The 55,676-nt window shown below is 68.2% G+C and carries 50 protein-coding genes (2 of these 50 running past the window's edge); 23 read left to right on the forward strand and 27 right to left on the reverse strand.

Annotated features, from left to right (window positions below):
* Positions 1 to 495, reverse strand: the 5' portion of a protein-coding gene (locus tag AB4Z37_RS19565; protein ID WP_441518408.1) for a nitroreductase. It extends 183 nt beyond the left edge of the window; only the first 495 of its 678 coding nucleotides appear in the window; it begins with the start codon at positions 493 to 495; the stop codon falls past the left edge of the window.
* 374 nt (positions 496 to 869) lie between these two features.
* On the opposite strand from AB4Z37_RS19565, the gene AB4Z37_RS19570 reads away from it, so the two are divergent.
* Both AB4Z37_RS19570 and AB4Z37_RS19575 read left to right on the forward strand, forming a co-directional pair.
* The gene (locus tag AB4Z37_RS19570; RefSeq protein WP_441518409.1) at positions 870 to 3,095 is read left to right on the forward strand and encodes a DEAD/DEAH box helicase; all 2,226 of its coding nucleotides are present in this window, start codon (positions 870 to 872) and stop codon (positions 3,093 to 3,095) included.
* A gap of 129 nt (positions 3,096 to 3,224) precedes the next feature.
* Positions 3,225 to 3,830 carry a glutathione S-transferase family protein gene (locus AB4Z37_RS19575; RefSeq protein ID WP_441518410.1) on the forward strand — a complete coding sequence of 202 codons (606 nt, stop codon included), beginning with the start codon at positions 3,225 to 3,227 and terminating at the stop codon, positions 3,828 to 3,830.
* A gap of 59 nt (positions 3,831 to 3,889) precedes the next feature.
* Here AB4Z37_RS19575 and AB4Z37_RS19580 read toward each other — a convergent pair whose 3' ends face one another.
* Genes AB4Z37_RS19580 through AB4Z37_RS19590 form a run of 3 tightly spaced genes read right to left on the reverse strand, consistent with a single transcriptional unit; the run spans position 3,890 to position 7,430 of the window.
* On the reverse strand, positions 3,890 to 4,375 hold the full coding sequence (locus tag AB4Z37_RS19580; protein ID WP_441518411.1) for a MaoC family dehydratase: 486 nt from the start codon (positions 4,373 to 4,375) through the stop codon (positions 3,890 to 3,892).
* Complete coding sequence (locus AB4Z37_RS19585) at positions 4,372 to 5,610, reverse strand: ABC transporter substrate-binding protein (RefSeq protein ID WP_441518412.1); 1,239 nt, start codon at positions 5,608 to 5,610, stop codon at positions 4,372 to 4,374. The genes AB4Z37_RS19580 and AB4Z37_RS19585 overlap by 4 nt, the downstream gene beginning before the upstream one ends.
* A 32-nt stretch (positions 5,611 to 5,642) precedes the next feature.
* The gene (locus tag AB4Z37_RS19590; protein ID WP_441518413.1) at positions 5,643 to 7,430 is read right to left on the reverse strand and encodes an acyl-CoA dehydrogenase family protein; all 1,788 of its coding nucleotides are present in this window, start codon (positions 7,428 to 7,430) and stop codon (positions 5,643 to 5,645) included.
* A 311-nt stretch (positions 7,431 to 7,741) separates the two neighbouring features.
* Here AB4Z37_RS19590 and AB4Z37_RS19595 point away from each other — a divergent pair, with 311 nt between their 5' ends.
* Together AB4Z37_RS19595 and AB4Z37_RS19600 are read left to right on the forward strand one after the other, a co-directional pair.
* Complete coding sequence (locus AB4Z37_RS19595; protein WP_441518414.1) at positions 7,742 to 8,695, forward strand: IclR family transcriptional regulator; 954 nt, start codon at positions 7,742 to 7,744, stop codon at positions 8,693 to 8,695.
* Between the two features lie 46 nt (positions 8,696 to 8,741).
* Complete coding sequence (locus AB4Z37_RS19600) at positions 8,742 to 9,893, forward strand: CaiB/BaiF CoA transferase family protein (RefSeq protein ID WP_441518415.1); 1,152 nt, start codon at positions 8,742 to 8,744, stop codon at positions 9,891 to 9,893.
* A gap of 189 nt (positions 9,894 to 10,082) precedes the next feature.
* Here AB4Z37_RS19600 and AB4Z37_RS19605 read toward each other — a convergent pair whose 3' ends face one another.
* From AB4Z37_RS19605 to AB4Z37_RS19625, 5 genes are read right to left on the reverse strand one after another with little or no spacing between them, the layout of a single operon-like run.
* A complete protein-coding gene (locus AB4Z37_RS19605) occupies positions 10,083 to 10,280 on the reverse strand; it encodes a hypothetical protein (RefSeq protein WP_441518416.1) in 198 nt (65 codons plus the stop codon).
* On the reverse strand, positions 10,277 to 10,930 hold the full coding sequence (locus tag AB4Z37_RS19610; protein WP_441518417.1) for a cupin domain-containing protein: 654 nt from the start codon (positions 10,928 to 10,930) through the stop codon (positions 10,277 to 10,279). The genes AB4Z37_RS19605 and AB4Z37_RS19610 overlap by 4 nt, the downstream gene beginning before the upstream one ends.
* 37 nt (positions 10,931 to 10,967) lie before the next feature.
* Positions 10,968 to 11,840, reverse strand: coding sequence for a carbohydrate ABC transporter permease (locus tag AB4Z37_RS19615; RefSeq protein WP_441518418.1), 873 nt, complete (start codon positions 11,838 to 11,840; stop codon positions 10,968 to 10,970).
* Between the two features lies 1 nt (position 11,841).
* Complete coding sequence (locus AB4Z37_RS19620; RefSeq protein ID WP_441518419.1) at positions 11,842 to 12,732, reverse strand: carbohydrate ABC transporter permease; 891 nt, start codon at positions 12,730 to 12,732, stop codon at positions 11,842 to 11,844.
* Between the two features lie 8 nt (positions 12,733 to 12,740).
* Positions 12,741 to 14,084, reverse strand: a complete 1,344-nt coding sequence (locus tag AB4Z37_RS19625) for an ABC transporter substrate-binding protein (protein ID WP_441518420.1) — start codon at positions 14,082 to 14,084, stop codon at positions 12,741 to 12,743.
* Positions 14,085 to 14,289: 205 nt separating this feature from the next.
* On the opposite strand from AB4Z37_RS19625, the gene AB4Z37_RS19630 reads away from it, so the two are divergent.
* The 3 genes from AB4Z37_RS19630 to AB4Z37_RS19640 all read left to right on the forward strand — a co-directional run bounded on the left by AB4Z37_RS19630 (position 14,290) and on the right by AB4Z37_RS19640 (position 17,066).
* Positions 14,290 to 15,327 (forward strand): LacI family DNA-binding transcriptional regulator, encoded by a 1,038-nt coding sequence (locus AB4Z37_RS19630; RefSeq protein WP_441518421.1) that lies wholly within the window; start codon positions 14,290 to 14,292, stop codon positions 15,325 to 15,327.
* Positions 15,328 to 15,444: 117 nt separating this feature from the next.
* The gene (locus tag AB4Z37_RS19635) at positions 15,445 to 16,164 is read left to right on the forward strand and encodes a cytochrome b561 domain-containing protein (RefSeq protein WP_441518422.1); all 720 of its coding nucleotides are present in this window, start codon (positions 15,445 to 15,447) and stop codon (positions 16,162 to 16,164) included.
* The gene (locus AB4Z37_RS19640) at positions 16,161 to 17,066 is read left to right on the forward strand and encodes an SMP-30/gluconolactonase/LRE family protein (protein WP_441518423.1); all 906 of its coding nucleotides are present in this window, start codon (positions 16,161 to 16,163) and stop codon (positions 17,064 to 17,066) included. The genes AB4Z37_RS19635 and AB4Z37_RS19640 overlap by 4 nt, the downstream gene beginning before the upstream one ends.
* 16 nt (positions 17,067 to 17,082) lie before the next feature.
* Here AB4Z37_RS19640 and AB4Z37_RS19645 read toward each other — a convergent pair whose 3' ends face one another.
* The 3 genes from AB4Z37_RS19645 to AB4Z37_RS19655 form a co-directional block, all read right to left on the reverse strand.
* Positions 17,083 to 18,354 (reverse strand): serine hydrolase domain-containing protein, encoded by a 1,272-nt coding sequence (locus AB4Z37_RS19645; protein ID WP_441518424.1) that lies wholly within the window; start codon positions 18,352 to 18,354, stop codon positions 17,083 to 17,085.
* 121 nt (positions 18,355 to 18,475) lie between these two features.
* Positions 18,476 to 18,829, reverse strand: coding sequence for a hypothetical protein (locus AB4Z37_RS19650; protein ID WP_441518425.1), 354 nt, complete (start codon positions 18,827 to 18,829; stop codon positions 18,476 to 18,478).
* A 337-nt stretch (positions 18,830 to 19,166) separates the two neighbouring features.
* On the reverse strand, positions 19,167 to 21,176 hold the full coding sequence (locus AB4Z37_RS19655; RefSeq protein ID WP_441518426.1) for a S9 family peptidase: 2,010 nt from the start codon (positions 21,174 to 21,176) through the stop codon (positions 19,167 to 19,169).
* A gap of 588 nt (positions 21,177 to 21,764) precedes the next feature.
* On the opposite strand from AB4Z37_RS19655, the gene AB4Z37_RS19660 reads away from it, so the two are divergent.
* The 4 genes from AB4Z37_RS19660 (at position 21,765) to AB4Z37_RS19675 (ending at position 26,249) form a co-directional block, all read left to right on the forward strand.
* Complete coding sequence (locus AB4Z37_RS19660) at positions 21,765 to 23,462, forward strand: ATP-binding protein (RefSeq protein WP_441518480.1); 1,698 nt, start codon at positions 21,765 to 21,767, stop codon at positions 23,460 to 23,462.
* Positions 23,463 to 23,552: 90 nt separating this feature from the next.
* Positions 23,553 to 25,313: a putative bifunctional diguanylate cyclase/phosphodiesterase gene (locus AB4Z37_RS19665; RefSeq protein ID WP_441518427.1), complete on the forward strand. Its 1,761-nt coding sequence runs from the start codon at positions 23,553 to 23,555 to the stop codon at positions 25,311 to 25,313.
* A 315-nt stretch (positions 25,314 to 25,628) separates the two neighbouring features.
* Positions 25,629 to 25,925 (forward strand): type II toxin-antitoxin system RelE/ParE family toxin, encoded by a 297-nt coding sequence (locus AB4Z37_RS19670; RefSeq protein WP_441518481.1) that lies wholly within the window; start codon positions 25,629 to 25,631, stop codon positions 25,923 to 25,925.
* A gap of 15 nt (positions 25,926 to 25,940) precedes the next feature.
* Positions 25,941 to 26,249 (forward strand): HigA family addiction module antitoxin, encoded by a 309-nt coding sequence (locus AB4Z37_RS19675; protein ID WP_441518428.1) that lies wholly within the window; start codon positions 25,941 to 25,943, stop codon positions 26,247 to 26,249.
* Between the two features lie 282 nt (positions 26,250 to 26,531).
* Here AB4Z37_RS19675 and AB4Z37_RS19680 read toward each other — a convergent pair whose 3' ends face one another.
* The gene (locus tag AB4Z37_RS19680) at positions 26,532 to 27,575 is read right to left on the reverse strand and encodes an LLM class flavin-dependent oxidoreductase (protein WP_441518429.1); all 1,044 of its coding nucleotides are present in this window, start codon (positions 27,573 to 27,575) and stop codon (positions 26,532 to 26,534) included.
* 362 nt (positions 27,576 to 27,937) lie between these two features.
* Between AB4Z37_RS19680 and AB4Z37_RS19685 the strand changes: the two genes are divergently transcribed.
* Together AB4Z37_RS19685 and AB4Z37_RS19690 are read left to right on the forward strand one after the other, a co-directional pair.
* Entirely contained in the window at positions 27,938 to 28,162 is a 225-nt protein-coding gene (locus AB4Z37_RS19685; RefSeq protein ID WP_441518430.1) for a hypothetical protein, read from the forward strand.
* A gap of 14 nt (positions 28,163 to 28,176) precedes the next feature.
* Positions 28,177 to 28,488, forward strand: a complete 312-nt coding sequence (locus tag AB4Z37_RS19690; protein WP_441518431.1) for a polyhydroxyalkanoic acid system family protein — start codon at positions 28,177 to 28,179, stop codon at positions 28,486 to 28,488.
* A 202-nt stretch (positions 28,489 to 28,690) separates the two neighbouring features.
* Here AB4Z37_RS19690 and AB4Z37_RS19695 read toward each other — a convergent pair whose 3' ends face one another.
* From AB4Z37_RS19695 to AB4Z37_RS19710, 4 genes are all read right to left on the reverse strand, one after another.
* Entirely contained in the window at positions 28,691 to 30,382 is a 1,692-nt protein-coding gene (locus tag AB4Z37_RS19695; RefSeq protein WP_441518432.1) for a methyl-accepting chemotaxis protein, read from the reverse strand.
* A gap of 306 nt (positions 30,383 to 30,688) precedes the next feature.
* Positions 30,689 to 31,129, reverse strand: a complete 441-nt coding sequence (locus AB4Z37_RS19700; RefSeq protein ID WP_441518433.1) for a copper uptake system-associated protein — start codon at positions 31,127 to 31,129, stop codon at positions 30,689 to 30,691.
* Positions 31,130 to 31,139: 10 nt separating this feature from the next.
* Positions 31,140 to 33,350, reverse strand: coding sequence for a TonB-dependent receptor family protein (locus AB4Z37_RS19705; RefSeq protein WP_441518434.1), 2,211 nt, complete (start codon positions 33,348 to 33,350; stop codon positions 31,140 to 31,142).
* Positions 33,351 to 33,389: 39 nt separating this feature from the next.
* On the reverse strand, positions 33,390 to 33,764 hold the full coding sequence (locus AB4Z37_RS19710; RefSeq protein ID WP_441518435.1) for a DUF2946 family protein: 375 nt from the start codon (positions 33,762 to 33,764) through the stop codon (positions 33,390 to 33,392).
* Positions 33,765 to 34,118: 354 nt separating this feature from the next.
* Here AB4Z37_RS19710 and AB4Z37_RS19715 point away from each other — a divergent pair, with 354 nt between their 5' ends.
* The gene (locus tag AB4Z37_RS19715) at positions 34,119 to 35,384 is read left to right on the forward strand and encodes an arsenic transporter (protein ID WP_441518436.1); all 1,266 of its coding nucleotides are present in this window, start codon (positions 34,119 to 34,121) and stop codon (positions 35,382 to 35,384) included.
* 4 nt (positions 35,385 to 35,388) lie between these two features.
* Here AB4Z37_RS19715 and AB4Z37_RS19720 read toward each other — a convergent pair whose 3' ends face one another.
* Positions 35,389 to 36,357, reverse strand: coding sequence for a LysR family transcriptional regulator (locus AB4Z37_RS19720; protein WP_441518437.1), 969 nt, complete (start codon positions 36,355 to 36,357; stop codon positions 35,389 to 35,391).
* A gap of 135 nt (positions 36,358 to 36,492) precedes the next feature.
* On the opposite strand from AB4Z37_RS19720, the gene AB4Z37_RS19725 reads away from it, so the two are divergent.
* The 4 genes from AB4Z37_RS19725 to AB4Z37_RS19740 all read left to right on the forward strand — a co-directional run bounded on the left by AB4Z37_RS19725 (position 36,493) and on the right by AB4Z37_RS19740 (position 39,678).
* Positions 36,493 to 37,281, forward strand: coding sequence for an SDR family oxidoreductase (locus AB4Z37_RS19725; protein ID WP_441518438.1), 789 nt, complete (start codon positions 36,493 to 36,495; stop codon positions 37,279 to 37,281).
* A gap of 30 nt (positions 37,282 to 37,311) precedes the next feature.
* A complete protein-coding gene (locus tag AB4Z37_RS19730; RefSeq protein ID WP_441518439.1) occupies positions 37,312 to 38,295 on the forward strand; it encodes a glutathione S-transferase family protein in 984 nt (327 codons plus the stop codon).
* 193 nt (positions 38,296 to 38,488) lie between these two features.
* Positions 38,489 to 39,010, forward strand: a complete 522-nt coding sequence (locus AB4Z37_RS19735; protein ID WP_441518440.1) for an MbcA/ParS/Xre antitoxin family protein — start codon at positions 38,489 to 38,491, stop codon at positions 39,008 to 39,010.
* A complete protein-coding gene (locus AB4Z37_RS19740; protein ID WP_441518441.1) occupies positions 39,007 to 39,678 on the forward strand; it encodes an RES family NAD+ phosphorylase in 672 nt (223 codons plus the stop codon). Before AB4Z37_RS19735 ends, AB4Z37_RS19740 begins: the two co-directional genes overlap by 4 nt.
* 351 nt (positions 39,679 to 40,029) lie before the next feature.
* On the opposite strand, the gene AB4Z37_RS19745 is transcribed toward AB4Z37_RS19740, so the two are convergent.
* The 5 genes from AB4Z37_RS19745 to AB4Z37_RS19765 form a co-directional block, all read right to left on the reverse strand.
* Positions 40,030 to 41,586, reverse strand: coding sequence for a CYTH and CHAD domain-containing protein (locus AB4Z37_RS19745; protein ID WP_441518442.1), 1,557 nt, complete (start codon positions 41,584 to 41,586; stop codon positions 40,030 to 40,032).
* Between the two features lie 187 nt (positions 41,587 to 41,773).
* On the reverse strand, positions 41,774 to 42,655 hold the full coding sequence (locus tag AB4Z37_RS19750) for an NAD-dependent epimerase/dehydratase family protein (RefSeq protein ID WP_441518443.1): 882 nt from the start codon (positions 42,653 to 42,655) through the stop codon (positions 41,774 to 41,776).
* Positions 42,656 to 42,709: 54 nt separating this feature from the next.
* Positions 42,710 to 43,117 carry a DUF6455 family protein gene (locus AB4Z37_RS19755; protein ID WP_441518444.1) on the reverse strand — a complete coding sequence of 136 codons (408 nt, stop codon included), beginning with the start codon at positions 43,115 to 43,117 and terminating at the stop codon, positions 42,710 to 42,712.
* Positions 43,118 to 43,219: 102 nt separating this feature from the next.
* Positions 43,220 to 44,110 (reverse strand): dioxygenase family protein, encoded by an 891-nt coding sequence (locus tag AB4Z37_RS19760; RefSeq protein ID WP_441518445.1) that lies wholly within the window; start codon positions 44,108 to 44,110, stop codon positions 43,220 to 43,222.
* Positions 44,111 to 44,238: 128 nt separating this feature from the next.
* The gene (locus tag AB4Z37_RS19765; protein WP_441518446.1) at positions 44,239 to 45,639 is read right to left on the reverse strand and encodes a pilus assembly protein TadG-related protein; all 1,401 of its coding nucleotides are present in this window, start codon (positions 45,637 to 45,639) and stop codon (positions 44,239 to 44,241) included.
* Between the two features lie 1,063 nt (positions 45,640 to 46,702).
* On the opposite strand from AB4Z37_RS19765, the gene AB4Z37_RS19770 reads away from it, so the two are divergent.
* Together AB4Z37_RS19770 and AB4Z37_RS19775 are read left to right on the forward strand one after the other, a co-directional pair.
* Positions 46,703 to 47,767 (forward strand): linear amide C-N hydrolase, encoded by a 1,065-nt coding sequence (locus AB4Z37_RS19770; RefSeq protein ID WP_441518447.1) that lies wholly within the window; start codon positions 46,703 to 46,705, stop codon positions 47,765 to 47,767.
* Positions 47,768 to 48,006: 239 nt separating this feature from the next.
* Positions 48,007 to 49,104 (forward strand): hypothetical protein, encoded by a 1,098-nt coding sequence (locus AB4Z37_RS19775; RefSeq protein ID WP_441518448.1) that lies wholly within the window; start codon positions 48,007 to 48,009, stop codon positions 49,102 to 49,104.
* Positions 49,105 to 49,125: 21 nt separating this feature from the next.
* Here AB4Z37_RS19775 and AB4Z37_RS19780 read toward each other — a convergent pair whose 3' ends face one another.
* A complete protein-coding gene (locus tag AB4Z37_RS19780) occupies positions 49,126 to 50,004 on the reverse strand; it encodes an ABC transporter substrate-binding protein (protein WP_441518449.1) in 879 nt (292 codons plus the stop codon).
* A gap of 100 nt (positions 50,005 to 50,104) precedes the next feature.
* Between AB4Z37_RS19780 and AB4Z37_RS19785 the strand changes: the two genes are divergently transcribed.
* The 3 genes from AB4Z37_RS19785 to AB4Z37_RS19795 all read left to right on the forward strand — a co-directional run bounded on the left by AB4Z37_RS19785 (position 50,105) and on the right by AB4Z37_RS19795 (position 52,115).
* A complete protein-coding gene (locus AB4Z37_RS19785) occupies positions 50,105 to 51,049 on the forward strand; it encodes a LysR family transcriptional regulator (RefSeq protein ID WP_441518450.1) in 945 nt (314 codons plus the stop codon).
* A gap of 80 nt (positions 51,050 to 51,129) precedes the next feature.
* Positions 51,130 to 51,606: an energy transducer TonB gene (locus AB4Z37_RS19790; RefSeq protein WP_441518451.1), complete on the forward strand. Its 477-nt coding sequence runs from the start codon at positions 51,130 to 51,132 to the stop codon at positions 51,604 to 51,606.
* Positions 51,606 to 52,115 carry an energy transducer TonB family protein gene (locus AB4Z37_RS19795; protein WP_441518452.1) on the forward strand — a complete coding sequence of 170 codons (510 nt, stop codon included), beginning with the start codon at positions 51,606 to 51,608 and terminating at the stop codon, positions 52,113 to 52,115. Before AB4Z37_RS19790 ends, AB4Z37_RS19795 begins: the two co-directional genes overlap by 1 nt.
* Positions 52,116 to 52,154: 39 nt before the next feature.
* Here the strand turns inward: AB4Z37_RS19795 and AB4Z37_RS19800 are convergent, their stop codons facing one another.
* The 3 genes from AB4Z37_RS19800 to AB4Z37_RS19810 form a co-directional block, all read right to left on the reverse strand.
* A complete protein-coding gene (locus tag AB4Z37_RS19800; RefSeq protein WP_441518453.1) occupies positions 52,155 to 53,123 on the reverse strand; it encodes an alpha/beta fold hydrolase in 969 nt (322 codons plus the stop codon).
* The gene (locus tag AB4Z37_RS19805; RefSeq protein ID WP_441518454.1) at positions 53,120 to 53,953 is read right to left on the reverse strand and encodes an SDR family NAD(P)-dependent oxidoreductase; all 834 of its coding nucleotides are present in this window, start codon (positions 53,951 to 53,953) and stop codon (positions 53,120 to 53,122) included. Before AB4Z37_RS19805 ends, AB4Z37_RS19800 begins: the two co-directional genes overlap by 4 nt.
* Positions 53,954 to 54,216: 263 nt before the next feature.
* Positions 54,217 to 55,676: the 3' portion of a flavin-containing monooxygenase gene (locus AB4Z37_RS19810; protein ID WP_441518455.1), read on the reverse strand. 115 nt of this gene lie beyond the right edge of the window; only the last 1,460 of its 1,575 coding nucleotides appear in the window; its start codon lies beyond the right edge, outside the window — the gene reads right to left on this strand; the stop codon is at positions 54,217 to 54,219.

A 55,676-nucleotide genomic window follows, 5' to 3' on the forward strand; every position in this document is an offset into this window, starting at 1 on the left:
CACGGCGCCGAGGCCGCGCGACCACGCGGCATTGACAAGAGCAGTCGCCACCGCGCCGCAGTCGAACGGCGTATCGTCGCTGCCGTCCAGCACACGATCATACGTCACGATGATGCACACCGGCGCGTCGAACTGGCGGAAGCCGCGCAGCACCCAGTCCTGCCGCATCTCCTTGTCGTCGCGCGCGATCCCCATCGCGGAGAACAGCTGCTTGGCGACGCCGACCTGGCGGTCGCGGTGCTGGCCGGTGAAGGCCTGCCCGGTGCGGAACTCGCGCGACTGCGGAATGCCTGCCACCATGCGCTCGGTGTTGCCGGCGCGAATGCGGTCGAGCGGCTCACCGGTGACGACGTAGAAGTTCCAGGGCTGGGTGTTCATCGACGACGGCGCACGCATCGCCAGGGTGATGATTTCCTCGATCAGGGCCCTCGGCACCGGATCCGGCTTGTAGCCACGGATGCTGCGGCGGCCGAGAATCACGTCGTCAAATTGCATAGGCTTGAAATTCCTCACTGAGACCTGAAGCTCGCCCGATATTTGCGGCGGACGAGGCTGCGCGCAAGACGGGATATTCCGCTCGGCAGACGGCCTGCCGGAATCTGTTCTGCCTGTCGGCGCGGCGGCCATGGCAGGCGCAAAGGGCGATCGCTATGTGTCTTTTTGGGGGTGACCCGCTGTATATAGTAGGTTGAGGTGGATCGCACCGACCTCCCGTGGACGCCATGCGCTGGAGGGCATGGCGCTTCCGCCGCCATTGCCGTAAAGGATCGCCATCCAGCCGCCACGTGCGGCTCTCCGTGTTCCGGGCTCGCAGCCTCAGGTCCCCCCGGCACGACGTTTCCGGCCTGAACCAGTCAAGGTTTCTCCTCTTGTCATTTTCGACCACCAGTCCGTCGCTCGCCCGCGCGCTCGCCGAGCGCAACTACGACCAGCCCACCCCCGTGCAGAGCGCCGTGCTCGCTGATGACGCCGCAGGCCGCGATCTGCTGGTCTCGGCCCAGACCGGCTCGGGCAAGACCGTCGCCTACGGCCTTGCCATGGCCAGCGACGTGCTCGGCGACGCCGAGCGCTTCGAAGCCGCCGGTGCACCGCGCGCCCTGATCGTCGCGCCGACCCGCGAACTCGCCCTCCAGGTCCAGCGCGAACTGTCCTGGCTTTACGAGCACGCGGGCGGCCGCATCGTCGCCTGTGTCGGCGGCATGGATCCGCGCCGCGAGCAGCGCGAGCTCGCCGCCGGCGCGCACATCGTCGTCGGCACGCCCGGCCGGCTGTGCGATCATCTGCGGCGCGGCCGCCTCGACGTCTCGGAATTGACCGCCGTCGTCCTCGACGAGGCCGACGAGATGCTCAACCTCGGCTTCCGCGAAGACATGGAGTTCATCCTGCAGGCGACGCCGGAAACGCGCCGCACCCTGCTGTTTTCAGCGACCTTCCCGCGCGGCATCGTCGCGCTGGCGAAACAGTATCAGCGTGACGCGCACCGCATCGAGGTCGCCGGCGACGAAGGCGGCCATGCCGACATCGAGTATCGCGCGCTGCGCATCGCGGCCGGCGACGTCGAGCACGGCGTCGTCAACGTGCTGCGCTATTTCGAGTCGCCGAGCGCGCTGGTGTTCTGCAACACCCGCGAGGCGGTGCGGCATCTGCAGGCGGCGCTGCTCGAGCGCGGCTTTTCCGTGGTGGCGCTGTCCGGCGAGCTGACGCAGAACGAACGCACGCGGGCGCTGCAGGCGCTGCGCGACGGCCGCTCCCGCGTCTGTGTCGCCACCGACGTCGCCGCGCGCGGCATCGACCTGCCGAGCCTCGACCTCGTCATCCATGCCGACCTGCCGAACGATCCCGAGGTGATGCAGCATCGCTCGGGCCGCACCGGCCGCGCCGGCCGCAAGGGCGTCAGCGTGCTGCTGGTGCCGCCGGCGCGGCGGCGGCGCGCGGAGCTGCTGCTGGATCTGTCCGGCGTCGAGGCGATCTGGGGCGCCGCGCCCCAGGCCGACGAGATCCGCCGGCGCGACCAGGAGCGCATGCTGCAGGACGCGATGTTCACCGACGAGACCACGCCCGACGACCTCGTGCTGGCGCAGGCGCTGCTCGCCGAGCGCTCGGCCGAGGACATCGCCACCGCGCTGGCGCGGCTCTATCGCGCACGGCTGCCCTCCCCCGAGGATGTGCTCGATCCCGGCGAGGGGCGCGGCAAGGAGCGCACCAGGGACCGTGACCGCCCGCGCGACGATCGCCCGCCGCGCGGCGACGATCGGGAGGACCGCCCCCGGCCGAAAGCCGGCAAGGCGCGCCATGGCATGACCGAGGCGACCGTCTGGTTCCGCGCCGCCATCGGCCGGCGCAAGAACGCCGAGGCGCGCTGGCTGCTGCCGATGATCTGCCGCCGCGGCGGCATCGACCGCCAGGACATCGGCGCCATCCGCATTCACGACACCACCACCGAGTTCGAGATCTCCGAGCGGGTGGCGGAGGACTTCGCCGCCAAGGTCAAGCGCCCCGACAAGGAAGACAGCATCCGCATCGAGCCGCTGACGGGCGCGCCCGCCGGGCCGGTGGTCGACGACGTCATCCCGTGGGGCGATCGGCCCCCCGCGCCGCGACGTCCGGCCGACGAGGACCGCGGCACGCGCCGCCGCGACGATGGGCAGCGAGACGCGCCGCCGCCGAAGCATCGCGGCAAGTCGTATGACAAGGCCTATGACAAGTCCGCCGACAAGCCGCGCGACGCGTTCCGCGACGACAAGCCTCGTCGTCCGAAATTTCGCGACGACAGGTTTGCCGACGACGCAACCGGCCGCGGCGCATTCCGTGACGACAAGCCTGCGCGCGACGACAGGCACGGTGAAAGATCTCGCGGTGACGAACCCCGTCGCAGCAAGCCGTATCGTGACAAGCCGCACCGCGACGGCGACTCGGCATTCTCCGAAAAGCCCGCCTTCAAGACGAAAAAGCACGGCGACGGCGGCGCAGCGTTCTCCGACAAGCCGTCGTTCAGCAAGACCAAGCCCGCTTTCGGCAAGAAGAAGCACCGCGACAAGTCCGCGCCGGCCAAGGGCGGCCACGGCAAGAAGCCAAAGCAGCGGACGCGGCGCTGAGTGTCACCACGCCATCAGGCGCACGGGCGCCTGATGGTAACGATAGTTGCGGGCGTGGAGGGCTGCTCCAGTATGAGATACAGTTGCTACGAAGAGGGGTCCTGAAGCCGGGGAGACAATGGAGCTGCAATGTTACTGATTGGGGTAAATCGGTCACCATTTACGCGGCGCGTTGCAATCACACTCAATATTTACGGTGTGCCGTTTGAGCAGCGGGCACTCTCGGGCTTCGACAATCGCACCGAGGTACGAACCAGCAATCCGCTCGGCCGCATACCGGCTCTGATACTTGATAACGGCGAAACACTGATCGACAGCAACGCGATCATCGATCATCTCGACGAAGCATATGGTGAGGATCGGCCGTTGATACCGCGCGAGGGTGCCGATCGCCGCGCAGTGCTAAAGGTCGCCGCGATCATGATGGGAGCCTGCGAGAAGTGCCTTCATGCCGCCTACGAGCGTAACCGGCGCCCTCCCGAGAAACAGTATCAGCCATGGATTGACGACTGCTTGGCTCAGGTTAAGAACGCCCTCGTCGCTGTCGATGAGACGATTGCCCCCAACAAGCGATATGTGCTGCTGGATCGCCTCACCCAGGCAGATGTGACGGCTGTCATCGCCGAACGCCTCGCCCGTGCGCGCGGCATCGATACCGACGCGCAGACGCCGCGCCTGCGCGACTTGACCAGAAGACTCGCGGAAGAGCCCTTCTTCCACGTAACGGAGCCATGACCCCCGCGGTGAACATGATACAAAATCTCGTTCACCGCAGACCCTTAGTCCACTTAACCCTACAGCCTTACCAGGTAAGCCTGCTCCCCGCTGAGCACGAGTTCGCCGCGCTGGTTGTGCACGGTGGCTGACAGCGTCAGCACCGCGGTGGTGCGCTGCGGCTTCACACTGGCGACCGTCAGCGCCGGATAGAGCGTGTCGCCGGCATAGACGCCTTTGTGGAACTGCGACGACTGGCTGATGAAGCCGACCAGCGCCTCGCCAATGACATGGGGAAACAGCCCGGCGCCGGCGGCGGTGAAACACAGCACCTGCAGGCCATGGGCGAGCAGGCCGGGATGGCCCTGGCGGCGGCAATATTCGACGTCGTAGTGGATGGGGTGGTTGTCGCCGGACACCACCTGGAAGGCGGCGAAGTTCGCTTCCGTCACGGTGCGGCTCGGCAGGCGGAACACCTCGCCGACGGCGAGGTCCCGCACCGGCCGCGTCGGCACCACGCGATGGGCCTGCGGATCGAACGGCGCGGCGGTGGCATGATCAGTCATTTCGTCTCCTCTTTGGCGAGCTCGCAACCGCCCTCGGCCAGCGGCCGCCAGGCGTCCTCCGGCGCGATGGTCGCGATTACCTTCTCATAGTCCCACGGCCCCTTCGACTCCGCGGGGGTCTTGACCTGCACAAGGTACATGTTGCGCAGCACCTGGCCGTCGGCCCTGATCCGCGCATTCTGCGACATGAAGTCGTCGACCGGAAGCTTGCGCATCGCCGCGGCGACCGCATCGGCGTCATCGGTGCCCGCCGCCTGCACGGCTTTGAGGTAGTGCATCACGCCGCTATAGACGCCGGCCTGGATCATGGTCGGCGCCTGCCCGCGCCGCCGCGCCATGAAGCGCTCGCCGAATGCCCGCGTCGCCGCGCTCTGCGTCCAGGAGAACGAGGTGGCGTAGATGATACCCTGCGCCGCCTGCAGGCCGAGGGAATGCACGTCGGTGATCAGCATCAAGAGCGCGGCGATGCGCTGGTCGGCGCTCTTGCCGATGCCGAACTCGGCCGCCTGCTTCAGGCTGTTGACGGTGTCGCCGCCGGCATTGGCGAGCGCGATCACCTTGGCCCTGGAGTTCTGCGCCTGCAGCAGGAACGACGACAGGTCGGAGGCGCCGAGCGGATGGCGCACCGCGCCGAGCACCTTGCCGCCCGCCCTCGCGACGAAGCCGGAAGCGTCGCGCTCCAGCGCATGGCCGAAGGCATAGTCCGCGGTCAGGAAGAACCAGGTGTCCTCCTTCTGCTTGAGCAGCGCCTTGGTGACGGCGGAGGCCTCCGCATAGGTGCTGTAGGTGAAGTGGAAGCCATAAGGCGAGCACTGCTTGCCGGTGAGGTCCGAACTGCCCGGCCCCGAGATCAGAAAGATGCGCTTCTTGTCGCGCACGATGCCCTGGATCGCGAGCGCGGTGGCGGAATTGCCGCCGTCGGCGATGGCGTCGACGCCGCCCTCGTCGATCCAGCGCCGTGTGATCACCGAGGCGATGTCAGGCTTGTTCTGGTGGTCGGCGGCGACGATCTCGATCTTTTTGCCGAGCACCGTCGGGCCAAAATCCTCGACCGCGAGCCGCGCCGCCTCGACGGCGCCCTCGCCGCCGAGATCGGAATACAGCCCGGACATGTCGTTGATGACGCCGATGCGCACCACATCGCCGGACACCTGCGCCGCGGCCGGCGCGGCGGCGAAGCCGGCAAGCATGCCGAGCAGTGCTGCCAACCGCAGCCGGCCGGATGCGCGCGTCATGGGCTCTCCCTTTTCGTTCACGACCGTCATCGTCACGCCTCCAGCAGCTTTGCGACCTGCGCGGCAGTTGCCGGCGCGTCATCCAGCACCAGCGCGATGGCGCCCTGCTCCCAGCGATCGTCCGGCAGCGCCAGCGGGTCACGCGGCGACAGGCGATGCTCCAGCACGAAGCGCGCCAGCAGCGCGCGCCGCGGATCGACGCCGGGACGGCTGCCCTCCCATGCCAGCAGCACCGCCGAGGTGGCGTGATAGAGCGCGCTCGCGGCCAGCCGCACCGCGGTCTGCGACGCGGGATCGCGCGCCACCTGCTCCGCGAACGCGATCGCTTGCTCGAACGCGGTGTGCAGGCGCTGGCGGAACGCCGCCGGCAGCGCGGTGGCCTCATCGAGGCGCGCCGCGAGCGTCCGCCGCAGCACGGCTTGCGCGCCGCTCCTGCCGACCGCGCGACTGACGATGTCCTGCGCGTTGATGTTGCTGGTGCCTTCCCACAGCACGCCGATATGGGCGTCGCGCACCAGGCGCGCATGCACCCATTCCTCGATGTAGCCGTTGCCGCCGCGTATCTCCATGGCGCCGGTGGCGACCGGAATGTTGTCGCGGCAGGCGCGGTATTTCAGCAGCGGCGTCAGGATGCGCACGAGGTCGGCGGCGTCGTTGCCCCCGGCATGGGCCGCGTCCATCGCGCTCGCCGCCAGCATCGCCACCGACAGCGCCTGCTCGGCCGGCACGATCAGCTTCATGAGCTGGCGCCGCAGCAGCGGATGATCGATGATGGTCTTGCCGAAGGCGACACGACCGCGCGCGCAGGCCAGCGCCTCGTTGACACAGCGCCGCATCATCGCCGCCGCCCGCACGCCGTGCGACAGCCGCGACAGGTTGACCTGCTCCATCATCTGCTTGAGGCCGCGGTCCGGCGCGCCGACGAGGTAGGCGACCGCGTTGTCGAGGCGGATCTCGCCGCTCGCCATCGAGCGGGTGCCGAGCTTGTCCTTGAGGCGCACGATGCGGTAGCTGTTGCGCCGGCCATCCTCGAGGCGGCGCGGCAGCGCGAACAGCGCAAGGCCGGCGGTGCCGGCGGGCGCGCCCTCCGGCCGCGCCAGCAGCAGCGCGACGTCGGCATCGGCATGGGAGCAGAACCACTTGTCGCCGCTGAGCCGCCAGACGTCGCCGTCGCGGCGCGCCACGGTCTCGATCGCGCCGACATCGGATCCGCCGGCGCGCTCGGTCATGAACTGCGTGCCCTTCCACAGCGTCGCCATGTCGGCCGACAGCATCTTCGGCAGCAGATAGGCCTGCAGCTCCGCGCTCGCGAACTTGCGGATGAGATGGATCGAGGTGTCGCTGACGCTGATCGGACACATCAGCCCGAACTCGGCCTGCACGAACAGGTACTGGAAGGCGTATTTCGCAACCACCGGCAACGGCCGGTCCATGCCGAGCACGCCGGCGCGATGGGTCATGGCGTGGAACTGGAAATCGCCGAACGCGATCGCCTCCATCTCGCGGTAGGCGGGATGATAGTCGATCCAGTCCTCGTCGCGGCCGAAGCGGTCGCGGGGGTTGAGCACCGGCGCATGGCGGTCGGCGGCGCGCGCCAGTTCGTCGAGCCGGCCGCCGGCAAGCGCGCCGAGGCGATGGAAGTGCGGTTCCAGATGGCTGACATCATCGGCCGGCAGATAGAGCCGCAGCAGGTCGCGCACGCCGCGATCGATGGCGTAGAAGTTGAGCCCGCTACAATCCGGCGCGACATGGCGCGCGGCATCAGCCTGCGGAACGGGCGCGGCATCGGCCGGCCGCGGGGAATGGGGGCGTCCATGCATGGCGTGTTCCTCCGTGCGGTCGGCCGCGTGTGATTGGGAGCGGAACGGCCTGACCGGCCGGCATGCCGCGACGCGGGCGTGCCGTGGCCGGAGCATTTCGGAGCCGCCCCCGCCTTGTCCAGCGTGCCGCGCCGCACCGCCAAAAGATTTCAGATACGTGAAAGGAAATCCGGGCACAGGCCGGATCACAGGGCCATGCATCGCCCGCAGGCTCGCCGCCATTGACGATCGCGCCCGCACCGGCCCACACTCCGGCGCACAACAGGGCGACACGCAATCGCCCGCATCCGCATGGGATTGGGAACGCCGGGATGACGGGAGCCCGCTCAGACGTACCGCGCTCGGACGCGCCGCGGCCGCAGCGCCGCGGCCGCCGGCGCATCGCCGCCGAACGGATCTGGGCGCGGGTCGACGATCCCACCGCCACGGTGATCGAAGCCAACCGCTGCGACGATTCCTTCCGCGCCGCCGACGCCGGGCCGGAACCGGCGACGGTGAAATCGGCGCATCGCGTGCTGCGCATCTTCGAATACTTCGCCGAGATCCAGCGACCGGCGTCGATGACCGAGATCGCGCGCCGGCTCAGCTATCCGCCGTCGAGCACCTCGGTGCTGCTGAAATGCCTGGTCGACCTCGGCTATCTCGACAACGATCGCAGCACCCGCACCTATGTGCCATCCGCACGCATCGCGCTGGTCGGCGGCTGGCTGCGCGAGCGCATCCTGCCGGGCGGTAACCTCGAAACCATCGTCCGCGAGCTCAACGCCGCCACCGGCCTCACCACCTTCGTCGCCAGCCGCAACGGGCTCTACAGCCAGTACATCAACGTGGTGCAGGGCACGACGCCGGTGCGCTACTATCTCGAGCCCGGGGGCCTGCGCCTGCTGACGCGCTCGACGCCCGGCCGCGTGCTGCTCAGCCTGATGGACGACGACGAGGTGCGGCGCATCATGCATCGCATCGCCGCCGACGGCCTCGCCACGCCGCCGATGCGCTTCGCCGAGCTGCAACCGGCGCTGGCGGCGATCCGCGCCCAGGGCTTCGCCTACACCCGCGACATCGGCACGCCCGGGCTCAGCACCATCGCCATGCAGCTCACGCCGGCCGGCCGCACGCCGGCGCTGGCGATCGCGGTGGCCGGCGCCAGTGCCGCGATCGAGGCCGAGGCGCGCGGCATCATCCGCCGCATGCGCGACCTGATCGCGCGCGAAGCCCCGGGCGCGCTGCCCGCCATCGATCCGGACGCGCCGCCGCACGCGACCTGATGCCTCACCTCGCCTCATCCCCCACACCTCCCAGGAAGGACATGACATGCTGCTCAACGGCCTGCGGGTGATCGAGCTCGGCCAGGCGCTGGCCGCGCCGTTCGCCGCCGAGATCCTCGCCGACCTCGGCGCCGACGTCATCAAGGCCGAGAAGCCGGACGGCGGCGACGACGCGCGCCACTGGGGCCCGCCATTCTGGCACGACGACGCCGCGCTGTTTCATCAGATGAACCGCAACAAGCGCACGCTCGCGGTCGACCTCAAGGACGATGCCGCGCGCGGCGGCTTCATCGCCCTGATCGGCAGCGCCGACGTGTTCCTGCACAACCTGCGCCCGGGCGTCGCCGACGCGATGGGGATCGGCGCCGCTGATATGCGCGCGCGCTTTCCCCGCCTGATCTATGGCGAGCTCGGCGCCTTCGGCCATCGTGGACCACTGCGCGAGCGGCCGGGTTATGAGCTATTGCTGCAGGCGTTCGGCGGGCTGATGAGCATCACCGGCGAGTCCGGCGGATCGCCGGTGCGCTGCGGCCCCTCGCTGGTCGATCTCGGCACCGGCATGTGGGCGGCGATCGGCGTGCTCGCGGCGGTGATCGAGCGCGCCCGCACCGGCCAGGGCCGGCTGATCCAGGCGTCACTGCTGGAGACCGCGCTGTGCTGGGGTGGCATCCATGCCGCCAATTATCTCGCGTCCGGCGTGGCGCCCAGGCCGGAGGGCGCGAGCCACCCGTCGCTGTTTCCCTATGGCGCGTTCCAGACCCGCAGCGGCCCGCTGATCATCGGCGCCGGCAACGACCGCCTGTTCGCCAAGCTGGCGCGCGTGCTCGGTCATCCTGAGTGGGCCAGTGACGAGCGCTTCAGCACCAACCAGGCGCGGGTGCGCCATCGCCCGCTGCTCAACGACATGATCACCGCCGGCCTTGCCGCCGACGATGCCGCCGTCTGGGCGGAGCGGCTGGAGGCCGCGGGCGTGCCCTGCGCGCCGATCCAGAGCATTCCGCAGGCGCTGGCGCATCCGCAGACCGCGGCGCTCGGCCTGCTGCAGCGTCCCGACGCGAACACCCCGGTCGAGCTGATCGGCCTGCCGCTGTCGTTCGACGGCGTCCGCCCCGCCATCCGCCGGCCGGCCCCGCGCCGCGAAGCGGCCGGTGCGGCCGTGATCGCCGGATTGTCGATCGACGAGGCGTGGGAAAGGTGATGCCCGCCGATCCGAAACAAGCCCGGGCTGTCCGATTACCGCTCAGTGCCAGCCGTACGCACCGCGTCATGCGCAGGCTCGATCTGCGGCTGCCCGCTTGCCCTGCGAAAGCAATCGCCTTTTGAATGGCCTAAACGGGTTGACGGTAGCCGCCGTCTGAGACACGCGGCGCTCCCTTATTTTCCAGCGTCATGGCTTCCCCCTATCGCGCTCCCGCGATCGCGGCCGCTCCCGGGCTGCGCCGAGATGCTCGACCAGCACGAGCAGCGCTTCGCGCACGGCGCTGCTGTCGAGGGTCGAGAACGCCTGGACAAGGCGCAGCGACTGTTCGGTCTTTGCCGTGTCGTCGCTGTGCCGCTCGTTATCCCGCCGACTGGATGCCATCATGCCTCCCCGCCTTCGCGCCCTGCCCTGATGGTGGCAATGGCCGCAGATGGACTCAGTTCCGCCCGTTCCCCTTGCCGCGGCGCCGCGGTGCCGGCGATACGGCGCTGGCCGGCGGCGATGCGCAACTGGATCGCCTCCGACCACACCACGTTGCCGGGATCGCGGCCGCCGAGGATCGACAGCAGCAGCGCTGGCTGGTCGCTGAGATTCACGAACGAGCGCATCACCCCAGGCGGGCAGCAAATCCCGTCGAGGTAATCGAGTTCGACGCTATCGCCCCCGTCGGTGCCCCACGACACCCGCCAACGGCCGGTGAGGCAAATGAAGGTCTCTTCGGTATCATGAGAGTGCAGCGCCGCGCCGTTGCCGGGTTCGGCGCGGATGAAATCGATATGATAATTCTCCGCCCTCTCGACCTTGTGCCGGAGATCCTGCTCGGCGGTGCCGCGGCCGAGCGCGCCGAGCAGCGTGCGGCTGTGCCCGGGAATCGCCGCGTCGATGAAGGCGAGATCGTTCGAGGGCAGCTCGCCGAAGCGAAACACGCAGTTCAGCATCTCGTCACGCGAGATCATTCGCGAGCGGCCGAACCAGGCGCCGATGGCCGTGTTGTAGGTCACCGCAAGCTCCTTGCGATCGCCCTTGATATTCATCAATCCTCTCTCCCGTCGGTTCGTGAACGTTGAGCAGTCATCCCTTCACCGCGCCCGCGGTCAGACCGGCGATGATCTGGCGCGCGGCGACGAAGGTGAAGATCAGCGGCGGCAGCGCCACCAGCATGCCCGCGGCCATCAGCCGGCCCCAGTCGACGCCGACGTCGGTGATGTAGAGGTAAACGCCGTAGGGCAGCGTGCGACTGGCGCGGTTGGTCAGGATCGAGGCCAGCACCAGCTCGTTCCAGCCGATGCGGAAGGTGAAGATCGCCGCAGCGGCGAGACCCGGCTTGAGCAGCGGCAGGATCAGCGTGAAGAACAGCCGGTATGGCCCGCAGCCGTCCACGGTCGCCGCCTCCTCGAGCTCGACCGGCACCTGCTCGACGAAGCCGTACAGCAGCCAGATCGTGAACGGCAGGTTCAGCGCGACATAGGAGATGACCAGCCCGGTAAGGCCGTCGAGATGGAGCGGCGTCAGGATGAAATACGCAGGGATGGCGAGCACCGCCGGCGGCACGGTGCGCAGCAGCAGCGTGCCGATGGCGAGCGAGGAGCGGCCGCGAAAGCGGAAACGCGACAGCGCATAGGCGCACATGGTGCCGAACACCAGCGTCAGCAGCGTCGCGGCGATGCTGACGATCACGCTGTTGGCGAGATAGCCGAGGAAACGGCCCTCGAGCACGCTGCGATAGTTTTCCAGCGTCGGCACCGCGAGGAAGGTGAAGTCGCCGAAGGTCTGGCTCTGGGTCTTGAGCGAGGTCGACAGCATCACCAGGATCGGCAGCACCGAGAACGCGGCGAGCAGCGCCAGCACAGCGAAGCGCAGCGTGTCGCCAGGGCGCGGCACGGTGAACCGCGCCACGGGCGCATCGAGACCAGCAGGCAGTTCGCGGACGGCGGCGTCCTGCATCTCAGCCTCCCCTGCGCCGCATCGGATGGCGCCATGCCAGCAGCAGCGCGCTGAGCACCGTGGTCACCACCAGCAGGCACACCGACAGCGCCGCCGAATGTCCCATGCGCTGGGTGACGAACGCCGACTTGTAGATGTGCAGCGAGAACAGCTCGGTCGCGAGCCCCGGCCCGCCGTTGGTCAGGGCGTAGACCACCTCCAGCCCGCGCAGCGCATCGATCAGCCGCATCAGCACGGTGATCATCAGGATCGGCATCAGCAGTGGCAGCTTGATGTAGCGGATGATCTGCAGTGGCGAGGCGCCGTCGATGCGTGCCGCCTCGACCGCGGACGGATCCAGCCCCTGCAGGCCGGCCAGCGCCAGGATGAACACGAACGGCGTGAACTGCCAGATGTCGGTGATGCACAGCGCGGCGAAGGCGAGGTCCGGCTCGGCGAGCCATGCCGGCTTCCATCCGGCGAACCCGAGCAGCGCATTGACCGGGCCGACATTGACATCGAACATGTAGCGCCAGATCAGGCCGACGCAGATCGGCGCGATCATCATCGGCAGCACGAACAGCGTGCGGAACACGCTCATGCCGCGAATCGGCTTCTCCAGCAGCAACGCCAGCGCGACGCCGAGCCCCATCTCCACGGCGACGACGACGGCCGCGAACTGCAGCGTCACCAGCATCGAGGTGCGGACCGAGGCATCCGCCAGCGCCTCGGCGAGGATCGCAAGACCACGGAACGCCTGCGGCGTCGGCGCCTCGCCGAGCCGCACCTCATAGAACGACAGCCGCACCGCCTCGACGACCGGATAGAACAGGCCGAACAGCATGATCAGCACGGCCGGCGCCGCGAACACGTACGGCGCCAGCCTGCGGTCGAAACCGAGACGCCCGAGCATCGTCGCCCTCAGGTCTTGTAGTAGCCGGCGCGCGTCAGGACCGCCTTGATCTCCGATGCGGCGGTCTCCATCGCGGGCCCGATCTGCGCCTTGCCGGTCGCGATTTCCGACAGCCGCAGGCCCAGCACCTTCTCGGAAATCTCGGTCCATTCGTTGATGATCGGGCGCCAGTCGGGATTGGAGATTTCCAGGCACTGGCGATAGACATCGACAGGATAGATCTTCTTCACGTCGGGATGATCGAGCGTCGCCCAGCGCGTCGGCTGGCCGCCCTGCGCCGTCACCCGCACGTCCTGCGCCGCCGCCGTCATCCACTGGATGAAGGCGAACGCTGCGTCGCGCCGGCCCGAATTCCTGGGGATTGCCATGCCGAAACCGCCGAGTTCGCCGGAATGACGCACCGCCTTGGGATGCACGAGATAGCCGACGGTGTCCGTCACTTTAGAGCGCGCCGGATCGCGCGCCGGGCCGAAGATCGAGATGGTGTCGCAGTACATCGCCGCCTGCCCCTGCAGGAAGGCATTCATGCACTGGCCGAAATCGAACGCGGCGCCGCCGGCGGGGCCGGTGTCGATAAACGTCTTGTAGACTTCGGTGGCGCGCAGCGCCGGCGCCGCCGCGACCTGCGGTGCGAACCGATCGTCGATCACCTGGCCGCCATACGGCGACAGGTGGTTGAGCCAGCCCGCCGTCACCTGGTGGCCGGCCTGCGCGCGCTGCGCGAGGCCGCCCATGCCGCCTTCCTTGTCCTTGATGACGCGCGCCGCGGCCAGCATCTCGTCATAGGTGCGCGGCGGCGTCAGGTCGTGTCTGGCGAAGATGTCCTTGCGGTAGGCCAGCACGCTGCATTCGGCGCCGTAGGGAATGCCGTAGAGCTTCGCACCCGGCCCGGGCAGGTAGCCGCGCGGCCCGCCGACGAGGCCGAGCCCTTCATAGTACGCCTTGATGATGCCGGCGCGGTCGTAGTCCTTCATCGCCAGCCGCTCGTCGGCGAACAGCGGCTCCAGCTCGGTCAGGAACTGACGCTGGACGTATTCGGTCTTCCACATGATGACATAGACGACGACGTCGTAGTCGCCCTGCGGCTTGCTCATCTGCAGCACCTGCGCGTCCTTCATCCGCAGGTACTGCATCTCGTCGAGCTCGACCTTGATGCCGGTGGCGGCGGTGAAGTCGGGCAGCAGCTTCTTGGCCGCTTCATAGTGCGGATGCGCCGGCCAGTTGACGACGATGGTCTGGCCCTTCAGGGCCGCCCAGCCGCTGTCCGCGGCGCGGGCCACGACGGGCGCGGCGAACGCCGCCACCGCCGATCCGAGTGAAGCCTTGAGAGCCGTACGACGTGAAATGCCCATCTCGTCCTCCCCTGTGGTCTTCTCCTGACGCGCGCATGGCGGTGATGCCCGCCGTCCGCTCGCCGATCATCCGGGCGATCGCTGCAATGCGCGCCCCGGGCTTTTGCGCCTCTGGCTTTCTTCTTATGTTATCGATAACATCGATGACGGCCCGCGACAAGTCGCTACCCTCGCGGGAACCCGACTCAAACGATTGCTCGAAGCCATGACGCGCCGCCCCAAGATGTCCGACGTCGCCCGGATCGCCGGCGTTTCCGCCATGACGGTGTCGCGGGCGCTCAAGCAGGACAGCGCGGTGTCGCCGGAAACGCGCCAGCGCATCCTCGGCATCGTCAGGGAGATCGGCTACGTCCCGGACCAGATCGCGGGCAGCCTGTCGTCGCAGCGCTCGGGCTTCGTGGCGCTGCTGGTGCCCTCGCTCAACAATCCGCATTTCGCCGAAACCACGCACGCGCTCGCCGACACGCTGCAGACCGCAGGGCTGCAGATCCTGATCGGCTATACCAACTACGAGAGCGATCGCGAGGAACCGCTGCTCGCCACGCTGCTGCAGCGCCGCCCGGAGGCGGTGGTGCTGGTGTCGGACGGCCATTCGGCGCGGTCGCGCACGCTGTTGCGCAAGGCCGCGATTCCGGTGGTCGAGATCTGGGACTGGCCGAGCCATCCGATCGAGCACGTGGTCGGCTTCTCCAACGCCGATGCCATCGCCCGCACGGTGCATTTCCTCGCCGCGCACGGCCACCGCCACATCGCCTATCTCGGCGAAACCAACGACCGCGGCACCCGCGGCGCGCGCCGCCGCCAGGGCTTCGTCCGCGCCATGGAGGACCTCGGCCTGCCGGCGCTGCTGCACGATGAGGCCGCCCCGCCGATCAGCATGCTGCAGGGCCGCGCCGCGCTGCCGCGCATGCTGGCGCAGTGGCCGGACCTCGACGCGATCGTCTGCGTGTCCGATCCGGCGGCGTTCGGCGTGCTCACCGAGGCGCAGGCGATGGGCATCGACGTGCCCGGCCGTCTCGCCGTGGTCGGCTTCGGCGACTTCGAGGTGTCGCGCTGCTGCCTGCCCGCGCTCACCACCACCGTGGTCGACGGCCCGCGCATCGGCCGCGAGACCGGGCAGTTGCTGCTGGAGCTGCTCGGCCACGCCCCGCATGACGACCACGGCGCGGCGACCGGGGATCGCAAGCCGCGCCGTATCCGCATCGACACGGCGCTGGCGCCGCGCGGCACCACCCGCGCCTGATCCCCGTCCCCGCCACGCGGCCATTGCACCGCCCGGGCCGAAACCTCTATGATGTTATCGATAACAAAAATCGCGCCCCGGGTCGCGGCGCGCACACGCATGGAGGCGGCGGCGGGGATGGACGATCGCGCGCGGCGGCGGCGAACCTGCGTGATGCTGCTGATCGTGGCCGGCGGCGGCGTCCTCGCGGCCGGCCTCGGCAGACTCGTGGCCGGCGCGCTGTCACCGGCCCACGCCGCCCATGCCGCGCTGATGATCTATGCCTGGGGCATCCTGCTGCCGGCCGGCGCCATCGTCGCCCGCTATTTCAAGGTCACGCGCGACCAGGATTTCCCGCGCGAGACCGACAACCGTTTCTGGTGGACCTGGCACCGCGTGCTGCAGACCGCCGGCCTGCTGCTCGCCACGCTCGGCCTCGCCACCATCTGGTCGATCTCTACCGCCGGCGGCGCCGGCGCGATGACGGCGCATGGCCGACTCGGGCTCACCGCGCTGGCGCTCGGCTGGCTGCAGGTCGCCGGCGCGCTGCTGCGTGGCACCATGGGCGGGCCGACCGACACGCGGCTGCGCGGCGATCACTATGACATGACGCCGCGCCGGCGGCTGTTCGAAGCCCTGCACAAGACCGGTGGCTGGCTGACACTGGCGCTCGCGGTCGTTGCCCTGATATCTGGCATGGTGCTGGCCGATGCGCCCGACCTCGCCCTCGCGGCGCTCGGCGGGCTGATCGGCCTGCATCTCGCCGCCGTCGTCCATTGCGCCTGCACCGGGCGCTGGACCGATACCTACCGCGCCATCTGGGGCCATCCGGCGCCGCGCCACGGAGCACAGCCATGAGACCGTTCGTCAGCCATGATTCCCGCTTCGACGCCCGCACCATTGGCCACGCGCTGCTGGAGAAGCTGTTCACCGGCTGCCGCTGGGCGGAAGGGCCGGCCTACTTCGCCGCCGGGCGTTACCTCGTGTGGTCGGACATCCCCAACGACCGTCTGATGCGCTTCGACGAAACCGATGGCTCGGTGTCGGTGTTCCGCCAGCCCAGCAACAATGCCAACGGCAACACCACCGACCGCCAGGGCCGCCTCGTCACCTGCGAGCATCTCACCCGCCGCGTCACCCGCACCGAGCACGACGGCACGATCACGGTGCTCGCCGACCGTTTCGAAGGCAAGCGCCTGAACTCGCCGAACGATGTGGTGGTCAAGTCCGATGGCTCGATCTGGTTCACCGACCCGACCTACGGCATCGACAGCGACTATGAGGGCATCGCCGCGCCGTCGGAGATCGGCCGTTCCAACGTCTACCGCCTCGATCCCGACAGCGGCGCGCTGACCGCCGTAATCACAGACCGCGTGCAGCCCAACGGCCTTGCGTTCTCGCCGGACGAAAAGACCCTCTATGTCGTCGACACCGGCGCATCGCACCAGCGCGATCTCCCCGTGACCATCACGGCCTATGCGGTTGGTGGCGACGGTCGCACGCTCGGCGCGTCGTCGACGTTCGCGACTTGCCCGGAAGGCTTCTTCGACGGCTTCCGCTGCGACATCCACGGCAACATCTGGACCTCGGCGGGGCGCGACGTGTTCTGCTACGCCCCGGACGGCACCCACATCGGCACCATCGCGATCGGCGAGATCGTCGCCAACGTCTGCTTCGGCGGGCCGCGCCGCAACCGCCTCTACATCTGCGGCCAGACCTCGCTGTACGCGATCTATCTCAACACCCGCGGCGCGGTGTGAGGCGCGGCGGTCCGCGTCACCACGAGCCGTAGCGCGCGACGACGCCGCGGAACAGCGCATCGCGTTCCGCGCCGAGATGCGTGCCGCTGGCATCGCCCGCCGCATCGCGGCCCACCGCCATGTGGACCATGACGAGCTTCAGCTCGGGATCGACAAAGATCGCCTGGCCATAGACGCCGAGCAACACGAAGCGGCGGTGGCTGCCCGGCAGCAGCCAGACCTGCAGGCCGTAGCCGAGATAAGTGCTGTCATGCCAGCGCATCTGGCCGGGACGAAACGCCGGCGGCTGGCGGGCGGCATCGGTCATGTCGAGAAGATGCTCTGCGGCGACGCCCCGATGGCCGGCGGCCATGCCGTCATTGGCCAGCATCAGGCCGAGGCGACCATAGTCACGCACGGTCGCATTGAAATCGCCCTGCGCCACTTCAAGGCCATCGGACGGATTCACAAGCCAGGTAGCCCTGGCCTCGGCGCCGATCGGCTGCCAGATCCTGGCGTCGACATAGTCGCAGAGCGATGTGTGCGTCGCCGCGCGCAGCACGAGGCCCAGCACCTGCGTCTGCGCGCCGGCATAGTTGAAGCGCTCGCCGGCGGGATCGGCGCGCTCGGTAACGCTGCGCGCGGCGGCGATGTTGCCGCGCTCGCGCGTCAGCCTGTTGTGGCGCGCCCGGTCATCGTCCGCCGCGTAGCTCTCGACAAACCGCGCGCCGGACGCCATGCGCAAGAGGTCGACGATCCTGGTGCCGCCATAGAGCGTGCCGTCGAGCTCGGGCACGTAGGTCGCGGCGGTGTCGTCGAACGAGCGGATCGAGCCGTCCTCCAGCGCCTTGACCAGCGCCAGCGCGGTGATCGTCTTCGCCATCGAGTTCGACAGCATGCGCATGTCCGGCGTCCGGTCGTAGTTGTAGCGCTCGGCGACGATCCGGCCCTCGTGCAGCACCAGGATCGCGGTGACGCGCTGGCGCTGGAGATAATCGTCGAGCGTGTAGGACGCGCCGCGGAAGCGATAGCCGAAATTGATCGGCGTTTCGGCCGGCAGCGGCAGCGGCGCCGATGCCGGCGCCAGCGTGCAGGACGGCCCGAGCGTGTCGAGCGCGCTGAACGAGCCGACGAGATAGCGCTCCCGGCGGCTCTCCCGCATGCGCGGCGCAACCGGGTATCCCTCCGCCTTGCCCAGGATATCCTCGTCCGGCGCGGCGACGGCCGCCGGCGGCGCGGCGAGCAGGGGGAGGACGAACAGAGCACTCACGGCGCACAGGAGGCGAATGGCGTCGGACGGCATCGGCATGGGGCGCGGCACTCCTGCGGTTGTGACGGCGTCCCTAGCCAGCCTCGATGGCAGCACCATGACGGCGCCGACGCGACGCGCCGAAAGCCGCGGCAGCAGGATATGCGCGTCCCCGAGCCGTTCAGCTCCTCACATGCTTGCGCCTGACCTTGCGGCGCGGCGGATCGGCCTGGCGGGGAAACATCACCGCATGGCAGGCGGGGCTGAGCCGCGGGCCGCTGGCATTGAGGCAGGCGACGATGTTGTCGACATCGGGGATGAAGCGGCTGCACAGGCGGAACACGTCGGGCTGGCAGGCTTCCTGCTCCTGGGCGGTGCCCGGCTGCGCCGCGACGGCCGCCGGTACGAGCAGTCCCACCGCCAGCGACACCCCGCGAACCCAGCTTCGCCACCCGCCCCCGGCGCTGTCGGCACACCTCCCGGTCATGCCGTCGACGCCGCCGATCTCGACCTCACCGCCCCCGGATCCACCCATGATGCCCCTTTTCACTGTTCAAGCCCGGCGTGTGACAACACTGCCGCAAGGCGGCGGCGCCGTCGACCCGCCATGTCGCTGGGATTGCGATGGCGTTCGGCCGGCCAGTGTCCCTATGGTTCTAACATTCGCAAGGAGCCCGCTGCAAAGTGATGCGARTGTKAGAACCGGGACACTAGTGTGGTGGATCTGACATTCGCTTCAGTATCGCCGCGAGTCCWTCAAGCGAATGTCAGATCCAAAACCACACTAGAAWCTTATATTTGCTAGTGTCCCTATGGTTCTAACATTCGCAAGGAGCCCGCTGCAAAGTGATGCGAATGTGAGAACCGGGACACTAGAGGCCGGGCACCAGCTCGCCGCCGGTCTCGACCTTGAGCGTCGAACCTTTGAGATCGTCGCCGACCGGCTGGACGCGGCCGCCGAGATGCTTGCCGAGAAAGGCTTCCGCCACCGCAAAGAACGCCAGGCGGTTCACCGGCCGCGCAAAGCCATGGCCCTCGTCGCTGAAGCTGACATAGGTCACCGGCACGCCGCGTGCCTTCAGCGCCGACACCATCTGCTCGGACTCCGCCGCCACCACCCGGACGTCCTTCATGCCCTGTGCGATCAGGATCGGCCGCGTCGCGCGGTCGAGATGGTTGAGCGGCGAACGGTCGGCGAGGAAGGCGCGGCCCTCCTCGGTCGCGGGATCGCCGAGCCGCTGCTTCCAGATGCTGAACCACGGCCCCCAATAGGCCGGGATGGTCGCCATGAAGGTGTTGAGGTTGGAGATGCCGAACAGGTCGACGATGCAGGCGAACTTCTCCGGCGTCCTGGTCGCCGCGACCAGCGCCGAATAGCCGCCATAGCTGCCGCCATAGAAGCCGACCCGCGCGGGATCGGCGATGCCCTGCGCCACCGCCCAGTCGACCGCGTCGATCAGGTCGTCATGCATCCGCCCGCCCCACTCGCGGTCCGCCGCGGTGACGAACGCTTTGCCGAAGCCGGTCGAGCCGCGGTAATTGACGCTGAGCACGGCATAGCCGCGGCTCGCGAGCCACTGATGGGTGGGGTTGAAGCCCCAGACGTCGCGATCATAGGGGCCGCCATGGATCACCAGCACCATCGGCGGCTTGCCGGCCCCGGCCGCCTCCGCCGGTCGCGTCAGGTAGCCATTCAGCCGCAACCCGTCGCGCGCCGGGATCACCACCGGCTCGAGCTTGTGCAGCGGCACGTCGGCGAGCGCCTTGCGCTGCTTGAACAGCGGGCGCACCTCATGGGTCTCGCGGTCGAGCAGCGCATACTCGCCGCTCGCGGTGTCATGCTGGAAGAACGCCGTCACGACACGGTTGCCGTAGGTGCGGCCGAGGATTTCGATATCGCCGCCGCCGCTGGCCGGGCCGAGGTCGGCGAGATCCTGCACCATGCTCGCGTCGACCACGTGCCAGCGCGCCCGCTCGCGGTAGGACATCGCCGCGACCGGACGACGGTTGAACCAGTTGACGCCGACGATGTCGGCCTCGTCGTCGGCGGCGAGCAGCGTGGTCTTGCGGCTCGCCATCTCCATGGCGAACAGCGCCGCCTTGTCGCGGCCGCGGGCATCGATGAAATAGAGCGTATGGCCGTCGGGGCTGAAGTCGAGCAGTCGCGTGCCGTCGATATCGCCGACAGGAATGGTGGCGAACGGCGACCAGTTGCCGGTGGCGTGGCGCTCCAGCACCTCGGCGCTGCCGTCCTTCGCAAAGCGCACGCCGAGCCTGAGCTGGAAGTCGCCGTCGGTAATAAGGCCGGTGTATTCGGTGTTCTCATACAGCAGATCGCTGCGGCCGTTGACAATGTTGACGCGGTAGAGGTCGAAGTAGCGCTTGTCGCGCTGGTTGTGCCGCATCAGCATGTCGGTCGGAAACTTGCGGTCGATCTCCTGTACGAACGCCCGCACGCCCTGCGGCGGGGTCAGCGGCACGATCGCACCCGAGTGGATGTCGACGCTGGAGGCGCGCCAGTTCTCGTCGCCGTCGCGTTCCTGGAAGAAGACCAGATGACGGTTGGTCTGGGCCCAGCGATAGAACGGCGCGATGTTGCGGTCGGTGACACGCGTCACCGGCCGCGCCGACTTCAGGTCGTCGATGCGCGCCACGAACAGGTTGCGCACGCCGTCGACCGGGGCGAGCCAGGCCAGCGTCCAGCCGTCCGGACTGACGCTGACGCTGCCGATATCGACATCATCGAAAAACACCCGCCGCGGCACCAGTTCGGCCTCGGCGACGGCGCGGCCCGCCGGCCACAACGACAGCAGCGGCAGCGCGGCGCCGGCAAGCGCACCCTGGCGCAACAGGCGGCGACGGTCGATCGGAGAGACGAGCATGCACGGCTCCATCGGCTGCGCCGCAGCATGACGCGGCAGCGCGATCGGCGACCTCGCCGCAACCCTAGCTTGGCCCACGGGGACCGACAATCGGGCACTGCGGCCCGGCGGCGACTTTTTGACCGGCCGCGGCCGCGGCAAAAGCTGGCGCATCGGGCCTACGTACGAACCGCAAGCCGACCGATACAATGATCCGGCGCGCGGTGACGGCGTATCACTGCGATCGTTTCGACACCCCGTCCGCGCCGCCATGACCGGCCCCGACGGCACACGCTAAAGGCCGCTGCCTGAACGGTTTTTGCGGAATCTGCCCGTCATCTTTCAAGGCGCGTGCACCGGCATGAAAATCCCGCGGTGCCGATTCACCAGTTGCTAACAATAAGACTTCGCGGTTGCGGACAAGACTGCGTTTACCCTGACATTTAACACGACGTGGATTGCCGCGCGGCTAGGGTCCGTCGCACAAGTCATCGTCACCCAGAATGGATGAACGCCGTGCTGCAAGCGCCACTCACCGCCGAGGACTGGACACGAGCGACGGAAACCTGCGGCCGGGTCATCGCCGTGTCGGGATCGCGCGTCAGCGTCATGCTGCCTCCGCCCGCGCAGGCCAGCGATGCGATGCGGGCCACGGTTGGAAAATTCCTCGGCATCCGGGTCGGCGCATCGCTGCTGATCGGCGTCGTCACCCACATCTCGCTGGAGAGCAGCCCGGCCTCGGGCACGCGCAGCGTGATCCCGGTGGCGCAGCTCGACCTGATCGGCGAAATCCGCGGCCATGGCACGGCCGCCGCCCAGTTTCACCGCGGCGTCATCGATTGTCCGGCGATCAGCGACCAGGTCGGCACGGTCGGCTCCGCCGAGCTGCGGCTGATCTTCAACGTGTCGGGCACAAGCGTCATCGAGGTCGGCGAGCTGCAGCAGGGCAGCAGCATCGCCGCCCATGTCGACGTCAACGACATGCTCAACAAGCATTTTGCGGTGCTCGGCACCACCGGCGTCGGCAAGTCCAGCGGCGTCGCCTACCTGATCGACCAGGTGATACGGGTGCGCCCCGACCTGCGCATCCTGATCCTCGACGTGCACAACGAATACGGCCGCTCGTTCGGCAATCGCGCCCAGGTGCTCAACCCCGCCAACATCCGCCTGCCGTTCTGGCTGTTCAACTTCGAGGAGATCGTCGACGTGTTCTTCGGCGGCCGCCCGCCGGTGGATGAGGAAGTCGACCTGCTGTCCGAGGTGATTCCGCTGGCGAAGGCGGCCTATGCCCAGTATGTCGGCGCCGCCGGCCCGGACAGCCATGTGCGCTACACCGCGGACGTACCGCTGCCCTACCGCATCGCCGATCTGGTGTCGCTGCTCGACAGCCGCATGGGCAAGCTCGAGAACCGTTCCTCGCGCATGGTCTACCACAAGCTGATCACGCGCATCGAGACCGCCTGCAACGACCCGCGCTACGCCTTCATGTTCGAGAACGCCAATGTCGGCGGCGACATCATGGAGGATGTGCTGTCGTCGCTGTTCCGCCTGCCGATGGGCGGCGTGCCGATCTCGGTGATGCAGCTTGCCGGCTTCCCGTCGGAAGTGATCGACGCGGTGGTATCGGTGATCTGCCGCCTCGCCTTCGACCTCGGGCTGTGGAGCGATGGCCGCGACCCGCTGCTCGTGGTCTGCGAGGAGGCCCATCGCTACATCTCCGCCGACAAGACCGCGGGCTTCGGCCCGACCCGCCGCGCCGTCGCCCGCATCGCCAAGGAGGGCCGCAAGTACAACGTGTTCCTCGGCCTCGTCACCCAGCGCCCGGCGGAACTCGACGCCACCATCCTGTCGCAATGCTCGACGCTGTTCGCGATGCGCCTGACCAACGACCGCGACCAGGAGCTGCTGCGCTCGGCGGTGTCGGACACCGCCGCCAACCTGCTGTCGTTCCTGCCCTCGCTCGGCACCGGCGAGGTGTTCGCGTTCGGCGAGGGCGTGTCGCTGCCGAGCCGCTTCCGCTTCCGCCAGCTGCCGGCGCACATGATCCCGCGCAGCGAAGCCACCGGCCCCAACGGCCTCGATATCGCGGCGCCGGACCAGTCGCTCGGCGCGGTGATCCAGCGCTGGCGCGGCATCGCCCGGCAGAAGGCGCCGGCCACCGAGGGCGCGCGCACGGTGCAGACCACCGCGTCGCCGCCGCTGCAGCCGCGCGCGCTCGATCCCGATCGCTACAAGCTGTTGAAACGTCCGCTCGACGGCACCGCATTGCCGGGCGCCGCCGCCTCTCACCACGTATTTCCGAAATAACAATTGAAGGCAGGCCCGATGTCCGGCGCGCGACCTCTTCCCACGGGTCCCGCGCAGTCACTCCATCGGGACCATGCGAAAGTGCCAGTGATGTTATTTGCATTGCCTCAGCAGTCCGCGACCGAGAACCGGGAGCGGCATGATGATACGACCGTCGGCGGCGTGATCTCCGAACACGGCCTGCTGGACGCCATCGTCCGCCAGCTTCCGGTCGGCCTGACCGTGCAGGACGAGCGCGGCAACCTGCTGCTCGTCAACGAAACCGCCGCCGGCCATTTCGGCACCGCCGCGCAGACGCTGACGGTGTCCGGCGCCGCGATCGACGCGCCGCTCGCCCCCGCTCTGCCGGCGACCGCCATCACCGAGGCGCGCGGCGACCGCGTGGTGCTGACCACGCGCCAGCCGATCCGTGTCGCCGACCGCACCCTCACGCTGTCGACCTCGTTCGACGTCACTTCGCAAAAGGCGACCGAGGACGAGCTGTCGCGCCGGGCCTATTTCGACGAACTGACCGGCCTGCCCAAGCGCACGCTGATCGAGTCGCATGTCAACGCGCTGCTGGCCGAGGCCGCCACGCACAGCTCTTTCGCGCTGGTGTTCTTCGATATCGACAACTTCAAGCACATCAACGACTACTATGGCCACGCCGTCGGCGACGCGCTGCTGGTCAAGATCGCCAAGCGGCTGAGCGGCGAGTTGCGCGCGGGTGACATGCTGGCGCGCATCAGCGGCGACGAATTCCTGTTGATGCTGAGCCCGGTCTGCAGCGTGCTGGAGCTGGTGGAAACGGTCGACCGGCTGCTGGAGCGCCTCAAGGCGCCGATGCTGATCGACGATTTCGAGATCTTCGCTTCCGCCTCCGTCGGCGCCAGCCTCTATCCGGATCACGGCGCGACCTACGACGTGTTGCGGCACCACGCCGACATCGCGATGTACAGCGTCAAGAGCGCGACCAAGGGCGGCTTCGCGGTGTTCGACTCCAGCATGGCGCGCGAGGCCAGCGCGCGCACCGAGCTCGAGCAGAACCTGCGGCTCGCGATCCTCGAAAAGCGCTTCCACTGCGCGTTCCAGCCCAAGGTCGACATCCGCTCCCAGGAGGTCATCGGCGTCGAGGCGCTGGTGCGGCTGTACAACGACAAGGGCGTGATGCAGGCGCCCGGCACCTTCATCGAGCTCGCGGTCGAGCTCGGGCTGATCGACGAGCTGACCCATCTCGTGCTCGACGAGGTGATGAGCTCGATCGACCTGATCGACGCCTATTTCGGCCATGGCGTCAGCATCAGCCTCAATGTCGCGGCCAAGCAGGCCAACGATCCCTTGTTCATGCGCGCCTTCGCCGCCGCGCTCGCCGCCACCAACTGCCCCGAGCGCTTCATGATCGAGGTGACCGAGGAAGCCTTCGTGCGCACCACCGAATTCCAGACCGACATCCTGCCCGGCCTGCGCGAGATCGGCGTGCGCGTCTCGATCGACGATTTCGGCACCGGCTACTCGTCGCTGTCGGCGCTGACCGACATCACCGCCGACGAGATCAAGATCGACCGCTCGTTCGTCACCGACATCCACAAGCGGCCGCGCAGCCAGGCCGTGCTGCGCGCCATCGAGTCGCTGAGCGAGGCGCTCGGCATGACGGTGATCGCGGAGGGCGTCGAGTCCTATGAGGAGCTCGCCTATCTGCAGGGCGCGACGCGGATCCGCTATGCCCAGGGCTATTACTTCTCGAAGCCCGTGACCTTCGAGGACATGCAGACGACGACCACCACCGCCGACCTCGGTCGCGGCCGCACCGGGGAGCGCCTCGCGCGCGATCACCGCTTCACCCAGTCCCGCGCCACCCGCCGCGAGCGCTGAGCGGCGACGCCGGCCAGCTCCAGCTCCCCATCGCTCGCGTCGCCCAGCTCTCTCCTCATGGTGAGGAGCGGCCTGCAAGGCCGCGTCTCGAACCATGAGGCCGCGGCGCGGCGGAGCGGGCCTCATCCTTCGAGACGCCCGCGATGCGGGCTCCTCAGGATGAGGGGAAGCGCAGCATTTGGAGCCGAAATCGATCCGTCACCGGATCACCTCCAACCTCGAGCGCCGACGGTCCATAACGCCGGCAAGGGAAAATCGCGCGCCTTGTACTTTGACCCATGGGGTGGTACAGTAGCTCAGGCAGGGCAGCATCGAATGATCGTGGGATTTCGCGACGACTGGCTGCGCGCGTTCTTCACGGACGACATCCGCTCGCGAAATATCCCGCCCGATATCGAGGCCCGGCTGTTCCGCAAGCTGCAGATGATCGACGACGCGACGAGCGACCAGGACTTGCGCGTGCCGCCCAGCAATCATTTCGAGAAGCTCCGCGGCTCCCTCGCGAGTTTCCACTCGATCCGCATCAACCAGCGGTGGCGGCTGATTTTCCGCTGGAACGGCAGCCGCGGCGAAGCGGCAGATGTCTATCTGGACGACCACAGTTACAGGTAACGCACAAGGCAACCCATGCTGACGACCAAACGCAAACCGGCGACCATCGGCGAGATTCTGAAAGAGGAGTTCATGGAGCCGCTCGGCCTGACACAAGGCGTGCTCGCGGAGGCCATGGGTGTGCAGCGCAAACACGTCAACGAACTGTGCAACGACCGCAGGACCGTGACAGCCGCGACGGCCCTGATCCTGGCGCGGGTGTTCGGCAACAGCGCAGATTTCTGGCTCAACGTGCAGCGGCGCACCGACCTGTGGGAAGTGATGAACTCGCCCACCGAACGCCAACGCATCAAGCGCGCCCGCCCCCTGAAGACGGCAGCCTGATCTGACGAACGCCCTCGCCTTGTTCGGCAGCAAGCGCTGAGGGGCGATGGTGCGGCGACGCCCGCCAGCTCCAGCTCCCCATCGCCCCGCGTCGCCCAGCTCTCTCCTCATGGTGAGGAGCGGCCTGCAAGGCCGCGTCTCGAAGGATGAGGCCGAGGCGCGGCGGAGCGGGCCTCATCCTTCGAGACGCCCGCGATGCGGGCTCCTCAGGATGATGGGGAATGCCGTGCGCAGAAGCACAAGATAACGCCTCGGCTCCCCGACGCGGAGCCAACAACCATCTCACGCCGCCTTGTCGGCCAGCATCTCGCGCACCAGCGGCATCACCTTGCTGCCGTACAGCTCGATGCTGCGCATCAGCTTGTCGTGCGGCATCGGACCGGCGCTGTACTTGAGCTGGAAGCGCGCCACGCCGAGCGCCTCGACGGTCGCGGCGATCTTGCGTGCCACCGTCTGCGGCGAGCCGACATAGAGCGAGCCGTGGTCGGCCTCGCGCACGAACTCGTCGCGGCCCATCGGCGGCCATCCCCGCTCCTTGCCGATGCGGTCGCGCATCAGCTTGTAGTGCGGCCACAGCTCCTCGCGGGCCTGCTCGTCGGTATCGGCGACATAGCCCGGCGAATGCACGCCGATCGGCTGCGCCGGCCGGCCGAACTGCTGGTAGGCGCGGTGATGCAGATCGACGTAGGGCGCGAAGCGGCGGGGATCGCCGCCGATGATGGCGAGCATCAAGGGCAGGTCGTAATGTGCCGCGCGCACCACCGATTCCGGGCTGCCGCCGACGCCGATCCAGGTCTTGAGCGGCGCCTTCTCCGCCGGCGGATAGACCAGCTGGTTGCGCAGCGGCGGCCGCAGCTTGCCCTCCCAGGTCACCGGCTCCTGCTTCAGGAGCGCGGCGAACAGGTCGAGCTTCTCCTCGAACAGCTCCTCGTACTGGCCGAGGTCAAAGCCGAACAGCGGAAACGACTCGGTGAACGAGCCGCGGCCGAGGATCACCTCGGCACGGCCGCTGGAGGCCGCATCCACCGTGGCGAAGCGCTGGAACACGCGGATCGGATCATCGGAGGAGAGCACCGTGACCGCCGAGCCCAGGCGGATGCGCTGGGTGCGCGCCGCCATCGCCGCCAGCACCACCTCGGGTGCGGAGATCGCGAAGTCGGCGCGGTGATGCTCGCCGACGCCGATGAAGTCGATGCCGAGCTGATCGGCCAGCACCGCCTCGTCAATGACATTGCGGATGACCTGCGCATGGGCGAGCGGCTGGCCGTCGGGCCCGCGCGTCACGTCGCCGAAGGTGTCGAGGCCGAATTCGAGAGGTCGCGTCATCAGTCTGTCCGTCGGGGCCTGCGTCAGACGCCGACAGGAGCGGCGTCACGCGGCATGCAGGGAGCGAGGGGCAGCATGGCCACCCGCCGCTCGGTTGATGGGTACGGAAGTGTCGTCTGGCAGGTAAGAGCGCAGCCACGATCCGCCAAGGCCGCTTCGGGAAACCCAAGGTTTCCATTCGAGGTTTCCATTCGAGGTTTCCATTCGGGGTTTCCATGCGGGGTTTCCGTTCAGGATCTCCCCGCACCCGCCCCGCCGGCGCCGGCGTCTCCCGACCGAGGGGGCGCCACGGCGGTTGAGAGGCCGCTCAATCTGGGGCATGGTCGCCGCGCGGCGCAGACGCCGCCCCAAGGAAACCTGCCATGCCGCAGCCGGTATCGTCCCTCATCCGCCTGACGGCCCTCGCCCTCGCCACCTGCGCGCTGGCCCTGCCGGCGGTCGCCCGGCCGCCGACCGTGTCGGTGTCGCCGGGCTATGACCGGCGACTGCAGGAATCGCGGCAGGCACCGGCCCCGACCGGTGTCCAGCCACCCTCGCCGTCGCCGGGACCGCGGCTGCCACCCCGCTCGCGCAAGGCCAACGGCTGAAACCAGGAGCGCCCGTGCCGCAACCCTTCATCGTGTCCATCCCGCACAAGCTCGGCAAGGACGAGGCCATCCGACGCATGAAGGCCGGCCTCTCCAGCATTCAGTCGCAGTACGGCCAGCTGTTGCAGGTCCATGAGGAGATCTGGAGCGGCGACCGCCTCGCCTTTCGCATCACCGCGCTGAAGCAGCAGGCCAGCGGCACCATCGACGTCGCCGAGGATCACGTGAAGCTCGAGGTGATGCTGCCCTGGCTGCTCGCCGGCCTCGCCCATGGCGCCCAGGCGATGATCCGCGAGCGCGCCAACCGCATGCTGGAGAAGAAGTAGGCGCGGCGTCCGTAGCGCAGCGAGACCGGGGATGCGGCGCTTGCTGAGACAAGTCCTCCCGGATGTCGCCGCGCTCATCCGGGCTACACGGCTGAGGCTGCCACGAGCAACAGCCCATTCCTCATGGTGAGTCGCACGGCGACGAAACAAAAAAGGGGGCGCCGCGCGGCGCCCCCGTTTCGTCGAACGATGCTGCCACACGTCAAGCCGTGCGCACAGACTCCAGGAACTTGCCGACCTCGCGCTTGAGGCGGCTGCTCTCGCCGGACAGCGACTGCGCCGCCGACAGCACCTGGCCCGAAGCGCTGCCGGTCTCGCTGGCGCCGCGCTGCACGTCGGTGATGTTGGAGCTGACCTCGCGCGTGCCCACCGCCGCCTGCTGCACGTTGCGCGCGATCTCCTGGGTCGCGGCGCCCTGCTCCTCGACCGCGGAGGCGATCACCGCCGAGATTTCCGACATCCGCCGGATGGTCTCGCCGACGCCCTCGATCGCCACCACCGACTCGTTGGTGGCGGCCTGGATGCCGGAAATCTGCACGCTGATCTCGCCGGTCGCCTTCGCGGTCTGATCCGCCAGCGCCTTGACCTCGGAGGCGACCACGGCAAAACCGCGCCCGGCCTCGCCGGCGCGCGCCGCCTCGATGGTGGCGTTGAGCGCCAGAAGGTTGGTCTGCGCCGCGATGGTGTTGATCAGCTCGACGACGTCGCCGATGCGGCTCGCCGCCTTCGACAGCTCGCTGACCCGCTCGTTGCTGGTCTGCGCCTGCTCGACCGCCTCGCTGGCGATGCGCGCCGATTCCTGCACCTGGCGGCTGATCTCGGTCACCGACGACGACATCTCCTCGGTGGCTGAGGCCACCGACTGCACGTTGGTGGAGGCCTCCTCCGACGCCGCCGTCACCAGCGTCGTCAACTCTTCCGAGCGCGCTGCGGTCGAGGTCAGCGACGCCGCCGACAGCTCGAGCTCGGAAGCGGCAGCCGACACGGTGTCGACGATCTGGCCGACCGCGCTCTCGAAGCTGTCGGCGAGCGTGTGCAGCTCCTTGCGGCGCTGCGCTGCCGCCGCCTGGTCCTGCCGCATGCGGGTTTCAGCTTCGTCGCGCGCCTTGTGCTCGGCATTGTCGCGGATCTGGACGATCGCCTGCGCCATGTCGCCGATCTCGTCGTGGCGGCTCGCGCCGGGGATCACCACCGTGAGATCGCCCGCCGCCATCCGCTCCATCGCCTTGGTCATCCGCACCATCGGCCTGACGACGCCGAGCGCGATACCGAGAATGCCGGCGATGATGATCAGCGCCACCACGCCGGATACGCTCCACACCACGGTGGCGAAGGTCGTCACCTGGCTCGCGGCCGACACCTCCAGCGTCGCATTGGCGGAATTCGCCTTCTTGACGATCTCGTCGATCACGGCGCGGTGGCGGCCATACACCGCCTCGAGCTTGGCATAGGCCTTCTCGGCCGCCGCGCTGTCCTGCTTCGCCAGCGCCGGCAGCAATTCCTGCTCGGTCACATTCCAGAACGTCTGCACCTGGGCGTCGGAGTCGCGGGTCAAGGCGCCCTTGAGCGCCGGGTCGAGGTCCGAGTTCAGCCAGTAGGTGCGGCGCTCGTCGTAGTCCTTGCGCAGCTGCGCCAGGCGCTCCTTGTGCGCGGTGAGCTGCTGCGGTTCGCGCAGCGCCAGCGTCGCCTCGAGATAGGCCTCGACCACGTATTCCGGCGGCGGCAGGATGTCGGCGACGAGATCGTTGCCGAGCTTGATCTGGTTGTAGAGCGGACCGCCGACACGCAACTGGCGATTGGCGTAATCACTGACGCTGAGGATGGCGGCGAGACCGAGCGCGGTGATGATGCCAAAGGCGATGATGGTGGTCGAAATCGAAACGCGAAGCTTCATGAAGGCCCCCCCCGGGCACGCGAGATTGCGCTCGTGCAATGACGATCAACATTTCAACGGAGCTCTAAAATTGGGTTAAGCATCGGGACATGTTGTCGCATGCGACGGCATTTGCCGTAAAAACAGGCGCATACGCGCGCGCTTGGGTTGAGGGCATGAATCGCACAAGCGCACAGCGTGAGTGCGAACGATGCGCGCGACAACCGGAGCGATAGAGCAGTGGAGCGAAGATGTGACGCGTTCCGGACGAACAGCCGGCATGCGACACTTCCGTCATCGCCGACGAGGCATCATCGCAAACAGACGTCAGTGATTCGCGGCGCCGCTGCCGTGCATCGTCACGATGCCTTCGAAGGTGGCGAACAGCGCGCGGCGCTCGGGCGACAGCGCGCGCTCGGCGTCCGCGAGCCGCGTGGCCAGCGTTTGCGCATCCGCCGCCGGCACGCCGGCCTGGCGCAATGCCTCGGCGGCGCGGATGCCGTCGCCGGCGCACAGCACCAGCGACCACCCCTCGCCGCCAGGGCGCGCGCGCCGCAGCAGCGCGCGGCCACCGCGCTCGCCCTGCGACCAGTCGGCGACCGCATGATCGCCCGCGACCACCACCGGCGCGACGACGAGCGGCGCCTCCGGCTTGTCGAAGGTCGCCATCAGCAATTGCCTGACGGCGGCCACATCGTCGGCCGCAGCGGCTGCGGCGAGGCCGAGGAGCGTGATCGCCACGACGATCGCAGTCGAGACCCGCCGCATCCGCGTCGCCTCACATCCGGTAGCGGATGCCGGCATACACCGCCCGCCCGGTGCCCGGATTGAACAGCGTCGAGGTCGGCGTCGCCCGGTCGATGATGCTGGTGGTGGCGATGTAGGCGGTGTTGGCGAGATTGCGCCCCTCGATATAGGCCGAGAAGTGCTTGCCATCGTCATACGCCGCGCGCAGGCCCCACAGCGCGTAGGCCGCCGTGGTCAGGGTGTTGGCGCTGTCGACATAGTACGCCTGCGGCACCCACTCGACGTTCGGCCCGAATGACACGCCGCTGGGATGCTTGTACAGCAGCTCCGCGCGCAGATAGTGCGGCGGCGCGCCCGGCAGGCGGTTGTTGCCGAAGGTCCTGTCGCCATCGTAGCGGAAGTCGCTGTAGGTGTAGGCGACATTGAGCCAGATGCGGTCGGGATTGTCGCTGCGCACCGCCAGTCCCTTGAACAGGGCGACGCCGAGACCGGCCTCGACGCCCTGGTGGACGGTGCGGTCGGCGTTGGTGACGTTGCAGTTGCCGAACGAGCTGTAGAAGCACATCAGCTCGTTGCGGATCTCCGAGCGGTACAGCGACAGGTCGAAGGTCAGGTCCGGCCGCCGGCCGCGGGTGCCGATCTCGTAGGTGGTCGCAGTCTGCGCCTTGATGTTGAAGAACGTAATTGTCGGGAATGTAGGGTTCATGAAATTCGGCGACACGCTCTCGCCGAAGCTCGGCGCCTCGGCGCTGCGCGACACGTTGCCGAACACCTGCCAGGTCGGATCGACGTCCCACACCACGCCGGCTTTCGGGCTCCACAGGCTGAAATTGCTCTGCCCCGGCTTGTCGCCGTTGAGCGAGAAGTTCACCTGCTGGGCGCGCACCGCGTAGACATACTGGGTGCCGGCGACCAGCGACACTGCCGGCGTCAGGTACCAGGCGTTCTCGAGGTACGCGGTGTAGTTCTCCGGCTTCTGCAGCAGCGACGACTGCTGGGCGCCCTTCTGGCCGCCGATGTTGACGTACTGGTTGGCATCGATCGAGCCGTTGAGGATGTTGAAGCCGACGGTGAAGCGGTTGCGATGGCCGGCGATGTCGCGATCGTCCACTGCGCGCACGAAACCGCCGTAGTCGACGTAATGGTAGTCGAGCCACTGGAAGATCGGGTGCATCAGGTGGCGGTCGACGCCGAACAGGCCGAAGTCGATCACGGTGTTGTCGAGCCTGAGCGTCGACTTGCTGGCGATGCGCAGCGTGTCGATGTTGCGCTGCCAGTCGTTGGCGACATTGTTGGGCGCCGCCTTTGTCGGCGAATTCAGCGCGCCGTCCTTGCTGACCTCGCCGGGGATGCGCTGCCGGATGGTGTTGGCGTTGAGATAGAACCGCGTCTCGAAATCGGGCGAGAACTGGTAGCCGATATTGGCGCTGCCGCGCTGGCCCTCGCCGCCGCTATGGTCGCGGTAGCCGTCCTGGCGAAAGCCCGAGCCGGACACGAAATAGTCCGCCGGCCCGGAGGCGCCGCCCGAGCTCATCTGGCCGCGGACATAGCCGAACGAGCCGCCGTCGATGCGGGCGTCGAAGCCCGAGGCATCGCGGCCGGTCGGGGTGACGAAGTTGATGGCGCCGCCGAGACCGTTGCCGCCGTACAGCAGCGCGTTGGCGCCCTTGTAGATCTGCACATAGCGATAGGCGGTCGGGTCGATCTCCTGGAAGTCGCCGTAGCCGTCGGAGGTGTTGATCGGGATGCCGTCGAGAGTGAGCTGGGTGCCGCGCAGGTGGAAATTGCGCGACAGGCCGGAGCCGCGGATCGACAGGCGGGTGTCATCGCCCCATTTCGGCTGCGCCAGCACGCCGGGGGTGTAGTCGACGATGTCCTTCAGCGTCTGTGCCGGCGCGGTCTTGAAGGCGGTGTCCGGCACCAGCGCGACACCGCCGGGCGTGCGCTCGATCGCGGCGGTGGCGGCCTGCGTCGTCGCGGTGACGAGGCTCGGCACAGGTCCGCTGGCGGGCGCCGCCGCGGCGGCGGATGGCGCCTGCGGCCGTGTGCGGCTGGCGGCGCGCTGCGTGCCGCGCTCGCGCGTCGGGCGCGTGGCACGGGCGGCACGGGGCTTGACCGCCTCCACCACGACCGGCGGCAACTGCGGACTGGCCGGGGACGGCGTCGCCTGCTGGGCGAATGACAGATCAGGAATGGCGGCCAGTGCCGCCGCCGCGCACAGCGCGGGCAGAGAACGAGACATGATGAGACTCCGGAGAACGTAAACCGTGGACGATGGCGGTTACGCGTTCAGCGGCGGCCCCTGTGACGAGCGGGGATCATGTCGCCGCGCGGCGGCGAAGGCGGCCGTGTCGTCGTGGCGCTCGATGGCATGGGCCAGGGAGCGCGGCGCGTCGAGTGCCCCCGCCTGCGGCAGCGGCGCGGCGGCCGCGGCGAAGGCGCAGACCGCGCAGGGCACATGATGCAGCCCGGTGGCCGGCTGGCCATCAGGCGCACTGCCATGACCGAGGTCGGCGCAGAGCGCGGCGGCGACGGCCGCAGCGGGCGCGACGGCCATCTGCGTGGCGACGATGCCGGCGAGCAGCAGCTGCAGCGCAAGCGCGTGGCCGGCGGCGAGCGCCACCACCTTTCTCAGCCACGACCTGCGACGCCCCAACGCCACGTCCTGCACTTTCCCCAGCGCGTCCGATCCGGACCTGCCCACCGCCCGGCACGGCCGGCGGAGGCCGTCCCTGCGGCCCAGCGACTTTTGTCATTCCCGGTTGCCCGGGAAGGGTGCTTTTTGTCGCAGAGTCCCTGAAGATGCAACCCTGATGCGAAAATGCATCACAGGTCATTGCGACCACCGCCATGGTCCTCCCCGCATGTCGATCGCAAGCAAGAGGCGCGAACCGTCGCCGGCTTGCGCCGCCGGCATCGATCGGGCACACCGGCCATTGCTGTCCGACGCCCTGCGCAGGGATGGAACAACCATGCCGATCACAATACCTGCAAGGATCTGCTCCCGGCCATGACCCTTGCCCCCAGCCATGCCGCCATCTGGAGCATCGCCGCGCTCGCCACGCTCGGCGTCATCGTGCGGCCGTGGCGGCTGCCGGAATTCATCTGGGCGGTGGCCGGTGCTGCGCTGCTGGTGGTGCTGCAGCTGTTGCCTTGGCGCGCGGCGCTCGACGCCGCCGGCAACGGCCGCGACGTCTATTTCTTCCTGATCGGCATGATGCTGCTCGCCGAGGTCGCGCGCAAGGAAGGCCTGTTCGACTGGCTCGCCGCCTTCGCCGTGCGCCACGCGAGGGGCTCGGCGCAGCGGCTGTTCCTGATCGTCTACGGCGTCGGCACCCTTGTCACCGTGTTCCTGTCGAACGACGCCACCGCCGTGGTGCTGACGCCGGCGGTGTATGCGGCGACGCGCGCGGCGAAGGTCGAGCCGCTGCCGTATCTGCTGGTGTGCGCGTTCATCGCCAATGCCGCGAGCTTCGTGCTGCCGATCTCCAACCCCGCCAACCTCGTGGTGTTCGGCACTCAGATGCCGCCGCTCACGGTGTGGCTGCGGGTGTTCGCCCTGCCCTCGCTGCTCGCCATCGTCATCACCTATCTGGCGCTGCGCTTCACCCAGCGCCACGCGCTCGCTGCGGCGAAGGTTGCGGACGCCGGCGCCATCGCGCCGCTGTCGTTCGGCGGCAGGCTTGCCGCCCTCGGCATCGCCGCCACCGCGGTGGTGCTGCTGGTGGCCTCGGCGCGCGACGCCGAGCTGGGATTGCCGACCTTCGTCGCCGGCGCTGTTGTCACGGTGCTGGTGGTGCTGATCGGCCGGCAGTCGCCGCTGCCGATCCTGCGCGACGTCGCGTGGTCGGTGCTGCCGCTGGTCGGAGGGCTCTTCATCCTGGTGGAGGCGCTCAACCGCACCGGCGCGCTGCCGGCGCTCGCCGACCTGTTGCGCGAGGGCGTCGCGAACACGCCGCAGGCGACCGCATGGCTCGCGGGCCTCGGCGTCGCCATTGCCAGCAACCTCGTCAACAACCTGCCGATGGGCCTGATCGCCGCCACCACCAGCCACGCCGCGCAGGTGCCGCCCCATGTCACCGGCGCCATCCTGATCGGCGTCGATCTCGGGCCCAATCTCTCGGTCACCGGCTCGCTCGCCACCATCCTGTGGCTGATCGCGCTGCGGCGGGAGAACGCGCACGTCACGGCGCTGGAATTTCTCAAGCTCGGCATCGTGGTGATGCCGCCGGCGCTGATCGTGGCGCTCGCGGCGCTGATCCTGCTGGCGCCGTAACGCCTCAGCGCCGCTTCCTCGCGCCCGCGCTCCGCGCCCGTGGCGCGCGGCTGGGCGTGGCAGGCGGCTCACGATCCCATGGCGGCGTGCCGCGAAACGCCTCGGCGAGGAAATCGACCATCACCCGCACCTTGCCGCTGACATGGCGGCGGCTCGGATAGACCGCCATCACGTCGATGTCGGCCATGTGATAGTCCGGCAGCACCCGCACCAGCCGGCCAGCCTGCAGATCCGCGCCGATCAGGAATGTCGGCTGCCAGATGATGCCGCGTCCGGCGAGTGCCGCGGCGCGGGCGGTGTCGGCATTGTTGGTGTGCATGGCGCAGCGCACCGTCACGGTGTGGGGCTTGTCGGCGGCGTCGTGCAATTCCCAGCTATCGGCGGTGGCCGAATAGGTGTAGCCGATGCAGGCATGGCCGGGCAGCTCGGCGGGCGTCCGCGGCGCGCCATGGGCAGCGACATAGTCCGGCGACGCACAGACGATGTTGTGCGACACCGCCAGCTTGCGGCCGACGAGGCTCGCCGAGCCGCCGCGCGCGATGCGGATCGCAAGGTCATAGCCCTCCTCGACGATATCCACGACGCGATCGGTCAGCTCGACGTCGAGCGCGATATCGGGATAGCGCGCCATGAAGCGCGGCCACAGCGGCGCGAGATGCGCGACGCCGAAACTCAGCGGCGCATTGATCCGCAGCCGCCCGCGCGGCTGCAGCGCGCTCGACGACGCCAGCGCCTCGGCCTCCGCGACGTCGTCGAGGATGGCGAGCGCGCGGTCGTGCAGCATCTTGCCGGTCTCGGTCAGCGACAGCCGGCGCGAGGTGCGGTTGAGCAGGCGTGCGCCGAGGGACGTCTCCAGCTCGTTGACATAGCGCGTGACATTGGCCGGCGACGTGTCCAGCTTGTCGGCGGCACGGGTGAAGCTGCCCTGGCCGACCACCGCGGCGAACACCTCGAAAGCCCTCAGGCGATCCATCCGGTCTCTCCGATCATTCATAAAAGCTGAACAATCTAACCAGCTCTGCGGCCTTCTTCCAAGCCCGGCAGGGGTCTACCCCTTTCTCCACAGGCCGCGACCGACGCAGCCCCGCATCACCCAGGGAGAACGAACATGACCACGCAGCACACTGATCATCACGGGCGCCTTCAGGGCAAGGTCGCCATCGTCACCGGTGCCAGCGCCGGCATCGGCCGCGCCACCGCCAAACTGTTCGCGGCGGAGGGCGCCAAGGTGGTGGTCGGCGCCCGGCGCGAGGCCGAGCTTGCGAGCCTCGTCACCGAGATCAAGGCCGCCGGCGGCGAGGCCGTGGCGCTCGCCGGCGACGTGCGCTCCGAGGACTATGCGAGGGCGCTGGTCGCGCTCGCGGTCAAGGCTTACGGCCGGCTCGACATCGCCTACAACAATGCCGGCGTCATCGGCGAGGCCGGTCCCTCCACCGCCGTCTCCGAGGCCGGCTGGAACGACGCCATCGCCATCAATCTCACCGGCTCGTTCCTCGGCGCCAAGCATCAGATCGCCGAGATGGTCAAGCATGGCGGCGGCTCGGTGATCTTCACCTCGACATTCGTCGGACACACCGTGTCGTTCCCGGGCATGGCGGCCTATGCCGCGAGCAAGTCCGGCCTGATCGGCCTGACCCAGACGCTCGCCGCCGAGTTCGGGCCGCAGAACGTGCGGGTCAACGCCATCCTGCCCGGCGCGGTCGAGACCGAGATGTACCGTGCGGTGAACGACACCGCAGAGAAGGCCAGCTTCATCAACAATCTCCATGCCCTGAAGCGGGCGGCACAGCCGGACGAATTGGCGCGATCGGTGCTTTACTTGGCATCGGATGATGCGGCATTCGTCACCGGGACGGCTTCGCTGGTGGATGGCGGCCTGTCCATCACCCGCACCTGACGACGATGCTCATGTTGAAGGACTGCTGAAATGGGACTGCTGGTCGACGGACAATGGCGGGATACCTGGTATGACACCGGCGCGACCGGTGGCCGCTTCGTGCGGAAGGCTTCGGCCTTCCGCAACTGGATCACCGCCGACGGCAGCGCCGGGCCAAGCGGTGACGGCGGCTTCAAGGCCGAGGCCGGCCGCTACCACCTCTATGTCAGCCTCGCCTGCCCATGGGCGCACCGCACGCTGATCATGCGCGCGCTGAAAAAGCTCGACGGCGCGATCTCGCTGTCGGTGGTGAACTGGCTGATGGCCGAGCGCGGCTGGACGTTCGCGGATGGCCCGGGCGTGATCGCCGACAGCATCAACCACGCCGAGGTGCTGTATCAGGTCTACCAGGCTGCGGACCCGCGCTACACCGGCCGGGTCACCGTGCCGGTGCTGTGGGACAGGGAGCGCCGCACCATCGTCAACAACGAGTCGTCCGAGATCATCCGGATGCTGGGCAGCGCCTTCGACGGCCTCAGTGCCGCAGCCGGCGACTACTATCCCGCGGCGCTGCGCAGCGAGATCGACGCGGTCAACGCCCGCGTCTACGACACGCTCAACAACGGCGTCTACAAGGCCGGCTTCGCCACCACGCAGGGCGCCTACGAGGAGGCGATCGGCCCGCTGTTCGACACGCTGGACTGGCTGGAGAGCCGCCTCGCGACGCGGCGCTTCCTGATGGGGCGCGAACTCACCGAGGCCGACATCCGCCTGTTCGCGACGCTGATCCGGTTCGATGCGGTGTATGTCGGGCACTTCAAGTGCAACATCCGCCGCATCGCCGATTATCCGAATCTAGCGGCCTACACCCGCGACATCTTCCAGTGGCCGGGCGTCGCCGCGACGGTGAATCTCGATCACATCAAGGGGCACTACTACCAGAGCCACCGCACCATCAACCCCAGCGGCATCGTGCCGGTCGGGCCGGCGCTCGACTTCAGCGCGCCGCACGGTCGCGCGGCGCTCGCGGGATGACCGGCCAGCGCTCCGGCGGCGGACGAGGTTCGCCGCCGCCCTGCGTCAGGCGCATGCAAGTAATTGAATAAAATCGCTATTTCAGGCCATGCGGCGTTGCCCTCGCAAGGCCGGGAGCTGGTGGCGGCCAACATGCTTGCGGATTATCTATATTTGGACTATATCCAAATCTGGAAGGTCGGAGACCCAAGCCATGCTGCCGCACCCTGCCTATCTCAAGGCCCGAGAAGCGCCCCAGCGCCTCGACCTGTCGCGCTTCGCTCCCGCCAACCGCAAGCGGCTGAGCGCGCCGGCGCTGCGCACGTTTCTGGCCATCGCCGACCTGTGGGGGCTGAACGAAGAGCAGCGCCGCCTGATCCTCGGCTATCCGTCGCGCTCGACCTATCACAACTGGTGCAAGCAGGCGCGCGAGCATGGCGCCATCACCCTCGATGTCGACGTGCTGACGCGCATCTCGGCGGTGCTCGGCATCCATCAGGCGCTCGGCATCCTGTTTGCCAGCGAACAGGACGGCATCGCCTGGCTGCGCGGCCCGCATGATGCGGTGGTGTTCGGCGGCCGGCCGCCGCTCGAACTGATCACCAGCGGCGCGCAGGACGGCCTGCTCACCGTGCGGCGCTTCCTCGACGGCGCGCGCGGCGGCGTCTACATGGCGCCGAACAGCCTCGACGCCGCCTTCACGCCCTACGACGACAGCGAGATCGTGTTGCGGTGACGGACGCCCTCGCCGCCGCGCCGCAGCCGGCCCATCGCCTGATCCCGTCGCAGTTTCCACCGATCGGCCTGTTCGACACGGTGGCGACGACTGCTGATCTCGGCGCGGTGATGGAGCTGGTCGGCTGGACCAACGATCGCCTGGTGGCGGAGCGCATCCACCGCCTGCCGCAGGCGGAATGGGTCTATGGCATGGCCAACGCCAGCATCGTGATGGCCGCGTTCCTGCATGTCGCGCCCGGCGGCATGCGCTTCAACGGCCCCGATCTCGGTGCGTGGTACGCCGCCGACGAACTGCGCACCGCCGCGGCCGAAGTCGGCCATCACCTGCGGCGCGAAGCCGTGGCGCGGCGCGTGCCGACCATGCAGCGCACCTACCGCGCCTTCAGCGCCACATTGCTCGGCGACTACCGCGACATCCGCGGCCAGCAGACGACGCGCGCCGAACTCTATGCCGGCGACAGCTATGCCGCGTCGCAGGTGTTCGGCGAAGAGATCCGCGCATCCGGCGGCGCCGGCATCGTCTACGACAGCGTGCGCAGGCGCGGCGGCGTCAACGTCGTGGCGCACCGCCCGCGCAACATCACATCCATCGCGCAGACCGACCATTACGAGATCACGGTGTCGGCGACGGCACGGACCATCGATGTGCGCAAGCTGTCGCGGTGAGAGCACCTCACCGCAGCGAGGCTGCGACGTCCGCCAGTGATCGCAACAGCAGGAACGGATTGTCCCGGGACGGCAGGAAGCCGCGTCGCTTCCAGAACTCGGCAGCCTCTCGATCGGGGCGTGGCCTACTTCCCCTTGTACGCAGTCCATTCCATCGGATCGACGCCGCGGTGCCAGTCAAAACCCGCTCGTTCAAGCGTAGCCTCCAGATCGACGGGGCAGAGACAATTGCTCACATCCCGGTTGATGCTGTCTCCCCGGACAATTCGATCCTGACCGCCAACAAGCTGCGCAAGCTCAGCGGGAGTTGCGTAGACGCGATCGAGATAGCGAACCGAATTGCACATTGATCTACCCCCAGAACCGCGGCGCTTTGGCCAGGGCCTGGCAGGCCTCGCGCGCCGCGGCCATGGCGGTGATGAAGCGCGCATCCTCATGGCCGCCCAGCAGGCCTTCGGCATAGGCGCGGGTGCGCAATTCGCCGCGCGCCGGCGGCCGCGCGGATCGCGACACGTTCGCCAGTTCCGCCATCAGGCCCTCATGCACGGCGATGTCGTTGAGATCGCCGAGGCTGTCCTGCAGCGCGCGCAGCGCGACCAGAAACTCCTTGCGGCGGACGCTGGCCTTGCGGCCGGGAAACACGGTTTCGAAGAATTCGGCGCCGTAGCGCAGCTTCTTGGCCTGGATGCGTAGCTTGTGGCGGCGATAGGGATCGAGCTTCTCCATCGCACCCGCGCGCTTGCGGACCACCTTCCAGCGTCGCGACAATTCGGCCGACGCCATCCGCGCGATCGGCTGCGCGCCACGTTCGCGCGCCGCGGCGTCCGCCCGCGTGCACCACGCGCCGGTCTCGAGCCAGGCCGCGACATCGAGGCACAGCGCGCGGAAGCGGTCGGAGCGCACCGCCTCGCAGGCGCGCGCCACCGCCGCGGCATGCTGCTCGGCAAGATCATCGGAGAGGCTGCGCATGCCGGCAAGGCGCGCATGCAGCTGCCGCACCGGCGTCACGACGCTCGCCAGAAACACCTCGAACTCGCGCGCCGGGGTCAGTTCGCCTGAGAGCCAGCGCAGCTTGGTCTTGACCGCGTCGGCCTCCTCCGGCTGCAGCAGGCTGGCGAACAGCGACATCGCCGCGCGCAGGCGGCGCAGGCCGATGCGCATCTGGTGCACGCCGTCGGGATCGCCCGCCAGCACAGCTGCCTTGTTGCCGATGATCTGGCGCAGGCAGGATGCGGCGATGGTGCGGAATGCGTCGGCCGCGGGAAGATCCGGCGCGAGCTCGATCGGCTCGGATCTGACCGCCAGCGCCTCGCCGCTGCCGAGCAGCTCGTAGCCGCGCTGCGACTTGGTCTTGACCGCAAGCTCGGCGGCGGTGGCGCGGGCGACGCTGCGCGCGATGCGGAACAGGCCGCTGCGGTCGCCGCGCTTGAGCTCGATCTCGACCTCGCACACCGGCGCCGACTGGCGGCCGGCGATGATGCGGCCGCGGTCGAGCGTGACCTCGATCTGCGCATTGCGCGTCTGCAGCGGATAGGTGGTGCGGCGCACCCGCGTCTCGAACACCGGCCGCAGCTGGCGAGCCAGCTTCTTGGTCAGCAGCGGCGCGAGCGCGGTGCCTTCCGCCGCGGCAAGGTCCGGCGTGCCGTCGGCAAGCTCGGTCTCCCACTCGCGGCGATCGATCAGCCCGACCCCTTCGGCCTTGATGGTCTGGACATGATGGGCGCCGTCGCGCCGCACCCGCAGCACCACACCATGGCGGCGCAGTGCGAAATCCTTGGTATCGAAATAGGTGGAGACCTGGGTCGCGGTCGCCGCCGCGCCATTGACCCGGCGCAACAGCGGAATCTGCTGCAGCCGCGGCGCGTGCGCGGGCGGCAGCTCCAGCTTGATCTCGATCTCGTGACCCATGCGCCATGACCGGCGGCGATGCCGGCACACTCCACTCGACGCTGTCGAACGCCTCATCCGGCAGCGACCTTATCAGGCGGACCCGTGGCGGAAAACGGGTCGCGCGAAAATCATATGAGGTAGCTCATGCATGCCAGGAACCAGCGGTGGCCCCATACCCCGCGTTGCAACGCAAGGGCTTGACCCCTCACGGTTTCATCGCGTCGGGAAACCGCGGCCGGAACCCGCGCGGGCGCCAGTTGAAATCGCGCTGCGCGGGGGCGGCATCGAACACCATATCCATGCTCATGCGATCGCCCATGGCAAAGTTGGCGTTGGGAAACAGCGGCTGCGCCAGGCGGAAGGCGAGCCGCCACACCGCCGAAGGCACCGCCACGATCAGCCGCCGCCGCCCCAGGCCGTCAAAAATCCGCCCGACCATGTCGCGGTAGCTCAGCGTCTCGCCGCCCGGCACCACATAGGCCTTGTTGACCGCCAGATCGCTCTCAGCCGCATCGAGGGCGCCGATCGCGAGATCTTCGGCATGCACCGGCTGGCGCAGGCCCCGCCCCGATCCCGCGAGCGGGATGAAGCCGAACCGCCGGATGAGGCCGGCGAGCCGTGTCACGTTGATGTCCCGCCCCTCGTCATAGATCAGCGTGGGGCGCAGGATGGTCCAGCCGATGCCGTGCCGTTCGCAGGCCGCCATCACCTGCTCCTCGGCGGCGGCGATCTTGTCCAGCTTGTCGCGCTCGGCGGCGATCACCGAGTCACGCTTGGTCAGGATGCTGGTGGTGGAGATCGCCACCAGACGGCGCACCCCGTTGTCGGCGAAGGTCGCGATCGCCGGCACCAGCAGATGAATCTCGGCGGTCGAGACCACCAGCGCGCAGGGTGGCATCTGCGCCGCCCACGCCTGCGGCAAGCTGATATCGCCGGCGATCCAGCCGCTGCCCCGCGGCGGCGAGCGCACCAGCCCCACGGGCTGGATGCCGCGGGCCGCGAGCTGACGCATGACATGGCGGCCGACCATGCCGGAGCCGCCGACCACGAGAGCTGAAGGAGAAGAGGAGGAACTGTCCGGGCGCATGCGCGCCCGTCTAGCACCGTTCGCGGCGCCCGGCTACCGATGAAGCAGCCGCGCTCAGGCCTCGTTGGCGGCCTTGAGCTCGCTCAGCGTCGCGGCGTTGGCGCAGTAGTCCTGGTAATGCCCGGCGACCTCGCCGGACGCCAGATCCTGCCGGCAGCGGCGCTTTTCCTGACAGAACGCGCAGACACGCTCCATGTCGTTGAGCAGCGCGGTGTGATGGCGGCGGACGTCGTTCATGTCGACGCCGACCGCATCCATGAGCTGCGGCAGTTCGTCGGCGCTGTGCGGCCCCTGCCGCACCAGCGCGTCGAGCGCGTCGGGAGTCATGCTGAATTCGTGCGCGATGCGGGCGAAATCCGCCGGGTCGGCTTCGCACTCGGCGAGCTCGCGCAGTTGCCGGCGCTGCAGCAGCCAGTCATTGACGCGCGCCTTCAGCGTGGTGACGAAGTCGGTTGCGGCCATGGTCGTTCTCCTCGATCCCGCCCGACTGTGACGGCGGAGGCGCGCCGGGGCATTGCGCTGGATCAAAACACCAGGCGGCGGGTCCCAGCCATGACAGGGCCGTTATTTGATCGGTGGCCGCGGCAGCACCGTCTCGCCCTGTTCAATCACATAGGTGTAGTCGAGCGCGTACCACGGCGGCACGACGTCGGCGGCGTCCGGATGCGGCCCGTCATGACGGACGAAGTCGCCGAGCAGCGCCTGCGTCACGCCGAACTGCACGTCCGAGGCGATGTGCGGATCGGCGGGATCGTAGACCTGGGAGATCAGCACCTTGTAGCCCTCCTTGACGATCAGCGCATGGAGGTGCGCCGGGCGGTAGGGGTGGCGATCCTGCGCCCGCAGCAGCCGCCCGACGACGCCGTCGGTCGGGATCGGATAGCCGACCATCTTCACGGTACGAAACCAGAAGCAGCCGTCGGCATCGGTCGTGAACTTGCCACGGAGGTTCATCTCCGCCTGCTCCGGATCCTGGTTCTCGTAGAGGCCGACCGGCGAGGCATGCCAGATGTCGATCTCGGCGCCGGCGATCGCACCGCCCGCCGTGTCCAGCACCCGCCCGCGCACGAACAGCGCCGGCCCCGGCGTCGCCGAGCGCACGATGCTGCCGCCGTTCGGCACGCGCGGCGCATGGAGCCGCCAGAACGGGCCGAGCAGCGACTGCGAGGTTTCGGTGTTGCCGCGATCGCCGTTGTTGAGCAGGCACACCAGCGACGACACCCCGAGCGAGCCCGCCATCAGCACCGCCTCGTTGTGGCTGTCGGTCGAGCGCTGGCCGATCTCGTTGAGGATGGCGGTGGCGTCGCGGAATTCGGCTTCCGTCAGGCGGACGTCGCGGACGAAGGCATGCAGGTGGGTGACCAGCGACAGCAGGATCTGGCGCAGCCGCGGATCACGGCTGCGCTGCATCACCGCGAGCACCGCCGGCGTGACGTCCTGCTGGCGTTCGATCATGGCTGTCCTCCCCGCGGGCGTGTCCCCGGACGGAGAGTCATGGCCGCTGCGGCCGGCGCGTGTCAATGCGCTGCGCACAGAGATGCGCCGCGCATGGTGATGCGTCGCGCATGGTGATGCGCCGGGCGTTACCTGGAGATGCGCAGCTGCGCGAGCGATGCACCGATGGTATTGAAGGTCGACAGCACCTGGGTCGCGGAGGTCAGGTAGAAGAACTTGCCGGGGTCGGACGCGCAGTAAGCCATCACCGCGGACTGCGCCTCGCCGTCGGTGTTGACCTGGATGGCGTAGATCTTGATCCCGGCGGCCTTGATGTTGTCGCACAGCGTCTGCTGGCGGGCGTCGACCTGCGACGACCAGTCGACGCCGTCGCCGTACCAGCGATCTTCGGTGTTGAGACCGTCGGACAGCAGGATGATGGCCTGGACATAGCTGTAGTTGGGATCGAGCGCCGGCGCGTTGAGCGGGCTCGACTGGGTCAGCGACATCCAGCCCCAGGCGAGGCCGATCGCCTGGTTGGTGCCGCCGGTGGCCTGCATGGCGTTGATGCTGGCCTTGAGCATCGTCCAGTTGTAGCTCAGCGGCGTGATCGGCTGCAGTGCCGGATTGGCGCCGGGCGCGCAGAAGTAAGTGCCGTTCTCATAATATTCGTCGGCTGGAAAATCCGTGGCGACCGATGTCGGCGCGGTGTTGGTGGTGTCGTAGTTCTGGTCGCGGTCCATGACGCAGCCGGTCCAGTTGCTGTGGTTCGCCGCTTTCCACGTCCCGCCCACCGACTGGCACGCGCTCAGGCTGGTCGGGCGATAGAAGCCGAAATACCTGCTGCAGCTGCCGTTGTTCTCTTCCCAGGTGTCGGACGCGCCGTTCCACTTGATCCAGTTCTGGGTGTAGTTGCTGGCGCCGACATTGACGTCCTTGGCGAACGGCACCACCGAGATGTAGACGTCGCCGGGCTTCTGCGCGCTGGCGCTGAGCTGGTCGATCAGGGTGTTGGCCGCGCCCTGCAGCGCGACGAGCTTGCCGGCATCGTTCATCGAGCCGGTATTGTCGAGCACCAGCGACACGCGCAGCTTGGTGAGGCCCCAGGTCGCGGTCGACGAGACGCTGAAATTCAGGCTGGAAAAGCCGAGCACGCTCGCGAACTGGGTCGGCAGCGTGCCCGATCCGTTCAGCAGGATGGTCGACGGCGCGCCGCTGCCGCCGCTGTAGGTCGCGGACACGCTGTTGATGATGACTTCAGGATGCGAGCCGTACAGCCCGCTGAAATAGGCCTGCGCCTTGGCATTGAGCTGCGCCGGCGTCAGCGTGCCGGTGCTGTCGTCCTTGGCGACCATCAGCACCGCGGCATCGAGCGCATCCTGCATGGCGGTGCGCGCGCTGTTGACGCGGGTATAGTCGATCGCCGCGCCGACGCAGCCCATGATCGGAACGATCGTCAGCGCGAAGGTCACAGCCACATTGCCGCGCTCGGCGCGGCAGAAGCGCGCCAGCATTCGTCGCAGCTTTGCGGTGATCGATACCCGTGTCATGCCCAAGAACCTGCGGTATGCGGCCACCCGATAGCCCCGCGGCCATAACGAGGCGTAAAACCGATCGCCGAAGGTCTGTTGCAAAATATTTCCGCGACGGTAGGCATATGCTGCGGTGAGCACAGGCGATGTCTGGCCCGCATCGGCCGTGCCGGCTGCCGCCGGCCGCGCGCCGTCCAGCCTGCGCCACCGCGATGTGCAGGCCGAACCGGGGCCGCCCCCGCCCGGCGCGCCGCGACGCCGTTTCAGCACGGATATCAGACCGCCGCGCCCGCCCCCGGTGCCACCCGCGCCATGGCGCGGGTGGAGTAGCCGTGCGCGATCCCCGCCCGGCGGTGCCGCAGGGCGCAAGGATGAGGACGGTATCGTTGTCAGGGCGGCCTTACGTCAGGAACATTGCCGGATTGGTAAACGGCAACGAAACGCCGTCACGGAAACCGCGTCTCATCTGAAACCGCACGCCGCCCACGTCGTGGCAAGGCCGGACGCATCCCCGCCCATCCTGCAATCCGTCCTGTTCGATCGCCGCCGCCATGACACGCCGCGCGCGCGTCACCGCATTACATGGTGATGCGCACATGCTCACCCGCGACGACGATCGCGCGGATCTTTACCAACGATTTTCCAAACACGTCGTCACGGCCGCAAACGTAAACAAGCCCTGAAATCCACGTTTGCAATTTGCAAACCGAAGTCAGCGGTCTCGTGGCGCTGTCTCGCGATTCAGCTTGCCCGATCGCCGATTGCCGCTAGAGAGAAAAGAAAAAATCGGGGGCGTACAACAATGCTGAAAGCTGGCCTGAAATTCTCGCTGTACTCTGTCGCCATCGCCGTCGTCGGCCTGCCGGTAAGCATGGCCGCGTGGGTCGCGCTGGCGCTGATCGGCTACTGAGTTCGGCGACCGAACCACGACGACATCACGCCGCGCCCGCGCCACCGCGCGGACGCCTCATCACCGCGGCCCCAGGCAGCGTAGCCACGCCGGCCGCATGATCGGCCTCTCGCGCCGCTCCGCAATTCGTGCCAGCATCGCCGGTGTTGCCCGCATCCGAGGAGCACCGCCATGCCGCACACGACCTCCGTCGCCCGATCCGCTCTCGCACTCGCCGCCGCTGCGCTGCTGACTCTGCAGAGCACGGCCGATGCCTGTACCCGACTGGTCTATCTCGGCTCCGATGGCAATGTCATCACCGCGCGCTCGATGGACTGGAAGAACGATATCGCCACCAATCTCTGGGTCCTGCCGCGCGGCGTCGCCCGCAGTGGCGAAGCCGGGCCGAACTCGCTGAGATGGACCGCGAAGTACGGCAGCGTGGTCGCCACCGGCTACGACGTCTCCACCACCGATGGCGTCAACGAAGCCGGCCTCACCGCCAACCTGCTGTGGCTGGTGGAATCCGAATATCCGAAATTCGACCAGAGCAAGCCGGGCCTGACCATCGCCGCCTGGGCGCAATACGTGCTCGACAACTTCGCGACCGTGCAGGAGGCCGTCGACGCCCTCGCGCGCGAACCGTTCACCGTCGTCACCGCCAACGTGCCGGGCGAAGAACGGCTTGCGACGTTGCACCTGTCGCTGTCGGATGCCAGCGGCGACAGCGCCATCATCGAGTACATCCGGGGGCGGCAGGTGATCCACCACGGCCGGCAGTACCAGGTGATGACCAACTCGCCGACCTTCGACGAGCAGCTCGCGCTCAACGCCTACTGGAAGGAGATCGGCGGCACCGTGATGCTGCCGGGCACCAACCGCGCCGCCGATCGCTTCGCGCGCGCCTCGTTCTATGTCAACGCCATCCCGAAGTTCGAGGATCCCAACCGCGCGGTCGCCAGCGTGTTCAGCGTCATCCGCAATGCCTCCGTGCCGTTCGGCCTGACGACGCCCGACCAGCCCAACATTTCCTCGACGCGCTGGCGCACCGTGGTCGACCACAAGCGCAAGCTCTACTTTTTCGAATCCGCGCTGACGCCCAACACGTTCTGGGTCGACCTCAAGGCGATCGACTTCTCCGCCGAGACCGGCAAGGTCCGAAAGCTCGACCTCGGCGAGAACCAGGATCACACCTACGCCGGCAACGCCACTGGCGCCTTCAAGGACGCGCAGCCATTCAAGTTTCTCGGGCTGTGACCGGGCCGGCGGTCGCCGCGCCACGCGCCACGACCGCCGGTGTTTCGGGCGCGGTCGTTGCGCTGTAACATCACGGTGACACACTCGGCCGCACGGATGCGCCGCCCCATGACGCGCGTCCGCTGTTTTGCCGCGCCGGCCCGACCCATGACCCCGACCCATGACCCGGTCCATGGCCCGACCGCGCTATATTCAAGGCTTTTTCATTCAACCCTTTTGAACCCGCCAGGGAGCCGCCCATGACCTACCCCACCCCGAAGGAGCTGTACCGTTCGGCCGACCTGCTGAAGGGATATGACCCGAACCGGCGGCTCGGGTTCGCCGACGGCTGGGACTTCCGGATGTACCGCCGCTACATCGCCGACGGTGCCGCCAGCCCCAAGACGCTGGCGGTCCGCCGCGGCCAGGCCGAGCACGACGCCTATATCAGCGACGCGCTGAAGCGCTTTCTCGATCAGAGCACGCCGAAGCTCGTCGGCATCATGGGCGGTCACGGACTGAGCCGCACCGACGCGGCCTATCGCGACGTGGTGCAGCTGGCGCGCGCGCTGACGCGGCAGGGCTACTTCATCGTCAGCGGCGGCGGCCCCGGCGCGATGGAGGCGGCCCATCTCGGCGCACTGTTCGCCGATGCCGACGATGCCGTGCTGGACCGGGCGCTCGCGCTGCTCGGACAGGCGCCGGTGCTGCCCAACCTGCTCGGCGCGATCGCCGACGACGGCGAGATCATCGAGAGCCGCGCCGCCGACCTCGACGCCGCGCAGCGCTGGATGAACGTCGCGCTCGAAGCCCGCCAGCTCGCCCCGCCCAAGGCCGGGGAAAGCCTCGCCGTGCCGACCTGGCGCTATGGCCAGGAACCGACCATCCCGTTCGCCAGCCACTATGCCAAGTTCTTCCAGAACAGCCTGCGCGAGGAGGCGCTGATCACCAACTCGCGCGCCGGCATCGTCTATGCGCGCGGCAGCGGCGGCACCGTGCGCGAGATCTTCGAGGACGCCGAGCGCAACTACTATGTCGGCGACACCGCCGCCTTCACGCCGATGATCTTCTTCGATCGCGACGGCTACTGGCAAGAGGACGCGACCTATGATGCCGCCGGCAAGGTCACCCATGCCGCGCTCAAGGTCGACGACCTCCTGACCCGGCTGTTCCGCCTCGCCCCTGGCGTCGACGCCGCGGCCTGCCTCGCCAAGATCCGCTTCACCACCGACATCGCCGAGATTTCCGACGTGCTCGCCGGCCACTCCGCGACCGCGGTGCGCAACCTCGCCTTCACCCTGCAAGGCGAGCCGCTCAAGGTCTCGACCGCGGTGCTGTGCCGACGCGCCGGCGATTGAGCGCGGCGTACCGGCGCCGCGTCACGCCAGCACCATCGACACCGTGGCCTCGTCGTAGTTGCCCGACCCCATGCTGCCGGCCTCGAAGATCTCGTGCCGCGCGATCCAGTCGAACGACTGCTCGAACACCGCGCGGCTGTAGGGCTCGAACACGATGCGCTCGCCCGGTCCCCAGCGCCGGGTGTCCATGGCGTCGTGGAAACGCTCCGGGAATTCCATCTTGTAGTAGTGGGTGTAGAGCTCCGGTCGCAGATCGATGTCGCGCTGGGCGCGGCGCAGCGCCTGGAAATATTTCCGCACGTCGTCCATGTCCGGATCGCCGTTGATCATCGCCCCGATCATGAAGGTGGTGTCGATGATCTTGCGATAGCCGAGCTGCTCGGCGAAGTAATAGGGACCGCCGAACAGCGTCGCCGCCTGCGCGCGGCCCTCGAAGAACGCCTCCATGCGGCTGAACAGCATGCCCTCGTCGTAGGACAGCTTGATCTGCTCCGCCGGCATGTAGGATTCCAGCGCCTGGATGGTGGCGTAGTGACTGCCCGACTGGAAGCCGACCGAGATCGGCACCCCGGCGAGATCGGCCGGTGTCCTGATCGGCGACTCCGCGCGCACGAAAATGCCTGATGGCGCCACCGAATAGGCGTCCGCGAACAGCTTGGTGTGGCCGCGCGATGCCGCGACGTTCACCGTCCAGTGGCAGGCGCAGGTGATGTTGGATTCGCGCCCCTTCTCGATGCTCTGGAACGCGCCGCTGGCGCCTTGCGTGACATGATGCGCGCCGGCGGTGGAGCGGATGAATTCGCGGAACTCGTAGTCGAGCCCCTCGTCGCGGAAGTAGCCCTTCTCTTCCGCCACCCATTCCTGCAGGCGAAAATGCGGTTCGATCTTGAACTTGGGCATGCGTCGTCTCCCGATGGCGGCTGTCGTGGTGGTGCGCCGCTGTTGTCATCTTGACCAGAGGCTAGGCCGGGCCGCATGCTCTGGCGATGTCGAAACGGGAATGACGATCATGCCCCTGGGGAATGATCCGGATCTGACGCTGCGCGACCTGCGCCTGCTGCAGGCGATGCTGAGCCTGGGGTCGCTGACACGGGCGGCGGCCGCCCTCGACACCACCCAGCCGACGCTGAGCAAGGCGCTGGCGCGGCTGCGCGCCCATTTCGACGATCCGCTGCTGGTGCGTGACGGCCAGGCGATGCGCCCGACGCCCAAGGGCGCCGCGCTGCAGGCGCCGCTGCGCGATCTCCTCAGCGCCGCCGACAGTCTTGCGGCGCCGGCGACGCTGCCGTTCGAGCCGCGCGCGTCGCACCGCCGCTTCCGCCTGCTGCTGAGCGATGTCGGCATGATCCGATTCCTGCCGGCGCTGACCGCGCACCTCGCCGACGCCGGCCCGCGCCTGCAGCTCGAGGCGCTGCCGCTCGACGGCAGCCACATGGAGGCGCGGCTCGCCAGCGGCGACGCCGACCTCGCGCTCGGCGCCTATGCGAGGGCCCCCGGCGACCTGCGGCGGCAACTGCTCTACACCGACGGCTATCTCGCCGTGGTGCGCAGTGATCATCCGCGCCGCACGCGGCTGCCGCGCCTCGCCGACTTCCGCGCCGCGCGCCACATCCTTGTCACCGCCTCCGACACCGGCCACACCGCCCACGCCATGGCGCAGCAGGCGATCGAGACCGCGATCGCGCCCGATCATGTGCTGCTGCGGCTGCCAAGCTTCGTCGCCGCGGCGGTCGCGGCCGCCGACAGCGACGGCGTTGCCACCCTGCCCGCCAATCTCGCCGAGGCCATCGGCCCGCGGCTTGGCCTCGTGAGCTTCCGCCCTCCTCTCGCCATGCCGCCAATCGCGGTAGCGCAATACTGGCACGAACGCTACCACCGCGACGCCGGCCATCGCTGGCTGCGGCAAGCGTGCGTCACACTGTTCGGCCGCAACGCGCGGCAATGATGATGACAATCAGCAGCCGCGACTGACGCGACAAAGCGCACGCTCGACAAGCGTAGCGCGCTGTGATGATGTCATGAGCATTGGCTCACAGCCCTATTTTTCACAAGATGATGTTTCGCACTCTTGTCATCACGCTGCTTTTAACGGCCGCTCTTTCACCGGCGCAGGCACAGGCCGATAAAGCGCCTCTCTCAGATGAGATCGCAAGAAAAGCGGTCTCGCATATCACGCGGTTCATCCACTATCCGCCCGACGCGCAGGGAGCCTTAGGGACCGTAGTCGTGATATTCCGGCTGGATGAGGAAGGACGCCTCACCAGAAGCTCCGTCCTCACAGGATCATGTTTCGATGTGCTTGATCGCGAGGTTCTCGCTGCGCTGGGGCGCGCATCTCCTTTTCCGGCCGACATTCCCAGAAATGCGTCCTATACGCTTCCCGTGGTCTTCCTAAAGACGAAAGCATCCGCACACGAAGTCGATCCACGGCTGGATTGCGCGACGCCGCAGCAGAAAGACCGCGAGCGCGATCGCGCGCTCGGATTGCATCCGCCGGAGTGATGACGCTGCAGCTGCTTTCATATCTCACGATTGCCGTCCTGCTGGCTTCCGCCGCGCGGGCGGAGGATGTTCTGACCAAGACGGATCTGCCGCTGCCACCGCCGCTCGAACTCGGCTCGCCTCGGGACAAAGCCGAGGCGCCTCGCAACAATGCAGCGGCGGCGGTGGTCGCGGCGGTGGTCGCGCACATCGATCGCTTCAAGCAGTATCCGGCGGACGCCCAGGGCGCCACCGGGACCGTGATCGTCGGCTTCCGGCTGGATGCAAGCGGACGACTGCTGGAAAGCTCCGTCGTCACACCAACCTGCTCCGACGCCCTGAACAAGGCCGCGCTGGCAACGATCCGGCGGGCGGCTCCTTTTCCTCCCGCCGCGTCTTATGCAGACGAGTACACGTTACCAATCGTTTTCTTGACGAGAGCGGGGGAGACGATGCCGGCAGGCTGTCTCTCGCCCGCCGACAAAACCAGGCATCTGGAACGTAAGCTCGGTCTCCACCCACCGTCCTGACACGTCTCCCCTGATCTTGAGACTTCAGCAGCGTAATCCTCACGCCACCGCGCGTGACGCCGGCATGCGTGCGGCGACGCTGCGGATCAGCGCTTCGCAGCGCTCCGGCGCGGTGATCGGCAGCATGTGGCCGTGGGCGTCGAGCACCGTCAGGTCGAGCGCCGGGCAGGTGCGCTTCATCGCCTCGCCCTGGGCGCGGTAGTCGAGGATGCGGTCGCCCTTGGCGTACAGCATGGCCATCGGCAGGGTCAGCGCCGTCGCATAACGCGCCATCATCGCCGGCAGGTCGGTGTTGACGGCGATCAGGTCGCTCGAGGTGTTGTAGAAGCTCTTCGGCCGCAGCCCCAGCAGGCCGCCGCCGCGCGTCGCGTAGTCGGCCGGCGCGGCGTCCGGGCCGAACACCACCGCAAGCGTCGCCTGCGCGCGGCGGATCGACAGCGGCACCGCCAGGGTCGCAGCGATGATCCGCCGCACCAGCGGCGAGGGCACCACGAGGCCGCGGAACGGCTCGGGCACCTCGTCCTGGGCGTGGGTCAGCGGCGCGATCAGCGCCAGCGCGCCGGCGCAGTCGGGATGGCCCAGCGCAATCGCCAGCGACAGCGCGCCGCCGAGCGAGTGGCCGACCAGCAGCGGCTTGTCGAGCTTGAGCGCGCGGATGAAGGTCGCCAGCGTCCTGGCCTGCGCGCCGAGGGTCGCGGAGGCGTCCGCCGGCCGCTCCGAATATCCCGAGCCGGGACGATCCACCGCGATGACGCGATAGTCGGCGGCGAGGCGGTCGATCAGCGCATAGCGGTAGTTGAACAGCGTGCCGCCGAGGCCGTGGATCATCACCAGCGGCGGCTTGTCGCCGCCGGTGTCGACATAGTGCAGGCGGCAGCCGTCGACATCGATGAAGCGGCCGGGCGGCGGCAGCGCCGCCTCGACCTTGCGCGCGGTGCTGGCGGAAAAGAAAACGAGGCCCGCCACCACCAGGGCGAGGATGACAAGCAGGACGAGGATCACGGTCATGAGCGCACCAGCAGTTTTTGCAGCGTGTTCCAGTACGACACCGGAGCGAGCCGCTCCAGCAGCGCGATGAACTTGGCGTCGTTGCCGACCAGCACGCGCGCCGCGCGGCGCTCGACGCCGCTGACGATGATCTCGCCGGCGCGTTCCGGCGGCAGGGTCAGCATGCGCCTGGCGCGGGCGAGCCCCTGCTCGATCTCCTCGTTGGTGGCGTCGGCCGCATGGCGGGCGCTGTCGGCGATGCCGGTGGCGACGCCGCCGGGATGCACCACGGTGACGCCGACATTGCTGCCGGCGAACTCATGGCGCAACGCGTTGGAGAAGCCGCGCACCGCGAACTTGCTGGCGGAATAAGCCGCCTGCCCCGGCGGCGAGATGATGCCGTAGATGCTGGAGACGTTGACGAGGCGCGCGTCGGAGCTCGCTTTCAGCAGCGGCAGGAAAGCGCGGCTGAGACGCACCACCGCCCAGAAATTGATCTCGAACAGCCACTCGAAGTTCTCCTCGGAGACGCGCTCGAAGGTGCCGCCGAGCGCGACGCCGGCGTTGTTGAACAGGAGATCGACGCCGGGATGCTGCGCGCTGACCTGCTGCGGCAGCGCCGCGGTGGCATCGCGGTCGGCGACGTCGAGCTTGTGGCGGCTGATGCGCAGCTTCCTGTTGCCGAGCGCGGTGAGCTGCGCCACGGTCTCGGCGAGGCCGGCCTCGCTGATGTCGGCAAGCGCGAGATGGCAGCCGCGCTGCGCCAGCGCCAGCGCGATGCCGCGCCCGATGCCGCTGCCGGCGCCCGTGATCACCGCCGTGCGGTCGGCAAGGTTCATGCGGCTGGCCATGGGGAAGATGCCTTTCTGAGTATCACGGGAGATCTTGATCGTAAGGCGGAGCGGTCGTCCAGTCTCTGCCTCATCCTGAGGAGCCCGCCAACGGGTCCGCGCAAAGTGCGGCCCGATGACAAGCTCCGCGGGCGTCTCGAAGGAGGAATGTGGGGCACGACCTTGGCCTCATGGTTCGAGACGCGCGGCGAGCGCCGCGCTCCTCACCATGAGGAGTGGTTGCGGCGGGAGACCGACCACCCCGGGCATGACGGTGAAAATGATCACGCCTGCTTCGCCAGCGGCCGGGCGGCCGCCTGCGGCGCTTTCGAGAACACCAGCGTGCCGTCGTCGATCTTGCCGAAGCGCAGCGCCAAAAGATCCTTGGCGTAGTTCTGGTAGAGCTTCCACGGCACCTGCGCGCCCTGCTTCGGCAGATGCGCCTGCGCGCGCTGGATATAACCGGAGGCGAGCGGCGGGGTCGCGTCCTCGGCCATCGCCGGATCGCGCCGCGGCGTGCAGTAGGCGTAGCCGCCGCGGTCCATGCGGTTGAGGATGCGGCAGAGATATTCGGCGGTGAGGTCGGCCTTCAGCGTCCACGACGCGTTGGTGTAGCCGAAGGTCGAGGCGAAGTTCGGCACGTCGCTGAACATCATGCCCTTGTAACTCAGCGACTGGCCGGGATCGAACACCTTGCCGTCGACCACGATGTCGGCGTTGCCCATCAGCTTCATGTTGAGGCCGGTGGCGGTGACGATGATGTCCGCCGGCAGTTCCTCGCCGGATTTCAGCTTGATGCCGGTCGCGGTGAAGGTGGCGATCTCGTCGGTAACGACGGATGCGCGCTTGTCGCGGATCGCCTTGAACATGTCGCCGTCGGGCACGAGGCACAACCGCTGGTCCCATGGATTGTAGCGCGGCGTGAAATGCTTCTCGATATCGACATCCGGGCCGAGCTCCTGCCTGGCGAGGGCGATGATGCCCTTCTTGGCCTGCTCGGGCTTGCGCCGCGCGATGTTGTAGAAATACATCTGCAGCAGAATGTTCTTCCAGCGCGCAAGGCCATGCGCCAGCCGCTCGGGCAGCTTGGCATACAGCCAGTTGGCGATCGGGTCCTTCGCCGGCCGCGACACGATGTAGGTCGGCGAGCGCTGCAGCATGGTGACATGCGCGGCACGCTCGGCCATCGCCGGCACCAGCGTCACCGCGGTGGCGCCGCTGCCGATCACCACCACGCGCTTGCCGTCGTAGTTGAAATCCTTCGGCCAGGCCTGCGGATGGACGATGGTGCCCTTGAAGCTGTCCATGCCCGGCCAGCCCGGCATGTAGCCGCCGGTGTAGTCGTAATAGCCGCTGCACATCTGCAGGAAGCCGCAGGTCAGCGTCGTCGGCCCCTCCGGCGTCGTCAGGTCGACCGTCCAGCGTGCCTCGGCCGACGACCAGGCGGCGCGCGTCACGCGGTGCTTGAACCGGATCTTCTTGTCGAGGCCGTATTCCGCCGCGGTCTCCTTGAGATAGGCGAGGATCGAGGGGCCGTCGGCGATCGACTTCTCGCCGCGCCAGGGGCGGAAGCGAAAGCCGAGCGTGTGCATGTCCGAGTCGGAGCGGATGCCGGGATAACGGAACAGGTCCCAGGTGCCGCCGATGGCGTCGCGCGCCTCGAGGATGAGGAAGCTCTTGGTCGGGCAATCACGCTGCAGGTGATAACCGACCCCGATGCCGGAGATGCCGGCGCCGACCACCA

The organism is Bradyrhizobium sp. 2TAF24 (genome assembly GCF_052115025.1).
Classification (GTDB): Bacteria; Pseudomonadota; Alphaproteobacteria; order Rhizobiales; family Xanthobacteraceae; genus Bradyrhizobium_A.

What these genes read in the sequence shown, in the direction of transcription:
- AB4Z37_RS19615 (WP_441518418.1), bottom strand. Translation starts at nt 11,840, where the DNA reads ATGCAGGACGCCGCCGTCCGCGAACTGCCTGCTGGTCTCGATGCGCCC.
- AB4Z37_RS19650 (WP_441518425.1), bottom strand. Translation starts at nt 18,829, where the DNA reads ATGGGTGGATCCGGGGGCGGTGAGGTCGAGATCGGCGGCGTCGACGGC.
- AB4Z37_RS19775 (WP_441518448.1), top strand. Translation starts at nt 48,007, where the DNA reads ATGACCTACCCCACCCCGAAGGAGCTGTACCGTTCGGCCGACCTGCTG.
- AB4Z37_RS19660 (WP_441518480.1), top strand. Translation starts at nt 21,765, where the DNA reads ATGCTGCCTCCGCCCGCGCAGGCCAGCGATGCGATGCGGGCCACGGTT.
- AB4Z37_RS19765 (WP_441518446.1), bottom strand. Translation starts at nt 45,639, where the DNA reads ATGACACGGGTATCGATCACCGCAAAGCTGCGACGAATGCTGGCGCGC.
- AB4Z37_RS19605 (WP_441518416.1), bottom strand. Translation starts at nt 10,280, where the DNA reads ATGATGGCATCCAGTCGGCGGGATAACGAGCGGCACAGCGACGACACG.
- AB4Z37_RS19795 (WP_441518452.1), top strand. Translation starts at nt 51,606, where the DNA reads ATGACGCTGCAGCTGCTTTCATATCTCACGATTGCCGTCCTGCTGGCT.
- AB4Z37_RS19700 (WP_441518433.1), bottom strand. Translation starts at nt 31,129, where the DNA reads ATGCGGCGGGTCTCGACTGCGATCGTCGTGGCGATCACGCTCCTCGGC.
- AB4Z37_RS19715 (WP_441518436.1), top strand. Translation starts at nt 34,119, where the DNA reads ATGACCCTTGCCCCCAGCCATGCCGCCATCTGGAGCATCGCCGCGCTC.
- AB4Z37_RS19705 (WP_441518434.1), bottom strand. Translation starts at nt 33,350, where the DNA reads ATGTCTCGTTCTCTGCCCGCGCTGTGCGCGGCGGCGGCACTGGCCGCC.
- AB4Z37_RS19770 (WP_441518447.1), top strand. Translation starts at nt 46,703, where the DNA reads ATGCCGCACACGACCTCCGTCGCCCGATCCGCTCTCGCACTCGCCGCC.
- AB4Z37_RS19675 (WP_441518428.1), top strand. Translation starts at nt 25,941, where the DNA reads ATGCTGACGACCAAACGCAAACCGGCGACCATCGGCGAGATTCTGAAA.
- AB4Z37_RS19685 (WP_441518430.1), top strand. Translation starts at nt 27,938, where the DNA reads ATGCCGCAGCCGGTATCGTCCCTCATCCGCCTGACGGCCCTCGCCCTC.
- AB4Z37_RS19720 (WP_441518437.1), bottom strand. Translation starts at nt 36,357, where the DNA reads ATGGATCGCCTGAGGGCTTTCGAGGTGTTCGCCGCGGTGGTCGGCCAG.
- AB4Z37_RS19755 (WP_441518444.1), bottom strand. Translation starts at nt 43,117, where the DNA reads ATGGCCGCAACCGACTTCGTCACCACGCTGAAGGCGCGCGTCAATGAC.
- AB4Z37_RS19585 (WP_441518412.1), bottom strand. Translation starts at nt 5,610, where the DNA reads ATGACGCGCGCATCCGGCCGGCTGCGGTTGGCAGCACTGCTCGGCATG.
- AB4Z37_RS19785 (WP_441518450.1), top strand. Translation starts at nt 50,105, where the DNA reads ATGACGATCATGCCCCTGGGGAATGATCCGGATCTGACGCTGCGCGAC.
- AB4Z37_RS19625 (WP_441518420.1), bottom strand. Translation starts at nt 14,084, where the DNA reads ATGGGCATTTCACGTCGTACGGCTCTCAAGGCTTCACTCGGATCGGCG.
- AB4Z37_RS19600 (WP_441518415.1), top strand. Translation starts at nt 8,742, where the DNA reads ATGCTGCTCAACGGCCTGCGGGTGATCGAGCTCGGCCAGGCGCTGGCC.
- AB4Z37_RS19620 (WP_441518419.1), bottom strand. Translation starts at nt 12,732, where the DNA reads ATGCTCGGGCGTCTCGGTTTCGACCGCAGGCTGGCGCCGTACGTGTTC.
- AB4Z37_RS19725 (WP_441518438.1), top strand. Translation starts at nt 36,493, where the DNA reads ATGACCACGCAGCACACTGATCATCACGGGCGCCTTCAGGGCAAGGTC.
- AB4Z37_RS19670 (WP_441518481.1), top strand. Translation starts at nt 25,629, where the DNA reads ATGATCGTGGGATTTCGCGACGACTGGCTGCGCGCGTTCTTCACGGAC.
- AB4Z37_RS19575 (WP_441518410.1), top strand. Translation starts at nt 3,225, where the DNA reads ATGTTACTGATTGGGGTAAATCGGTCACCATTTACGCGGCGCGTTGCA.
- AB4Z37_RS19590 (WP_441518413.1), bottom strand. Translation starts at nt 7,430, where the DNA reads ATGCATGGACGCCCCCATTCCCCGCGGCCGGCCGATGCCGCGCCCGTT.
- AB4Z37_RS19645 (WP_441518424.1), bottom strand. Translation starts at nt 18,354, where the DNA reads ATGCCGATGCCGTCCGACGCCATTCGCCTCCTGTGCGCCGTGAGTGCT.
- AB4Z37_RS19635 (WP_441518422.1), top strand. Translation starts at nt 15,445, where the DNA reads ATGGACGATCGCGCGCGGCGGCGGCGAACCTGCGTGATGCTGCTGATC.
- AB4Z37_RS19630 (WP_441518421.1), top strand. Translation starts at nt 14,290, where the DNA reads ATGACGCGCCGCCCCAAGATGTCCGACGTCGCCCGGATCGCCGGCGTT.
- AB4Z37_RS19760 (WP_441518445.1), bottom strand. Translation starts at nt 44,110, where the DNA reads ATGATCGAACGCCAGCAGGACGTCACGCCGGCGGTGCTCGCGGTGATG.
- AB4Z37_RS19780 (WP_441518449.1), bottom strand. Translation starts at nt 50,004, where the DNA reads ATGCCCAAGTTCAAGATCGAACCGCATTTTCGCCTGCAGGAATGGGTG.
- AB4Z37_RS19745 (WP_441518442.1), bottom strand. Translation starts at nt 41,586, where the DNA reads ATGGGTCACGAGATCGAGATCAAGCTGGAGCTGCCGCCCGCGCACGCG.
- AB4Z37_RS19695 (WP_441518432.1), bottom strand. Translation starts at nt 30,382, where the DNA reads ATGAAGCTTCGCGTTTCGATTTCGACCACCATCATCGCCTTTGGCATC.
- AB4Z37_RS19610 (WP_441518417.1), bottom strand. Translation starts at nt 10,930, where the DNA reads ATGAATATCAAGGGCGATCGCAAGGAGCTTGCGGTGACCTACAACACG.
- AB4Z37_RS19680 (WP_441518429.1), bottom strand. Translation starts at nt 27,575, where the DNA reads ATGACGCGACCTCTCGAATTCGGCCTCGACACCTTCGGCGACGTGACG.
- AB4Z37_RS19640 (WP_441518423.1), top strand. Translation starts at nt 16,161, where the DNA reads ATGAGACCGTTCGTCAGCCATGATTCCCGCTTCGACGCCCGCACCATT.
- AB4Z37_RS19750 (WP_441518443.1), bottom strand. Translation starts at nt 42,655, where the DNA reads ATGCGCCCGGACAGTTCCTCCTCTTCTCCTTCAGCTCTCGTGGTCGGC.
- AB4Z37_RS19595 (WP_441518414.1), top strand. Translation starts at nt 7,742, where the DNA reads ATGACGGGAGCCCGCTCAGACGTACCGCGCTCGGACGCGCCGCGGCCG.
- AB4Z37_RS19735 (WP_441518440.1), top strand. Translation starts at nt 38,489, where the DNA reads ATGCTGCCGCACCCTGCCTATCTCAAGGCCCGAGAAGCGCCCCAGCGC.
- AB4Z37_RS19730 (WP_441518439.1), top strand. Translation starts at nt 37,312, where the DNA reads ATGGGACTGCTGGTCGACGGACAATGGCGGGATACCTGGTATGACACC.
- AB4Z37_RS19800 (WP_441518453.1), bottom strand. Translation starts at nt 53,123, where the DNA reads ATGACCGTGATCCTCGTCCTGCTTGTCATCCTCGCCCTGGTGGTGGCG.
- AB4Z37_RS19665 (WP_441518427.1), top strand. Translation starts at nt 23,553, where the DNA reads ATGTTATTTGCATTGCCTCAGCAGTCCGCGACCGAGAACCGGGAGCGG.
- AB4Z37_RS19655 (WP_441518426.1), bottom strand. Translation starts at nt 21,176, where the DNA reads ATGCTCGTCTCTCCGATCGACCGTCGCCGCCTGTTGCGCCAGGGTGCG.
- AB4Z37_RS19805 (WP_441518454.1), bottom strand. Translation starts at nt 53,953, where the DNA reads ATGGCCAGCCGCATGAACCTTGCCGACCGCACGGCGGTGATCACGGGC.
- AB4Z37_RS19580 (WP_441518411.1), bottom strand. Translation starts at nt 4,375, where the DNA reads ATGACTGATCATGCCACCGCCGCGCCGTTCGATCCGCAGGCCCATCGC.